General features: G+C 46.6%; 60 protein-coding genes and 1 other annotated feature (2 of these 61 cut by a window edge). Of the genes, 15 read left to right on the top strand and 45 right to left on the bottom strand.

All coding sequences use genetic code 11. The annotated features are described in order from the left end of the window. From FGT79_RS20785 to FGT79_RS20680, 22 genes are all read right to left on the bottom strand, one after another. A protein-coding gene (locus tag FGT79_RS20785; RefSeq protein ID WP_138754871.1) for an SDR family oxidoreductase crosses the window boundary here: on the bottom strand, positions 1 to 447 show its 5' portion. 330 nt of this gene lie to the left of the window's left edge; the window shows 447 of its 777 coding nt (coding positions 1-447); the start codon lies at positions 445 to 447; its stop codon lies beyond the left edge, outside the window. Between the two features lie 25 nt (positions 448 to 472). Beyond that, complete coding sequence (locus FGT79_RS20780; protein ID WP_138754870.1) at positions 473 to 1,186, bottom strand: Cthe_2314 family HEPN domain-containing protein; 714 nt, start codon at positions 1,184 to 1,186, stop codon at positions 473 to 475. Positions 1,187 to 1,425: 239 nt separating this feature from the next. Continuing rightward, positions 1,426 to 2,346, bottom strand: a complete 921-nt coding sequence (locus FGT79_RS20775) for a COX15/CtaA family protein (protein WP_138754752.1) — start codon at positions 2,344 to 2,346, stop codon at positions 1,426 to 1,428. 160 nt (positions 2,347 to 2,506) lie between these two features. Beyond that, complete coding sequence (locus FGT79_RS20770; protein WP_138754751.1) at positions 2,507 to 2,854, bottom strand: thioredoxin family protein; 348 nt, start codon at positions 2,852 to 2,854, stop codon at positions 2,507 to 2,509. 52 nt (positions 2,855 to 2,906) lie between these two features. Next, the gene (locus FGT79_RS20765; protein WP_138754750.1) at positions 2,907 to 4,508 is read right to left on the bottom strand and encodes a copper amine oxidase N-terminal domain-containing protein; all 1,602 of its coding nucleotides are present in this window, start codon (positions 4,506 to 4,508) and stop codon (positions 2,907 to 2,909) included. Between the two features lie 248 nt (positions 4,509 to 4,756). Beyond that, on the bottom strand, positions 4,757 to 5,848 hold the full coding sequence (locus FGT79_RS20760; RefSeq protein WP_246096527.1) for an ABC transporter substrate-binding protein: 1,092 nt from the start codon (positions 5,846 to 5,848) through the stop codon (positions 4,757 to 4,759). Positions 5,849 to 5,941: 93 nt separating this feature from the next. Then, complete coding sequence (locus FGT79_RS20755) at positions 5,942 to 6,712, bottom strand: ABC transporter permease (RefSeq protein ID WP_246096526.1); 771 nt, start codon at positions 6,710 to 6,712, stop codon at positions 5,942 to 5,944. Next, entirely contained in the window at positions 6,642 to 7,484 is an 843-nt protein-coding gene (locus FGT79_RS20750) for an ABC transporter ATP-binding protein (RefSeq protein WP_138754749.1), read from the bottom strand. The genes FGT79_RS20755 and FGT79_RS20750 overlap by 71 nt, the downstream gene beginning before the upstream one ends. 268 nt (positions 7,485 to 7,752) lie before the next feature. Beyond that, positions 7,753 to 8,670, bottom strand: a complete 918-nt coding sequence (locus FGT79_RS20745) for an MBL fold metallo-hydrolase (RefSeq protein ID WP_138754748.1) — start codon at positions 8,668 to 8,670, stop codon at positions 7,753 to 7,755. Between the two features lie 48 nt (positions 8,671 to 8,718). Beyond that, positions 8,719 to 9,384 carry a Crp/Fnr family transcriptional regulator gene (locus FGT79_RS20740; RefSeq protein WP_138754747.1) on the bottom strand — a complete coding sequence of 222 codons (666 nt, stop codon included), beginning with the start codon at positions 9,382 to 9,384 and terminating at the stop codon, positions 8,719 to 8,721. Between the two features lie 190 nt (positions 9,385 to 9,574). Continuing rightward, on the bottom strand, positions 9,575 to 11,209 hold the full coding sequence (locus FGT79_RS20735) for a putative polysaccharide biosynthesis protein (RefSeq protein WP_138754746.1): 1,635 nt from the start codon (positions 11,207 to 11,209) through the stop codon (positions 9,575 to 9,577). A 20-nt stretch (positions 11,210 to 11,229) separates the two neighbouring features. Next, positions 11,230 to 11,955 (bottom strand): ThuA domain-containing protein, encoded by a 726-nt coding sequence (locus FGT79_RS20730; protein WP_138754745.1) that lies wholly within the window; start codon positions 11,953 to 11,955, stop codon positions 11,230 to 11,232. Between the two features lie 20 nt (positions 11,956 to 11,975). Then, on the bottom strand, positions 11,976 to 12,458 hold the full coding sequence (locus FGT79_RS20725; RefSeq protein ID WP_138754744.1) for a DUF456 domain-containing protein: 483 nt from the start codon (positions 12,456 to 12,458) through the stop codon (positions 11,976 to 11,978). 7 nt (positions 12,459 to 12,465) lie between these two features. Further along, on the bottom strand, positions 12,466 to 13,218 hold the full coding sequence (locus FGT79_RS20720; protein WP_138754743.1) for a Cof-type HAD-IIB family hydrolase: 753 nt from the start codon (positions 13,216 to 13,218) through the stop codon (positions 12,466 to 12,468). Between the two features lie 179 nt (positions 13,219 to 13,397). Next, complete coding sequence (locus FGT79_RS20715; protein WP_138754742.1) at positions 13,398 to 14,831, bottom strand: ABC transporter substrate-binding protein; 1,434 nt, start codon at positions 14,829 to 14,831, stop codon at positions 13,398 to 13,400. Positions 14,832 to 15,053: 222 nt separating this feature from the next. After that, positions 15,054 to 15,923: a metal ABC transporter permease gene (locus tag FGT79_RS20710; RefSeq protein ID WP_138754741.1), complete on the bottom strand. Its 870-nt coding sequence runs from the start codon at positions 15,921 to 15,923 to the stop codon at positions 15,054 to 15,056. Further along, positions 15,920 to 16,861: a metal ABC transporter permease gene (locus tag FGT79_RS20705; protein ID WP_171056360.1), complete on the bottom strand. Its 942-nt coding sequence runs from the start codon at positions 16,859 to 16,861 to the stop codon at positions 15,920 to 15,922. The genes FGT79_RS20710 and FGT79_RS20705 overlap by 4 nt, the downstream gene beginning before the upstream one ends. Before the next feature lie 2 nt (positions 16,862 to 16,863). After that, on the bottom strand, positions 16,864 to 17,670 hold the full coding sequence (locus FGT79_RS20700; RefSeq protein WP_138754739.1) for a metal ABC transporter ATP-binding protein: 807 nt from the start codon (positions 17,668 to 17,670) through the stop codon (positions 16,864 to 16,866). Positions 17,671 to 17,702: 32 nt separating this feature from the next. Then, a complete protein-coding gene (locus tag FGT79_RS20695) occupies positions 17,703 to 18,662 on the bottom strand; it encodes a metal ABC transporter solute-binding protein, Zn/Mn family (RefSeq protein ID WP_138754738.1) in 960 nt (319 codons plus the stop codon). A gap of 201 nt (positions 18,663 to 18,863) precedes the next feature. Then, positions 18,864 to 20,981: a peptidoglycan D,D-transpeptidase FtsI family protein gene (locus FGT79_RS20690; protein WP_138754737.1), complete on the bottom strand. Its 2,118-nt coding sequence runs from the start codon at positions 20,979 to 20,981 to the stop codon at positions 18,864 to 18,866. A gap of 41 nt (positions 20,982 to 21,022) precedes the next feature. Continuing rightward, a complete protein-coding gene (locus FGT79_RS20685) occupies positions 21,023 to 22,192 on the bottom strand; it encodes a transglutaminase domain-containing protein (RefSeq protein ID WP_342778512.1) in 1,170 nt (389 codons plus the stop codon). Next, entirely contained in the window at positions 22,192 to 22,641 is a 450-nt protein-coding gene (locus FGT79_RS20680; protein ID WP_138754736.1) for a hypothetical protein, read from the bottom strand. Before FGT79_RS20680 ends, FGT79_RS20685 begins: the two co-directional genes overlap by 1 nt. Before the next feature lie 162 nt (positions 22,642 to 22,803). On the opposite strand from FGT79_RS20680, the gene FGT79_RS20675 reads away from it, so the two are divergent. Together FGT79_RS20675 and FGT79_RS20670 are read left to right on the top strand one after the other, a co-directional pair. Beyond that, entirely contained in the window at positions 22,804 to 23,973 is a 1,170-nt protein-coding gene (locus tag FGT79_RS20675; RefSeq protein ID WP_138754735.1) for an MFS transporter, read from the top strand. A 484-nt stretch (positions 23,974 to 24,457) separates the two neighbouring features. After that, a complete protein-coding gene (locus FGT79_RS20670) occupies positions 24,458 to 24,829 on the top strand; it encodes a toprim domain-containing protein (protein ID WP_138754734.1) in 372 nt (123 codons plus the stop codon). On the opposite strand, the gene FGT79_RS20665 is transcribed toward FGT79_RS20670, so the two are convergent. Together FGT79_RS20665 and cyoE are read right to left on the bottom strand one after the other, a co-directional pair. After that, positions 24,826 to 25,425, bottom strand: coding sequence for an SCO family protein (locus FGT79_RS20665; RefSeq protein WP_246096537.1), 600 nt, complete (start codon positions 25,423 to 25,425; stop codon positions 24,826 to 24,828). The two genes, FGT79_RS20670 and FGT79_RS20665, sit on opposite strands and share 4 nt — an antisense overlap. Positions 25,426 to 25,458: 33 nt before the next feature. Then, on the bottom strand, positions 25,459 to 26,337 hold the full coding sequence (gene cyoE / locus FGT79_RS20660; protein WP_138754732.1) for a heme o synthase: 879 nt from the start codon (positions 26,335 to 26,337) through the stop codon (positions 25,459 to 25,461). Positions 26,338 to 26,572: 235 nt separating this feature from the next. Here cyoE and FGT79_RS20655 point away from each other — a divergent pair, with 235 nt between their 5' ends. Both FGT79_RS20655 and gerQ read left to right on the top strand, forming a co-directional pair. Then, positions 26,573 to 26,995: a cell wall hydrolase gene (locus FGT79_RS20655; protein ID WP_138754866.1), complete on the top strand. Its 423-nt coding sequence runs from the start codon at positions 26,573 to 26,575 to the stop codon at positions 26,993 to 26,995. Between the two features lie 36 nt (positions 26,996 to 27,031). Beyond that, a complete protein-coding gene (gerQ, locus tag FGT79_RS20650) occupies positions 27,032 to 27,586 on the top strand; it encodes a spore coat protein GerQ (RefSeq protein WP_138754731.1) in 555 nt (184 codons plus the stop codon). On the opposite strand, the gene FGT79_RS20645 is transcribed toward gerQ, so the two are convergent. Next, complete coding sequence (locus FGT79_RS20645; RefSeq protein WP_138754730.1) at positions 27,576 to 27,893, bottom strand: hypothetical protein; 318 nt, start codon at positions 27,891 to 27,893, stop codon at positions 27,576 to 27,578. The two genes, gerQ and FGT79_RS20645, sit on opposite strands and share 11 nt — an antisense overlap. A 186-nt stretch (positions 27,894 to 28,079) precedes the next feature. Here FGT79_RS20645 and FGT79_RS20640 point away from each other — a divergent pair, with 186 nt between their 5' ends. Beyond that, on the top strand, positions 28,080 to 29,066 hold the full coding sequence (locus tag FGT79_RS20640) for a metal-dependent hydrolase (protein ID WP_138754729.1): 987 nt from the start codon (positions 28,080 to 28,082) through the stop codon (positions 29,064 to 29,066). A 285-nt stretch (positions 29,067 to 29,351) separates the two neighbouring features. On the opposite strand, the gene FGT79_RS20635 is transcribed toward FGT79_RS20640, so the two are convergent. Next, positions 29,352 to 29,567 carry an alpha/beta-type small acid-soluble spore protein gene (locus FGT79_RS20635; protein ID WP_138754728.1) on the bottom strand — a complete coding sequence of 72 codons (216 nt, stop codon included), beginning with the start codon at positions 29,565 to 29,567 and terminating at the stop codon, positions 29,352 to 29,354. 134 nt (positions 29,568 to 29,701) lie between these two features. On the opposite strand from FGT79_RS20635, the gene FGT79_RS31290 reads away from it, so the two are divergent. Then, positions 29,702 to 29,878, top strand: coding sequence for a DUF5325 family protein (locus FGT79_RS31290; RefSeq protein ID WP_171056349.1), 177 nt, complete (start codon positions 29,702 to 29,704; stop codon positions 29,876 to 29,878). A 34-nt stretch (positions 29,879 to 29,912) separates the two neighbouring features. Here FGT79_RS31290 and trpS read toward each other — a convergent pair whose 3' ends face one another. Continuing rightward, positions 29,913 to 30,902 carry a tryptophan--tRNA ligase gene (gene trpS / locus FGT79_RS20630; RefSeq protein WP_138754727.1) on the bottom strand — a complete coding sequence of 330 codons (990 nt, stop codon included), beginning with the start codon at positions 30,900 to 30,902 and terminating at the stop codon, positions 29,913 to 29,915. A 125-nt stretch (positions 30,903 to 31,027) separates the two neighbouring features. Further along, positions 31,028 to 31,286, bottom strand: a binding site (T-box leader). Between the two features lie 121 nt (positions 31,287 to 31,407). Here trpS and FGT79_RS20625 point away from each other — a divergent pair. Continuing rightward, complete coding sequence (locus tag FGT79_RS20625; protein WP_138754726.1) at positions 31,408 to 32,427, top strand: permease; 1,020 nt, start codon at positions 31,408 to 31,410, stop codon at positions 32,425 to 32,427. Continuing rightward, positions 32,424 to 33,344 carry a TIGR03943 family putative permease subunit gene (locus FGT79_RS20620; protein WP_246096523.1) on the top strand — a complete coding sequence of 307 codons (921 nt, stop codon included), beginning with the start codon at positions 32,424 to 32,426 and terminating at the stop codon, positions 33,342 to 33,344. The genes FGT79_RS20625 and FGT79_RS20620 overlap by 4 nt, the downstream gene beginning before the upstream one ends. Before the next feature lie 36 nt (positions 33,345 to 33,380). On the opposite strand, the gene FGT79_RS20615 is transcribed toward FGT79_RS20620, so the two are convergent. Next, a complete protein-coding gene (locus FGT79_RS20615) occupies positions 33,381 to 33,800 on the bottom strand; it encodes an O-methyltransferase (RefSeq protein WP_138754724.1) in 420 nt (139 codons plus the stop codon). A gap of 516 nt (positions 33,801 to 34,316) precedes the next feature. Between FGT79_RS20615 and FGT79_RS20610 the strand changes: the two genes are divergently transcribed. Next, positions 34,317 to 35,582: a methyl-accepting chemotaxis protein gene (locus FGT79_RS20610; protein WP_138754723.1), complete on the top strand. Its 1,266-nt coding sequence runs from the start codon at positions 34,317 to 34,319 to the stop codon at positions 35,580 to 35,582. Between the two features lie 64 nt (positions 35,583 to 35,646). On the opposite strand, the gene FGT79_RS20605 is transcribed toward FGT79_RS20610, so the two are convergent. Together FGT79_RS20605 and FGT79_RS20600 are read right to left on the bottom strand one after the other, a co-directional pair. Next, positions 35,647 to 36,453: a (2Fe-2S)-binding protein gene (locus FGT79_RS20605; protein ID WP_246096522.1), complete on the bottom strand. Its 807-nt coding sequence runs from the start codon at positions 36,451 to 36,453 to the stop codon at positions 35,647 to 35,649. 77 nt (positions 36,454 to 36,530) lie between these two features. Beyond that, complete coding sequence (locus FGT79_RS20600; RefSeq protein WP_138754722.1) at positions 36,531 to 37,424, bottom strand: fumarylacetoacetate hydrolase family protein; 894 nt, start codon at positions 37,422 to 37,424, stop codon at positions 36,531 to 36,533. A 146-nt stretch (positions 37,425 to 37,570) separates the two neighbouring features. Here FGT79_RS20600 and FGT79_RS20595 point away from each other — a divergent pair, with 146 nt between their 5' ends. Then, complete coding sequence (locus FGT79_RS20595; RefSeq protein ID WP_138754721.1) at positions 37,571 to 38,395, top strand: polysaccharide deacetylase family protein; 825 nt, start codon at positions 37,571 to 37,573, stop codon at positions 38,393 to 38,395. 46 nt (positions 38,396 to 38,441) lie between these two features. Here the strand turns inward: FGT79_RS20595 and FGT79_RS20590 are convergent, their stop codons facing one another. From FGT79_RS20590 to yicI, 9 genes are all read right to left on the bottom strand, one after another. Beyond that, positions 38,442 to 39,098, bottom strand: coding sequence for a 3D domain-containing protein (locus FGT79_RS20590; protein WP_138754720.1), 657 nt, complete (start codon positions 39,096 to 39,098; stop codon positions 38,442 to 38,444). Positions 39,099 to 39,230: 132 nt separating this feature from the next. Next, positions 39,231 to 40,019, bottom strand: coding sequence for a CAP domain-containing protein (locus FGT79_RS20585; protein ID WP_138754719.1), 789 nt, complete (start codon positions 40,017 to 40,019; stop codon positions 39,231 to 39,233). Between the two features lie 233 nt (positions 40,020 to 40,252). Next, positions 40,253 to 40,939, bottom strand: a complete 687-nt coding sequence (locus tag FGT79_RS20580) for a peptidoglycan recognition protein family protein (protein WP_246096536.1) — start codon at positions 40,937 to 40,939, stop codon at positions 40,253 to 40,255. Between the two features lie 133 nt (positions 40,940 to 41,072). Next, the gene (locus FGT79_RS20575) at positions 41,073 to 41,909 is read right to left on the bottom strand and encodes a DUF4097 family beta strand repeat-containing protein (protein ID WP_138754717.1); all 837 of its coding nucleotides are present in this window, start codon (positions 41,907 to 41,909) and stop codon (positions 41,073 to 41,075) included. Next, the gene (locus FGT79_RS20570) at positions 41,906 to 42,463 is read right to left on the bottom strand and encodes an HAAS signaling domain-containing protein (protein WP_138754716.1); all 558 of its coding nucleotides are present in this window, start codon (positions 42,461 to 42,463) and stop codon (positions 41,906 to 41,908) included. Before FGT79_RS20570 ends, FGT79_RS20575 begins: the two co-directional genes overlap by 4 nt. Continuing rightward, positions 42,460 to 42,780: a PadR family transcriptional regulator gene (locus FGT79_RS20565; protein WP_138754715.1), complete on the bottom strand. Its 321-nt coding sequence runs from the start codon at positions 42,778 to 42,780 to the stop codon at positions 42,460 to 42,462. The genes FGT79_RS20570 and FGT79_RS20565 overlap by 4 nt, the downstream gene beginning before the upstream one ends. A gap of 217 nt (positions 42,781 to 42,997) precedes the next feature. Continuing rightward, a complete protein-coding gene (locus FGT79_RS20560) occupies positions 42,998 to 44,020 on the bottom strand; it encodes a Gfo/Idh/MocA family protein (protein WP_138754714.1) in 1,023 nt (340 codons plus the stop codon). A 35-nt stretch (positions 44,021 to 44,055) separates the two neighbouring features. Beyond that, complete coding sequence (locus FGT79_RS20555; RefSeq protein WP_138754713.1) at positions 44,056 to 44,823, bottom strand: sugar phosphate isomerase/epimerase family protein; 768 nt, start codon at positions 44,821 to 44,823, stop codon at positions 44,056 to 44,058. Between the two features lie 304 nt (positions 44,824 to 45,127). After that, positions 45,128 to 47,449, bottom strand: a complete 2,322-nt coding sequence (yicI, locus tag FGT79_RS20550) for an alpha-xylosidase (RefSeq protein ID WP_138754712.1) — start codon at positions 47,447 to 47,449, stop codon at positions 45,128 to 45,130. Positions 47,450 to 47,619: 170 nt separating this feature from the next. Between yicI and FGT79_RS20545 the strand changes: the two genes are divergently transcribed. The 3 genes from FGT79_RS20545 to FGT79_RS20535 all read left to right on the top strand — a co-directional run bounded on the left by FGT79_RS20545 (position 47,620) and on the right by FGT79_RS20535 (position 50,001). Then, positions 47,620 to 48,531, top strand: coding sequence for an AraC family transcriptional regulator (locus tag FGT79_RS20545; protein ID WP_138754711.1), 912 nt, complete (start codon positions 47,620 to 47,622; stop codon positions 48,529 to 48,531). Between the two features lie 140 nt (positions 48,532 to 48,671). Then, on the top strand, positions 48,672 to 48,899 hold the full coding sequence (locus tag FGT79_RS20540; protein ID WP_138754710.1) for a 3-dehydroquinate dehydratase: 228 nt from the start codon (positions 48,672 to 48,674) through the stop codon (positions 48,897 to 48,899). A 202-nt stretch (positions 48,900 to 49,101) separates the two neighbouring features. Further along, positions 49,102 to 50,001, top strand: coding sequence for an ArsR/SmtB family transcription factor (locus FGT79_RS20535; RefSeq protein ID WP_138754709.1), 900 nt, complete (start codon positions 49,102 to 49,104; stop codon positions 49,999 to 50,001). A gap of 73 nt (positions 50,002 to 50,074) precedes the next feature. Here FGT79_RS20535 and FGT79_RS20530 read toward each other — a convergent pair whose 3' ends face one another. After that, entirely contained in the window at positions 50,075 to 50,755 is a 681-nt protein-coding gene (locus FGT79_RS20530) for a hypothetical protein (protein ID WP_138754708.1), read from the bottom strand. Between the two features lie 110 nt (positions 50,756 to 50,865). Then, complete coding sequence (locus FGT79_RS20525) at positions 50,866 to 52,122, bottom strand: MFS transporter (protein ID WP_138754707.1); 1,257 nt, start codon at positions 52,120 to 52,122, stop codon at positions 50,866 to 50,868. Between the two features lie 244 nt (positions 52,123 to 52,366). Here FGT79_RS20525 and FGT79_RS20520 point away from each other — a divergent pair, with 244 nt between their 5' ends. Continuing rightward, positions 52,367 to 53,257 (top strand): ROK family protein, encoded by an 891-nt coding sequence (locus tag FGT79_RS20520; protein WP_138754706.1) that lies wholly within the window; start codon positions 52,367 to 52,369, stop codon positions 53,255 to 53,257. A 145-nt stretch (positions 53,258 to 53,402) separates the two neighbouring features. Here the strand turns inward: FGT79_RS20520 and FGT79_RS20515 are convergent, their stop codons facing one another. The 3 genes from FGT79_RS20515 to rbsK form a co-directional block, all read right to left on the bottom strand. Then, positions 53,403 to 53,966 carry a TetR/AcrR family transcriptional regulator gene (locus FGT79_RS20515; protein ID WP_138754705.1) on the bottom strand — a complete coding sequence of 188 codons (564 nt, stop codon included), beginning with the start codon at positions 53,964 to 53,966 and terminating at the stop codon, positions 53,403 to 53,405. Between the two features lie 22 nt (positions 53,967 to 53,988). Then, a complete protein-coding gene (locus FGT79_RS20510; RefSeq protein WP_138754704.1) occupies positions 53,989 to 54,699 on the bottom strand; it encodes an MBL fold metallo-hydrolase in 711 nt (236 codons plus the stop codon). Positions 54,700 to 54,780: 81 nt separating this feature from the next. Continuing rightward, complete coding sequence (gene rbsK / locus FGT79_RS20505; RefSeq protein ID WP_138754703.1) at positions 54,781 to 55,707, bottom strand: ribokinase; 927 nt, start codon at positions 55,705 to 55,707, stop codon at positions 54,781 to 54,783. Between the two features lie 77 nt (positions 55,708 to 55,784). On the opposite strand from rbsK, the gene FGT79_RS20500 reads away from it, so the two are divergent. Continuing rightward, complete coding sequence (locus tag FGT79_RS20500; RefSeq protein WP_138754702.1) at positions 55,785 to 56,327, top strand: hypothetical protein; 543 nt, start codon at positions 55,785 to 55,787, stop codon at positions 56,325 to 56,327. A 105-nt stretch (positions 56,328 to 56,432) separates the two neighbouring features. Here the strand turns inward: FGT79_RS20500 and FGT79_RS20495 are convergent, their stop codons facing one another. Beyond that, a protein-coding gene (locus FGT79_RS20495; RefSeq protein WP_138754701.1) for an adenylosuccinate synthase crosses the window boundary here: on the bottom strand, positions 56,433 to 57,671 show its 3' portion. 42 nt of this gene lie beyond the right edge of the window; the window shows 1,239 of its 1,281 coding nt (coding positions 43-1,281); its start codon lies beyond the right edge, outside the window; it ends in the stop codon at positions 56,433 to 56,435.

Here is a 57,671-nt window from a genome sequence, read left to right as displayed (position 1 = left end):
TCTCGCCTCTCCAGCATGACCGAAGCCAAAGTGAACAACCCTTCCCCATTTACGCTCACGCATACCTGGCAGCAACCGATGATCCAGCAGCATGACCCCTAGCAGGTTTCCATGCAGCAGCCTCACAATCGTTGCCTCGTCATATTCGCTGAAGAGACGACGTTTGCGAACGAAAGGACCTGCATTATTGACGAGAATATCAATGCCGCCTGCCCAGCTCTCAGCAGCTGTAGCAAGCTTCTCCGTTCCCTCAATTGTAGCGACATCCGCTTGAACGATAATGGCCTTAACGCCAAGCTGCTCGATCTGTGACTTCACCTGCTGTGCTTCGAGTTCGCTCTCGTAGTAATTAATGACAACATTGCAGCCTTTTTCAGCCAGTTGGATCGCCGTTCGCTTCCCTAGGCCTTTCGCGCTCCCTGTAACTAATGCTGTTTTGCCTACCAGTCCCACGAGTTTCCCCCCTTAGGGATTATGTGCTGCTCTTCCGCATCATGCCGCAAGCATATTGGAACGTTAGCAGCAACGATTCCATTGCTAGATATAAGCCCTGCGTCAAATCTGCGGACTGCTCAGCCACGTTCTCCAATTTGATTTCTTCACCGTACATTCGATTGCTTTGAATCAAATCATCCTGCATTTCCGAGTTCATATAATGGATTTCGGTATTCCTGCGCTTGCGCAGCCTTGTCATCGACTCCTTGTACTTCTCTTTAACATCATTCAACTTCCACGTTAGTTCAGGATGAGCTTTCTTCTCCCGCATGTTGCGCAGAACGGTGAAATAAGAGAAATGTGCCTTTATTCGCTCCGTTCTCATACCAAGCAGCTCATTAAGCAGCGTACCAAGCTTATCTAGCAAAGAGAATACACGGATAAATGCATTTTTATCGAAATAGATATAACGATTATAATAGATTCTTTCCTCATCTGTCATTTTCTTCAAGGATGAAGCTTTTACTTTATGCTGGAACTGCAGTGCGGCATAGTGGCTTTGCTCCAGCTCATCCAAGGATGAACGCAACCCTAGCGTCCAAATCTCATATTTCCTTAACTGCTGGGCATCTGCAGTACCAGCTATAATTTTGGACGAAAGGATAGCCACGAACTGATCTATACGGCGAAACGTTTCCGCCAGTGTGCCATCTGCTTCCCTCATTGGTTCATCAAACATGAAACGCAGCATCAATAAACAGTCCCTTCCATATAAAATCACCTTCTATCTATCCTAACCATCAAGCTTTGATGCCCTATATAGCAGGCAAACCTGCAACGGAAAGATTCGCGTTTGCAGGCTTGCTGGCGGAATTCCACGCATTAGTAAATGATACCTACCTTAAGCATGTCCCATATTTAGTATTCTCTCTCTAATATCGTGAATAGCAGCTGCTCATTCACAAGCACGTTCATCCTCATTCATTAGTGTCATCTTTCACGAAAGCGCCATGACCGGACCAATATATCCATCAGCAATCCGAACAAACCGGTAACGATCAAATTATGCAGCATGTTCGTGAACAAAAACCAATCCGAATTCGTAATCGTGACCGTCAATAGCGCACCGCTGAATATTTGGGTGATGACAAGCCCGAGTGTCCATCCAGCATGCTTGGTTAAACCTGCCCCGCCTTCACTGACCCTGCGAATATGAAGATATAAACCGGCTAAACTGATTGCAAGAATTAAAGCAGCCACGCGATGGATGAATACAGCACCTGTAGCTCCATTAATCTCTGGTACGATTTCACCGTTGCAGAGCGGCCAGCCAAGGCATCCGCCGCCTGAATCAGTGTGCCTTATGAAGGCACCCAAATAAATAACAACGTAGCTGTAAATAGCTGTAGCTAGCACACGAGGAAATATCGAGCGCGGCACTGTAAACACTTTGGCAGGTCCCTCTTTGACACGAAATGTCCAGATCACAAGCAGCAGCGTAGCTGCAAATGCAATTAATGAGATACCAAAGTGAATCGCCATAATAGGTGGGGATTGAGGCCACATAACGGCTGCTGCACCCATCAGAGCTTGAATAATCGTAAATAATAGGGCTCCGCCGGCATAAAACAACGGTTCTCTGTAGCCAGCCCTGTCTTTTCTGAATTTAAGTATGATGGCGATGACAGTAGCAAGCACTAGTAGTCCTTCAAAGCCTGTAATTAGCCGATGCGAATATTCGATTAGGGACTCAATTGTATAAGCGGGAACAAACTTTCCATGACACAAAGGCCAATCATCACCGCAGCCTCGCCCTGAATCCGTATTCGTGACAAGCGCACCGCCGAGCAGTACAAGTAGCATTCCGATGCACGCAGCTATAGCCAACGCGCGAAAACGCCCGGTTACCATAATAAAATCACCTTATTTCTTGTATTAATAACAGTTCAATTATAGCCATAAAAAAATGCAAAAGCCATGTTGAAAATGTGACACTTACGCGTAGAATCACAATTAAAAAAGGAAAGCCCGCGTTTCGGGGAACTCTGAATCCCGAAACGCGGACTTGCGATTACTTTTGTGCGAGCACATCGCTTACTTGAATGGCACGATCAACAAACTCTTCAATTTCCTCGCGTGTCTTGCGCAGCTTGCTTACGAATCGGACTAACTCTTGACTTCCGCGGAAGGCGATAAAGCTTGGGATACCTAGAATGTTAAGCTCTGAGCATAGTTCAGGAAGATCATCTCGATCCAGCTCAATGAAGCTCACTTTTCCTTCGTATTGACGCTCCAAGTCTGGCATGAAAGGATCAATAAAATGACAATCTGAACACCAGGTCGTTTTGAATACGGCAATCGTAAGCCCTTCGCTTGCTACCGCTTCTCTGAAAGCCGCGTCTGTCGTTAATTTCTTCATGCTGCACCCCTAACCATTCATTAGTAGCTTTGTTCATTCCTATTGTTAGCGTTTAGACTTCCCGATTCAACGAGAATACTTTCATCTCATCACCAAGATCCGTCCATCCAATCTTTGCTTTCAGGGCATTGGCCAAATTACGGGCTGGTACATAAGTGACACCGTCAACAACCGTAACTGGGAATGCCCATTTGACGGTCTTACCGTTAACAACAGCAGAATCGCTGCCGTTTTTCAGTACAATCGTCGTATTTGTAGCTTCATCAAATACCTTGAGGCTTTTGGTTTTGCTGTCATAGGTAAGAACGCCGCCAAGCTGCTCCACAGTTGAGCGCAGCGGGAGAAGCGTAATGTTGCTTGCCGTCACAATAACCGGATTGTAATATTGATAATTATACCATGTGATCTCCTGTTTGTTCAGGTGCAACTTGTTTTTCAATAAGTCATAAACAATCGATTTATCGTCAAACTTTTTCAATATTTGATAGCCTTGTAGATCCATCAGCTTGTCAACAGACAGATCAGCCTTCGAGGCAACAGGTACTTCCGACTTCACATCGCCGTTCACATTCCATGACTCGCTCTCGAATTTTAACGAAAGTCCCTTGATTGGCATCATGCCAAATTCAGGCTCTGAGCTTGGTACATAGGAAATTTCATAGGCTTGTTTGCGAATATCAAGCTTGCTGTCTACAAACATGTCAGCCTTAATCGTAAGATCCTTGTTCAAAATTTCGTTGAGTGACTCTTGATCCTCTTCCTCAATCAGCTTGAGCTCACCCTGCAGCTCGGTAAGCAGCTCAGCAATACCGTCGCTTGCTTCCTTAATAAGCTCAGACGGGTCAGTTGTATCGAGTCCACCTGTATCGAACGGATTAACATCTCCCGCTGCATCCCAAATCTGCGGGTCGCTAGTCAATACTTCCATTACGCCTGCTACCATTTTGTCTAAACCTGCGCGGTCAGCAATTAGTGCGTCAACATATTTTTTGACCCATGCCCATATTTCAGTTCCGTCAAAATCAACATGCACCTTCATGAGAGAAGTTGCGACGCCGTTAATACTCTCGTTAACGGGCTTTACTTCAATTCGCTCTGGATTCGGCAAGTTATTTATTACATACGAACCAACCGTATCAAGCAGTTGATGGCCAAGCGCAGTTGCCGTTTCTTCATCTAGTCCAGGAACTTCCTCAGAAGCGACTTGTACAGGCAAACCCGTCAAACCGAGCAAGCCATCTGTTGTCAGATCAAGAGTAAATGGTTGCTTCGCGCCTTCAATTTCCATAACCGCAAGGGTATCGGACATTTTGAGAGAAAACTTAACACTAGCCGTATCTCCCAAGATTAAGCTTCCGTCGAACGAAGCATTTGAGTTATCCTGCATCTTCACATTGTTAAGCTGCAGCTTAATATTGGATACAAGCTTCATGATTGCAATGTCTTCTGCAGTGGCACCTTCATAAGCCGCATCATCAAGAAGAAGCTTAAACTCAGCCGATTGCTTGCTCTCGCTGGAAGTGACTTTTAATGAATTTTTTAGTACCGTATTGAAATCCACATTAGCAATAGCTTGGCAACCAGCTACAAAAACGAGTGTGAACGACAATAATAGTATGATAAGCTTGCTAGGTTTTGCAAAAAATTTCTTCATTTATTCGTCTCCTTTATAATAAATTAATTGTAGTCCATTTTTACTGGAAAACTCTATCTATTGTACAGGAGAGTCTATCTAATGTAAATGTATGGAAAGGTCTAGTTTTGTCGAAAATGCTAGAATGATAGGCTGTTCAATATTAATTTTTTGCTAGGTATGAATGAAAAAAAAGGGTGTTCCCTCGTGCGGCATCAACCACAGCAAGGAACAACCCTTATTACTCTACGATTATAGGAGATATTCGCTTATTTGCCGTCTTTCACTTCTTGAAGCAGGGACAAATCTAGAAATGTGCTAAGATCAAGCGTATCTACCGTAATATCCTTAATGTAGCCAGCTCCAATGGATACCTTCGCCATTTCTTCAATTGCCTCTGCGCTAACATCTGAAGTCAACCGCATATGCGACAATGCTGCTTTAATCAGCTCAATATCAAGACCTTTACCGCTCAGCTCGCTCAAACGCTTATTAATTAGCTCATAGGATTCATCCGGATTAGCTGTAATGAAATCAATCGCTTCTAGGTTAGCTTTGACAGCTGCTTTGGCTAAGTCCCTATGCTCGCTCAGAAACTTGTCGCTTGCTACGAGAATAACGAGCGGGTAATCACCATTGTTCGGAGGAATTTGATCCCAAGGCACAATTACCTTGCCGATTCCCTCTTGCTCGATTTGTGTACCCCATGGCTCTGGAATAAGTGTTGCATGTACTTCGTTCTGACGAAGCGCAACTAATGTGTCAGCCGGAGCACGAGCAACGATTTGTGCTCCTGATTTATCCGTAGTGATTTTCACGCCTTCTTGTTCAAGCAGCAGGCGCAGTGAAATTTCGTTCGTGCTGCCTTTGGTTGGTATAGCAATGGTCTTGCCTACCAAATCTTTAACCGTATTCACGCCAGAATCCTTGCCGGCTACAAGAACGGCTCCACCATTGTCGGCGCCGGAGATAACACGGAAATTACTGCTTTTTAGGAATTGGTTCGTTGAAGGTCCTGGCCCTACATACCCAAGATCAATTTGACCTGTTGCAATAGCTGTTGAGAAATCAGAACCGTTATCGAAGGCCTGTACCTCAATCGTTACGTGCTCGCCAAGCTGCTTCTGGAAAAACTCCTTCTCCAAAGCGATATATCCTGCAGCATGGGTTACGTTCTTGAATATGCCAAGCTTAACGGTTACTGGCTCTTGTTTGACGGGTGCATCCGTAGGCGCTTCTGTTGCTTCACCCGTGTTGTTAGCTGCTGGCGAAGGACTCTCGGCTGCCTTGTTGTTGCCCCCGCACGCACTCAATAATAATACAAATACAAGTGTTAGAATAATCCCGAACTGTTTTTTCACTTCGTTTTCCTACCCTTCTTCAAATACATAATAAATCTCTTTTTCTTTCTCCAACTAATACTATCGGAATTGTTAATTTTGTCAATATTTATTTTATTTTGATTGAGTTTCCAATCCATAGCGAATCAATAGCTTATCCTCCATCTTCTTAAAACAGAAGTGATCAGACAAGGTTCCGAGCACCGCTATGATGATGACCACATTAAGCATTAAGGCTGTATCACCAAGCCCCCTGCCGTCATTCAACAGCTGACCAAGTCCCGCTCCATTCGCAATCAGCTCACCTGCAACAAGGGCGCGCCAAGCAAACGCCCATGCCACGCGAATGCCGGTCATCAGATGCGGAAAGGCGCCTGGTATTAAGATTTGCGTAAACATCCGCCAGCCAGTGCCAGTCCCGAGCGTCTGCGCGGCTCTAATATAGATCGGCGATATATTTTTGATTCCCGTTCTCGTTGCAATGGCCATCGTCCACGTTGCGCCAAGTGCTGTTATGAAAATAACAGATTTATCATTAAAGCCGAACCAAATGATAGCAAAGGGCAGCCACGCGATGCTAGGCACGGTTTGCAGGGCAATCACAACAAAGCCAAGCGTATCGTCAATGACTTTGGAGCGTGCGAACATGAAGCCAAGCAGCAGTCCGATTGAAATCGAGATGGCAAATGCAATTAACAGTCTTCTAAGAGAATTTAAGATAGCTTCAAGCAATTGTCCGTGTGCAAAGCCGTTATAGAAAGATTCTACAGTCTGGAACAAGGAAGGAAACTTCCAATCCTCCCAGCCGATGATTCTATATGCCGCTTCCCATGCCACCAAAATGGCTATCAGAAACAGCGTTCTTCTTAAGACTGTAGGTGTCATCTCCCATTTCCTCCTTCACTACTTTCTCCAGCTCATCAGCCAGGCATTCCATAATCGATTTCTCCACATGGTGAAGCAGCGGATCCGCACTGTCGCGCGGCCTTGCAGCCTGAACGACAAACTCCTTTTTAATTTTCCCAGGGCGAGTAGACATGACTAGCACGCGATCAGACAGCATGACCGCTTCCCTTATATTATGGGTAATGAATAGAATCGTTTTTCCCGTGCGCAGCCAAATCTCCTCAAGCTCCTGATGCAGCACTAGCCTTGTCTGCTCATCTAATGCGGCAAAGGGCTCATCCATCAGCAATATTTGCGGATCCATCACTAGAGCACGAGCAATCGCAGCACGCTGCTTCATACCGCCCGACAGCTCGTGGGGGTATCGATCTGCGAACTTGCTCAAATGCACCGCTCTAATTTGCTCCAATGCAAGCGCCATCCGCTCTTTTTTCCCAATCCCCTTTTGTTTTAAGCCGAACGCCACGTTCTCCATCACTGTCAGCCATGGGAACAATCCATGCTCCTGAAAAACGACCACTCGATCTGGTCCAGGAGCTTTAATTTCCTCGCTATTTACCTTTATCGAACCCTCAGAGTTTCGATCAAATCCTGCAACTAAATTCAGCACCGTCGATTTCCCGCAACCAGAAGGACCTAGAAGCGAAACAAATTCTCCCTCTTGAATCGTTAGGCTTATGTTCTCCAAGGCGCGAAAGCTGCTGCCGTCCCGTTGATTGAAATCCTTACTGACCTTGTCAATAACAATCATAAAGCATCCCCCTATTTAACATTCAAGCTCCACGCTTCCAAACGACTTTATCCTAAAACGAATTTAATTCAAATAATATATAGTCCATTCTTATGGGAATGATATGAATTGTCAACATAAATGTACCGAATAATTGATAAAAGTGCTAATTTAAGTGCTATCATTCTGCTTAAAAACCTCCACAATAGGAATAAAGAGCTGCAGCATGGCAGCTCTTTATTTCGATGAGTTGTAATACAATCGAATTGCCAGCGCGCGATATTCAGAATTAAAGCTCAAACACCATTAAGTCCCTTCCCATCGTAATCCGGTTCGCATAGATGTCGCGCATCCCTTGCGTATATTCCGCCTCGGCTTCCTCAGTCTCAGCCGGTGCCGGAATATGATGTGTTAAGACTAGATGAGGAACTTCTGCTTGACGCGCGATCTCGGCCGCCTGCAGCGTCGTCGTATGATACTTTGCCGGATTGGATAAAGACTGCGCCTGTTCAGGAAACTGCTCAATCAATGCATCCAGCCACGCCTTGTTATAAGATTCATGAATAAGCAAATCAGCGCCACGGCTGTATTTAATCATATTGGCAACAGGAATGGTATCTCCCGAAATGACAACGGATTTGCCGTTATATTCGATTTTGTAAGCAAGTGCCGGATAAACAGGTCGATGATCAACCTCGAAAGCTGTAATTTTGATGCCGTCAGCATCATACACGATGCCTTCATTGCATTCGAAATAGTTAATATTGGCTCCTTGATCCGCCGACAAATTATAATTGACCCGCAGGTTCGCGTCGAAATCAAAGGACTCTCTCATTTTCCCAATAATATCTTTCGTCGTAGTCGGCCCATATACGTTCATAGGCACTGAGCGTCCCTCGAACACGCGATCTGGGATGACATGCGTTCGCCAGCTTGATATAAACACGTCGAAGAACCCTGAATTATGATCGCTGTGGTGATGTGTGAACAGCACATCCTCGATGCGCTGCGGCATCACACCTGCCTTAATTAACTGATCAACCGTTCCGCCCCCGCAATCGACCAAAAAAACCTTGCTGCCTGCCAGCACCGCGACGCCAGACTTGGCTCTTCCACTGAATGCCCGCGGTGTCCCTGTTCCAAGCAGAATAACCTTTAGATGCTCATGATAATCAGGTAAAACCTTTTCTTGTTTTTGAATCAACATAACGATAACCTCCAAAACTCTAATGAGTAGCAGCCGTGCGAATCAACTCTATATGTGATGTAAAAAACGGCTTGGTTCCATAATAATGATATTTTTCTTCTCGTATGTAATCAGCCCCTTGTCGCGCCACTTGTTCAACAGCTCCGTTACCGTTTGCCTGCTGCATCCGATGACATACGAAATTTCCTCATGGCTGAGCTGCAGCTGTACGCGAGCGACGTTCTCTTTTCTTTTCCCCATTTGAATGAGAAACCAGCCAAGCCGCCAAGCGACAGGACGGCTGATTAGCGTCTCCACCATGTTTTGTGTCTCCAGCAGTCTTCTTGCTGTTATCGTCGCTAACGAGTAAGAAAACGCGGGGTCCTGCTTAGCCAAAGCAAGGAATTGCCGAGATTCCACTGCAATAATCATGCTGTCTGTCAAGCATTTCGCATAACGTTTGCGCGAAAGACCAGCCAAGAGCTCCGCGTTGCCGAATACCTCACCGGTATAGCGTAGAAATAATGTGATCCCTTGTCCTTCTTGAGAGGATTGCGAAACTTTGATTAGCCCTGTATCTACATAATAGGCAGCGATGGAAGGATCATTCTCTTGAAATATAAACTCATGTTTTTTAAACGCTCTCTTCGTTCCATATTTCTCGAATGCTCTGAAGATCGTCTCATAATGATGATTCGATTCCGGGAAGCTATTCTGTCCATTGGTTTCATCCACTTCTCCCGTCACCTTACCCTTCAGCTTCCTCTTTATCCCGACTAATCTGATGTGTTATTAGAAGAATATCACAAAATACAGATCTAGAATGTCGGATAGCTGACAAATCCTTATTTCTTTCATGCTCTAGGCAAAAAAAAGGACATGCTCATCATCATGAGACATGCCCTTTCATTAAGCAAACAAGCGATTAAACAGCTTTCTTGTAAAATGGTTTCAGCACAAGCGTCAGCATCTTACGCAGCGGGCCTGGGAACGAACGTACATCCTCCGGCGTAATGACGCGGAGCGCTGCCAGCATGACGAGGTACAGTCCGCCTACGATTACAGACGTAACTCCTGCTGCGAAGAAATACGAAACCTTTTTCTCCCATACATCTGTTAAGCTCAGCACCCATTGCTCGGCGCCCCACCCTGCCAGAGCAGGCACGGCAATTGCCGCAAGATAAGCGAACCATTTGTTGCCTAGAATATTCAAATTGACTTCCTTGTTAATTGTCCTGACGTTCAGAAGCGTCACGACAATGAAGCAAATCGATGATCCGATAATAAGGCCATAAACCCCTAAGAATGGAGCAAGTGCTAAGCTTGATACGACCTTTAGACCAAGCCCGATAAATGTATGGTACATCGGCTGCTTCGGTTTATTGAGGCCGTAGAGAATCGAGTTGGATATCATCATCGTAATTTGGAAGATCGCTCCGGCCGTCAGCAGAGCAACGGCTTCGCTTCCGCTGGGCGTTTTGAACAATAAGCCTGTTACCGAATACGAAGCAACAGTCAGCAGCAAAGCGACAGGTACACCGGTAAAAAATACGATTCTCATCACAAGCGAGGATTGGCGCTGTACCTCTCCCATATTCTTCAAGGCATAAGCCGAAGAAATGACCGGAATAATTGAAGCGCCGAGCGCAATAGCCAGAATCGGCGGAATACCGGCAATACCCATCGCTTTATTCTGATATTCCGCAAGCACTTTAATAGCTGCATCGTGGCTATAGAACGCTGTTGTAAGTCTCATAAAAAACGACTGGTCGAAGAAATAGACAAACTGTACGGTCATAGCCGTTACAACAGCCGCGATCGAGGTTCTGAATATTTCCCGATAAATAGTACGGAACGGCAGCTTGGAGCTAGGCTTCGCTGCCATGTCTGCTGCGGTCGCCGCAGCTTCATTGCGGTCCTGCCTTTTGAGCTTTCTGGCAAACCACATCATGACTGAGAAGGCGCCGATGCTTCCGAGTACCGAACCAAACGCAACAGCCGCCGCGCCGAACTTATCACCCCAGCCTAAGCCGAGTACGATAATGGCTAGACCAATACCGCCGATGAGCCGCAATATTTGCTCCATAATTTGCGATACACCGCCGGCTGCCATAATTTGACGGCCTTGAAAATAGCCACGCATCATCGCAATAATCGGGAACAGCAGCAGCGCAGGCGCTATCGCTTGAAGCGATAAGGCCGAGTCTGGCACCCGCGTCAAGCGTTCATAGGCTGGCGCAAGTACGAATAAGGCCGTTGCAAGTGACAAGCCTGTCACAGCACCGAACATCAATGCCGCCTGATAGATCCGTTTCGCCTCGTCAGGCCGGCCAAGCGCATAGCGCTGTGAGATCATCTTACTGATCGCCAGCGGAATGCCTCCAGTCGCGATTGTAAGCAGCAACAAATAAATCGTATTCGCAGAGTTGAAGGCTGCCTGCCCAACTGATCCAAGCATATAGTCGAGCGGTATTCTCTGGAATAAGCCAAGAAACCGGACCACTATGGCAGCAGCCGCGAGTATAATAGTACCTTTTAATAATGAGTCTTTTTTCAGCATGATCGTCTTCCCGAGTCTCCCTATCCTTTATTGCCAATTGGCTCTAACGGCTGATGATTGCCGCGAACTGGAGCTGCTGCATGTGATGGAGCCGCCCAGCGTACGCCATTCTGAATGACCTGCAACACTTGCGAGTTGTAATAGGTTGGATACGTCTCATGTCCTGGACGGAAATAAAAGATTTTACCTTGTCCACGGTTGAACGTACAGCCACTGCGAAACACCTCACCACCCTCGAACCAGCTTACGAAAACAAGCTCATCCGGCGCAGGTATATCGAAGTGCTCACCATACATTTCCTCATGCTCAAGTGTGATATACTCCGGCAAGCCAGCTGCAATAGGATGAGCTGGATTAACGACCCAAAGCCGTTCCTTCTCTCCCGCTTCACGCCACTTCAGATCGCAGCTCGTGCCCATGAGTTTTTTGAATATTTTGGAGAAGTGACCGGAGTGGAGTACGATTAATCCCATGCCTTCCCATACGCGATGCTGAATGCGCTCCACGATCTGATCGTCTACCTGATCATGACCCATATGCCCCCACCAAATCAACACGTCTGTGTTTGCAAGACGCTCCGTCGTAAGTCCATGCTCCGGCTCCTCAAGCGTTGCAGTGGTAATTTCGAAGTCTCCATTCGCTATGCCACTAGCAAGCGCATGATGAATGCCATTCGGATAGACATTTCTTACTTCCTCATGAATCTTCTCATGCAAATACTCATTCCACACCGTTACTTTAATCATCGTCAGTTTCACCTTCTCTATTAGAATACGAGCCAAATGATGAACAAGACTATCATTACAAGCTGTAGAATGAATTTCACAACGACGCTGCTGAACAACCCGACAACAGAGCCAAGCCCAACCTTAAGCGATTTGTCTAGACTCGTTCCGATGATCATTTCACCGATAACAGCACCGGCAAATGGACCGATGATAAGGCCGAATGCAGGGATAACGAATGGTCCGAATATAAGGCCGATTGTGCTGCCGATTACCGAAGCCCTTGAGCCGCCGAACCGTTTGACGCCCCAAGCGCTGACGGCATAATCTGCAACGAACAGCACGACAACGATGATGGTTTGTATGAGCCAGAACCATACACCAAATTCGCTGAATGAGAAGAACAAGCCATAAACAAAAAAGGCACCGTATATAGCAAGTGCCCCTGGCAGGATTGGATAGATCGCTCCTGCCATCCCGACAACGAACAATAAAACAACTAATATCCAGCCTACAATTTCCATAGCCAGCTCATCCCTTCAGAACGTATCTCCTAATAACCTCTGCAACGCCATGCTCATTATTCGACAAAGTAATGAAATCCGCAGCCTCCTTAACCGTATCCTGAGCATTGCCCATGGCGACGCCAAGGCCAGCCTCACGGATTGCTGCAATATCATTCAAGCTGTCGCCAACCGCAATAACCTGCGACATCTCGATATTCAGAAGACCGCATAATTCCTGTAGAGCGCTCGCTTTCGACACCCCAAGCGGATTGAGCTCCAAGTTCCATGGTGAGGAATTCGTTATTTCAAGCGCTCCCCAGCTTTGTACCTCTGCTAAAATTTTCTCGCGGATACTGTCATCCTTCGTATAATAGCCGAATTTCAGCCAGTGATGGGCTGCATAATCATCAGCAGGAGCAATCCATTTCTCTTTGTTATAAATTTCATCGGCGGTATACGCCCAGAACCAAGGCTCGCCGTGCGACAGCGCAAGCTCGTGCAGCCTTTGTACATAAACATGGCTTAAATGCGTTCGTTTGTACAGCACATGAGGGCGATGCCAGATTTCACTGCCATTCACCGTAATCATCGGAGTCTCCAGCTTCAACTGCTCGGCGAAGGGCAATGCGCTTCTGAAACCGCGTCCCGTAGAGAAGCTGACGATAACGCCCGCATCCCGTGCTTTCTGAATCCATTCCGCATTCTCTGTACTTATTTCACTTTGTTCGTTAAGCAGCGTCCCATCCATATCGAGCGCTAACAATTTGTACTCTCCCACGTGATGTGCCTCCTCGTAAATGCCGTTTCTCTAAGTAACCCACTAGTAAATTATTTTAGCACATTTGCGGCAGATTCCAAACGATAGACATGTCGATTAAACATTCTATATAGAAAGAAACAACAACAAGCCTTCACGCGTACGTGAAAGCTTGTCACTTCCTATGATCGATCTTTCGGCTATTCCACCGATGTAGTTGTGCTTGCTTCAGCAGCAGGTGCTGCTTCTTGAGTCACAGAATCTTCCTTCATGAGCATCTCCTGACCTTTGACCTGCAGCATATCAAGTGCCTCGTCAATGCTCTGCTCATCCTTTTCCACCTTCTGGAACTCCAGCTGAGTCGCTGCGTTAAACTCGCTCCAGAAGCTCTGAGGCAGCTTGTCGAAATCTTTGAAGCTGTTGAACGTGCTTGGCTTTAAGTTGTAAAATGCAGCATAATTCCTTGTGTTTGTTTCGTCTGATATGTACTTCGTTCGAACAGACAAACCATTGTAGTTATTTGATTTCGATTTCACTCGCGCGTATTCTTCGCCTGTTATATACTGCAGGAACTCCCATGCCGTTTCCTTATTCGCAGACTCTGACGTAATGGCAAATAAGTTTTGAAAGGAAATCATATTAGATTGATCAGGATTCTGCTGTCCGACTGGAGCAGAAACGAGATCCCAATTTTGTACAACCTGATCCTTCACTGCTTCGTTTCGACTTGCCTCTTTAATCTGATTAATATAATTATTGTCTCCAATTGCCATGGCGAGGCGTCCCGATATGAAAGGGTCCCGCAGCAAATATTGTTCATACGTTTGGTTCATCGTCGCTTCTTGATTGTTCTTACCTTCGAAATATAGAGCATCCGAGCCGAGTGCGTCGAGCGCCGTCTGAGCCGCCTTTTTCCATGAATCGGTATTGATTGTCATTTCTTTTTTCGAAGCATTAACATAGTTAATACCTTCGGATGACGCGAACATACTCGCCACTTCGAACAGATCACCGCTATAACCCATTTTCAAACCATAGATCCGCTCCTTCGGGTCTCCCTCGGTCGAAAAACGGCGCGCCAACTGAATAACCTGATCCCAGCTCATCCGATCGGTCGGATATTCAACTTTGAATTGATCGAACAAATCCTTATTATAGAATAGTACTTGACTATAGAAATTAGGGGTTATGCCGAATAAACTGCCTCCTCCGATTTCTTTCAAATAATCCAACATCCCGGGAACAAGTCCTTCTGTATCATATTTGCTTTTCTCGATAACCGCATCCAGATTATAAAGCTTCCCATCCTGTGCTAATTTCTTGTACCTCTCCGTGTCGAGCATAACAACATCAGGCTGCTTCTCTTCAATAAACTTGTCGAATGCTGCCTCGTAATCGGTCTGCTCCCCTGTATAGAGCGATTGCGTAGATAAAACCTCTATCTCTACATTCGGATACAAAGCTGTAAAGACCATACCGAAATCTTGATAGAATGCATTCTCATCGTAATACATTACCTTTAAAGTAGCTGGCTTGTTCTTATCCAAACCTTCATTGCTTCCCCCGAAGCTGCATGCTGATAAAAGAAAGGTGAAAATAATAAACGGTATAATACATTTGAACCATTGCCTCATCTTGTCGCCTCTCCTTTTACTCCTAATTTGTTCCAAATATAGTACGTCAATTACTGGATAAAAGTTGCAATATAGGTAAATTAATTTTATCGATTATGAGAAAAACATAAAAAAATGCCCTGTACGCTGCGGAGATGCAGGATACAGGGCATTTCTATGGTTGCAGAAAATTGGCTATAAAACACCAACTCTATCGCATCTGGTTATTGAATAAAAGGTGAACTATGCGAGCTTCCTCAAGCGAATCTTCTTAATCACGATGCCATGAGATGGAGAGAATAGGAAAGCGATAACGAATAGTAATGCTGCAGCACATACCATACATCCTGCGATGGATGCATCAAGCACAACTGCAGCTCCATAGCCGATAAACGTACTTGCAACGCCTGCTGCAACACTCAGACCAATCATTACACCAAGTCGGTCCGTAAGCAAATAAGCCGTCGATGCAGGTATGATAAGCAGCCCTACAACGAGAATGGCTCCTACGCTTTCGAAAGAACTAACAGTCGCCATCGAGACGAGACCCATTAACAAGTAATGGAATAGCGCAACTGGTACGCCGATCGCTGCCGCGAGCGCAGGATCGAACGCGCACAACTTGAACTGCTTATAGAACAAGCCGATTACGGTCGTTATGATTAGCAAGGTAGTTCCGAGCAGCCATACCGCTTTAGGGCCCATATTTACGCCGCCGAGCTCCCAAATATTCCAATGCACATAGGCGATCTCACCATATAGAATAGCATCTTGGTCCAAATGCACCTGGCGGGCATACAAGCTGACCAGCACAACACCGATTGCAAACAATGCCGTGAACACGACGCCAATCGACGCATCTGATTGAATGCCGCTTTGCTGGAACATTTGAATAAGGAACGTAGTCAACAACCCGAATAGCAATGCGGCGAACATCATGAGCAAAGAATCACGTGAGCCGCTTAGCAGAAACGCAATGACAATACCCGGCATAACGGAATGACTAATCGCATCTCCGATCATCGCCATTTTGCGCAGTACGAGAAATACGCCAAGCACACCGCAGCAGCTCGCTACAAGGGCGCCGGTAAGCAGAATCCAAAAGTCACTCATAGTGCTGCCTCCTTTTTGACATTGCCCTCAAGAAGACGCTCATTGTCTTGATGGAAGCGCTGCTTCACCCGTTGTCGCAGCAATCGCTTCGCAACAAGGCCGCGCTGTGGTCCGAACAGAATAGAGATGCAGAATAAAAGGGTAGCCGCGAGCACCGTAACCGGCCCTGTCGGCAGGTTCGAGACGGATGCGCTGATCCACGTTCCGATTGCTCCACTTACCGCGCCGAATATGCCGGACAACACAACCATTAGTCCCAGTCGATCCGTCCAATATCTGGCCGAAACGGCTGGCGTGATGAGCAGTGCAGCGACGAGTACGACGCCAACCGCTTGAATGCCTGCTACGACGGCAACTACGATCAGCAGCATCAGCAATTGCTCTAAGAAAGCAACGGGATAGCCAAGACCTCTCGCAAAGCCTGGATCGAATGAAATGATTTTGAACTGCTTGAACAGCAGCGTACATATCGTAATGAGTGATACGCAGACGACTGTCATCGTAATCACATCCGACGCAATCATCGAAGCCGCCTGACCGAACAGAAATTTATCCAATCCTGCTTGATTGCCGTAATCGCCATGCTGAATCAGCGTTAGGAGCACAATCCCAAGTCCAAAAAATCCTGATAATACAATTCCCATCGCAGCATCCTGCTTGAGCTTGGAGTTGCGTGTTATATATCCAATACCGAAGGTCGCTACAACGCCAGCAATACCAGCTCCAATAAGAAAAAGTCCTATGGATTTGATCCCAGTTAACATAAAGGCGATGCAAATTCCCGGCAGTGCAGCATGAGCTAGCGTATCCCCCATTAAGCTCTGCTTCCTTAAATAAGAGAAGCACCCAATGACGCCGCTGCTCAACCCCAGCAGGGTACAGCCGAGAAAAATCCACTGCATATTAGGATCTGAAAGCATTGACCATATTTGCTCCATCATTACTCACCCACTCCGTCATGTCGCGATGGGGACTGCAGACTGCGGTCAAGAAAGGCAAGTCTGCCGCCGTAAGTACGCTGTAATTGCTCCTGTGTAAAAGTTTGCTCAGTTGGGCCGAACGCCTGAAGCTCTACATTGAGCAGCAGAACCGAGTCGAAGTAATCCTGTACCGTCGCTAGGTCATGATGCACGACGATAACCGTTTTTCCTTGCAGCTTCAGCTCTTGCAGCAGCGTAATAATGGCTTTCTCCGTTGCGGCATCCACGCCTGCGAACGGTTCATCCATGAAATAGAGCTTCGCATCCTGTGCAAGCGCGCGTGCCAGGAACACACGCTGCTGCTGGCCGCCTGACAGCTGGCTGATTTGCCTCTCCGCGTAATCGGCCATGCCAACCTTGCTTAGGCATTCCAGCGCCAGTGCCTTATCCTTCGCGCTTGGCCTGCGGAACCATCCAAGATGCCCATAACGTCCCATGAGCACAACATCCAGAGCATTCGTCGGGAAATCCCAATCCACCGATTCACGCTGCGGGACGTATCCGATCATTTTGCGCTGCTGCTTATAGGGCTTTCCATATACCAGTACTTCACCGCCAATGCTCGGTATGAGACCAAGCGCAGCTTTCATCAGTGTCGACTTGCCAGCACCGTTCGGACCAATAACTCCGATAAGCTCACCTTCATTTACTTCAAACGATACATTCCGAAGCACCGGTTTCTTCTGGTACGCAACGCTTAACCCTTTAATGCTAAGCGGCGCAATGGCTTTCGTCGCTGTACGTATTGCATTTGGAGACTGACTCATGTTCACCACTCTCTTTCCATCCTCATTTTATGCTATTTCAAGGCGGCTACGATCGTATCCACGTTATGCTTCACCATTCCAATATAAGTGCCTTCCACCGTACCTGCATCACCCATCGCATCGGAGAACAGCTCTCCGCCAATTTTCACCTCATGGCCCAATTGACGCGCTCCCTCGATCACCGACTCGATTGATTTCTTAGGTACGCTGGATTCGATAAATACTGCTTTAACTTTCTTCTCTACCAAATAATCGCGAAGCTTGCTGACATCCTTCGAGCCGTATTCAGACATCGTATTCATTCCTTGCAGACCCGTGACAGTTAACCCGTATGCTTCTCCGAAATAACCGAATGCATCATGTGCAGTAACAAGAATCCGACTTGCCTCCGGTATTGTCGCAATTTGCTCTTTCGCATAAGCATCCAGCTCCTCCAGTTGCTTGATATACGCCGCTGCATTGTCTTTGTAATAATCTGCATGGGAAGCATCCTTCTCAGCCAACGTATCGCGAATGACCTCCGTTGCCGATATCCACAGCTTCACATTGAACCAGATATGCGGATCATGCATGCCTGCACCTTGCCCAGGCGCTGAGTGCAGCTGTTCTTCCGTCAGGTTTTGCGATACAGCTACAGTCGGCTTGCGTTTCTCCAATGCTTCGAACATCTCAGCCATTTTACCTTCCAAGTGGAGACCGTTATAGAAAATAATATCCGCATCATCCAGCTTCTTCACATCGCCTTGAGAGGCCTTGTACAGATGGGGATCGATTCCTGCTCCCATCAAACCGCTTACCTCGGCGTAATCGCCGCCCACCTGCTGCGCAACATCAGCAATCATCCCTGTCGTTGCCGTAATCTTTAATTTCCCGTTTTCTCCATCGGCAGCATTTTGCCCGCATGCCGTAGTAGCAACAGCTGTTACCGTCAGAAATATGATCGTCATGATGAATCTACGAAGCGCTGAATTTGATTTATACATCTTCCCCATAAAAATTACCTCCTGAGTTGTCGTCATTTTTTTTATATGCGGCAAAGGTTGCCCTTATGAATATTAGTTTGCCTGATGCCTTTTTTTTAATAATACACAAAAATGTTTCTCTTGTGCAACATTTATTTTCAAATAGGCCTTGCACGCAAAAAAAGGCAGGCTAGAGGTTTTTCCCCAGCCCGCCTTTTTCATATACAAATCCTACTCATTCGTCTGATTGTCAGCCGCATTCGCATTAGCCAAATTGGTCTCAGCATCTCCGGCTGATGTGTCGTTCTCATTAGCAAGAACACCTGCTTCTGCCACAGACTCGACTGTTTTATTTTTAGGTACGCCGTACAGCCCAACTTCATCGTTGTAAGCGTCGAAAATTTTACGAGCGATTGGCGAAGCTCCGTATGATCCGAAGCCCCCGTCAGGCACGACAACAGCTACTGCAAGCTTCGGCTTATCAGCAGGAGCATAGGCGATAAATACCGCATTCTCAGCCGTACGTCCTTTAACCGATTGCTCCGACGTTCCGGTTTTACGGCGATACGAGTAATCAACGCCCTCGAAACCTCCCGAGCTTACCTTGGACATACCTGTCTCAATTTCATTCCAGTATTCGATTGGATAATCGACTTGATTCAGAATTTCAGGCTTATAGCCTTGAATAACATTTCCATCAGTGTCTTTAATTTCATTGACGAACTGGGGCTTCATCCGTTTGCCGTGATTGGCGAGCATGGCTGCATACTGCGCAAGCTGCAAAGTCGTATATCGGCCTTGCTGTCCGAATGAGGCCTGGATCAAAGCAGACTGCGGACTACCGCTCTCTGCCTCTTTGAAGTACTCAATAATACCTTTTGTTTCGTTAGGCAAACCGCTGCCTGTTAGAACACCAAGCCCAAATTGCTTCATGTAGCTGTCCCAGATCTCCACACTGCTCTTCCCATCAACCGTGCCGCGCATGTAGAGCCTGTTGCCTACCATCGAAGCCATGAACGGGTTGGAAGAATACTGGATCGCCTGAGCTCCGTCTATGCTGCCATATACATGACCCTGCGAGTTGCGAATATAGGTTTCATACCCTGTTTTACCATAGGAGAATATCCCTTTATCCAAATATACAGAATTTGTCTTGAACAACTTCTCATTCAAGCCGACAAGAACGGATAATGGCTTGAGCGTCGAACCTGGAGGCAGAATCGAAGAAGGATGCTCGTTAATTTCCTTCTCTGTATATTTGCCATACACGGTACGAATCGTTCCATTCGATAGCACATTCTGGAAGTTTTCGTAATCCTCAGGGCTTATCCGCCCCCCAGACCATATATTCGGATCATAATCCGGCATGCTTGCCATTGCTACAATTTTACCCGTATCTACTTCCATTGCGACCGCAAATCCGGTTTGGGCGTATTTCGCCCGCTCATATTTGTTCGTTGATGTCGATATCGTTTTCAATTGATCCATAATCGCTTGCTCTGTTTTCAATTGCACATTCTTATCGATGGTCAAATAAATATCGGACCCTTTTTGTGGATTCGTAATTTGCATGGGACCTATAATCCGCTCTGCATTATTAACTGGATACGTCTTCAAGCCGTTCTTCCCGCGAAGAACATCTTGGTACATGTACTCCAGCCCATCCATGCCGACATCCTCTTCTTCCAAATATTGAAGTGTCGCATCTTCCTCGGTCGTTTTCTCCTTATAGAAATCGACCGTTTCCCTGACGCCTTTATATTTCTTCAGATAACCGACCAGTTGCACGGCAATGGAGTCCGTGCTGTAATTCCGGACGCTTTCCTCCATAATATCGATTCCCTTAAATTCCGATCTATTCTCCATGAAGTAGGCTATCTCTTCATTGGTCAGTCCAGATTTGATCCGTCTCGGTGTCGATATATTATTTCTTCTGAAATCCAGATCCATCTGACGAATAATATCGTCAACGGTCATCTCCTTAGCCGGATCGCCGTATCTCGTAAACACATCAAACAGCTTAGCTGCCTCTTTCTTCGCGTTCTCTTTCGCATCCGTAAGCTTAAGCTCTGGCTGTACGCTGAAATATAAAGACTGCGTTGATGTTGAGTATGCAATCTCAGCGCCGTTAGCATCGTAGATATTGCCCCTAATTGGCGGGATCTTGACACTGCGGGTAGCTTTATTAATCCCCTCTGCGCTGAGCGTCGGCCCTTCCACGAACTGCAGAATAGCTAAACGAACGATCAATACGCTGAACAAAGCAAAGGTTACGAAAAAAAATAAGTTCAATCGAAACGAAAAATGGCGCCGGTTAACAATCTCCCGCTTCTGCGGATCATCCTGCACGTTGAATCACCTCATATCCCAAAAAATAATGTGTTTCGCTATTAAACTTCCCTATCCCTAATATGTGTTTCGTCGAAAGCAGGCGGATTAAACCAGTCTCCTGCGTTCGCCCAAGTCGCATCGAGCGGAATGAAGCTCTCATCCCCTTCTCCGATACGCACCTCATTCCAAGCATGTGGACCGAAGCCTCCAATTCCGTCAGCGCCCATACCTGTTACGACCCGCACCTCAAGTCCAACCGACCTTGCCATCACTGCGTACAAACGAGCTATATCTATACATACGCCTTTGCGCGTATCAAATGTTTCGGGAGGTGTTTGTTCCTTCCATATGCCTTTTTCCTCATAATTGCTTGCTTTCTCGTAGTCGTACACAATTCTTGTACCAAGCCAGTCATACAGGCTACGAGCTTTCTCCTCGTTTGTCTGCGCATCCTTCGTCACATACAGAGCTGCCTGCTCGATTTCCGTAGGAATAGCATAATCAATCATTTCATATTTCCGTTGCAAAATTTGCCTGAACTGCGCTTCTACCGCTTCGGTGAATACAGGGCCTTGACCAGCGAGAACATCGCCGGCAACCGGACTGAGCCATGCAGCAGCCTTATTGTAAATCGACGAATCAGATATTTGATTGACATACCAGCCGCTAGGCATAAGAGACACATAGACGAACAGCAACGCAACGAATACAAAAGAGCGGCCTGCTCCATGCACAGCGCCGAGTATAGCCCCAACTGCGCGGCTTGCCTGCTTCTTGCCCTGCGAGAAAAGTTCTTCTTCCTTGCTTCGGCTGCGAAGCATGCTATCTACAATACGCTCAGCCCAAGGCTCGAGGCAGGCTGCCAATGCACGCAGCAGCAAATAGCCGAGCAGAAACATAACGCCGTAGCGCAGCAGCGCAAAATCACGCAAGCTCGTTAGCAGCGTATACCAAGCCTGCTCGAAACCACTGAGCGCTTGTGTCGGAACCTTCACGGCCTCAGACAGCCAGCTTGCGAATAGAGGTGACCATTTATTCGTAAGCTGTGCTGACAGCACTAGGCAGGAAGCAATTACGATACCCTCCCAAACAAAAAAGAAGAGACGCTTCGCTGAACCAGATGCGCCTCTTCTCAATCCTTGCACTAGAGAGCCAAGCAACAGCAAAAACATAATAATGCCGATTGGCTCCAGCTCAGTAAACCATTGTTCCCAGCTCGCCATACGCATTAACCGTTCTGCTTCGCTTGATCAATGAGGGTCTGAATTGCAGAATCAAGCTTCCATTTGCCAAGCTCCGTTCCCCGAAAGGAGACAGCAACCTCGTTCTCGCCAGGTACGCCAGTTAGCTCCACGTTTTTGGTTTTCACCGTGAAAGTGCCATCTGCATTCGTAACGAAGGTTGCATCCTTTGCTTCACCTGCCATTGCTGACACAGCCTCTTGCTTCACTGTATCCGCAACCTTGGTGCCGATCTCCTTCAGGTCGTCCATGCTATAACCGCTGTATACGATAATACCGATTATAATGACTGCTGCAATCGCCCATCTGATAACGGTCTTCACGATGCGCACAATAATAAGCAGCACAATAAGCGCGATAATAAGCACAAGCCAATGCTCTTTGAAAAAAGCCGTCCATGTGTCCCAATCATAGGTCGAAAAATTCAAAAAATCCAAGTCGCGATCCCCTCCATTATACCTCGTACCAAACCTCATTACAAAATATTATAACCTACAGATTATAGGGCGTAAACGCTTGCTTCCATTTTCGGCAGACATATCCTGTCCAATAAATACGTACAAGTATATAAGTGTGTAATTGGCTAGGAGGGAACCCCTGTGAAAACTGCGGTTTGGCTTTACTTATTTTTGTTTGTCGCTTTCTTTGACCTTCATGCGCAGTATCCAATATTGACGCCATTTGCTATATCGCTCGGCGCGGCCCCCTCCTTCATTGGACTGATGATGGGCATGTACTCCATCACACATCTGCCTGGCAACTTAATAGCAGGTTTCGGGGTTGACCGTTACGGCAGCCGATTCTTTATCGTGTTCAGCTTAATGGCTGCCGGGATCGTGCTTCTCTTTCAGTCGCATGTAACGAACCCATGGCAGCTACTGATCCTGCGCTCCATAAGCGGATTTGTGCTCGCCTTCTTATCACCAGCCTGCCTCTCCTTGCTCGCCAAGATGACGACGGACCGTGCCGAGCAAGGCAAGCTGATGGCTGGCAACGGACTTGTTCATACACTGGCATCGGTTGTGTCCCCTGCCGCAGGTGCTTATTTGGTCGCAAAAATCGGCTTCACAACAGCATTCGCATTGCTGGGCTGGATTCTTATCCTTACCTCGGTCTGTGCTGTCTTCTTCATCCGTGATGTTCGTGCAAGCAGCGTAAAGTCCGCACAATCCACTCCCGTTTCACAAGAGAGCAGCAAACCAAAGCTCCCGCTCGAGAAACCGATTGCTATTCCATGGCTCGTTTACCTGCTTCCGGTTGCACTAAGCTGCGCCCAAGGCATTCTATCGTTCGAACTGCCTTTGCTCGCTAAGACGAAAGAAGCAATGATGACGACCGGATTGCTCTTTTCTGTCGTTAGTATCGGGGCACTTGTTACGCTCAGCATGCTTTTCCTTAACAGAGTGTCTGCTTATAAGCGTACATTATGGGGCTCCTTATTTCTGGCTATTGTCTATTTCGGCATTGCTTCTGCGATTCCGGCACCACTTACGCTTATGCTGCTTCTGGTGGGCATGGCCAAAGGCGTCATCCTGCCTGCACTATCCACATTGTTGATTGAACTAAGCGGCGGTGCGCGTTATGGAAGAACCTTCTCTGTACTATCCATCGCATTCTCTATCGGTGCCTTTATTGGACCTATGGCCGCTGGACAAGTAAGGGATCATCTCTCTCCTTACTACATCGCATTTCTCGCATTGATGATTGCAGTCACACTATTGCCGCTGCATCATTCACGTACAATACCCTCGCGCACCCATTTTTCATAGGCATGGGTGAATGCACAGGGCTATTTCCACCCCGCCACATAGTATAGATTATGGCAAATGACCAGCCAGTACACAGCTGATGCAGGCTGATGGCTATCATCGCTTTCAAGTAAAAGAAACGGGGTGACTGCATATATGTCTGGAAATGTAGGCGGATTGAATCAAGGTTGTGGACACCATGGCCACTCGAATATCGGTATCATTCTTGTACTGTTTATTCTGCTCGTGATTATCGCATGTACTTGCATGTATTAATTTTGTAAGTTGAAACGGCTGTCGCCATCGACTGGCGGCGCAGCGCGTTTCATTCCGAGAAATATAGAGAAACTGTCCCGAAACCATATACTTTCCTAGATTGCAACAAAGCCTGCTTCCAGCAGGCTCTTTTCCTTTTTAAAAGGCTATCGGTAATTTCGCTGTATGGTGGTAAACTAAGCATATCGCTCCATCATCATTCGAACTTACTTTGCCGAGGTGATTACATATGCAAACAGCCATTATTGTAGAAGGCAAAAACGATAAAGCAAGATTAAAGCGAGTTCTTGACGATCATGTACACATCTACTGCACCTTCGGAACGCCTGGATCCGATCAGCTTGATAAGCTTCGAAAGCAGGTAGGCCATGATCTTGTCTTTATATTCACGGACAACGATTCGTCCGGCAAGCGGATTCGCTTCCTGCTGCGCGACGTATTCCCCGACGCCGAGCACATCTATACACGCAAAGGCTATTCTGGCGTCGAGCATACCCCTATCGAATATTTAATTGAACAACTAGAAAAAGCGGGTCTCGATGCGCATATTAACTATGCTGCACTGAGTCCCGCTTCCGATTGGAGCAAAGATGAATTCTAGAGAATCTTGTTCAGTTCATTGACGATATCCTTAGCTGTCAAATCTTCCGAGCTGCCATTCATCCATTTGCGTATTTGTCCGTCCTTATCGACGATGGTTATAACATTCATATGCGTATAAGAGCCATCTTTCTCTTTGATGACGGCGACGCCGAAATCTTTCGCGAGTTGAAGCGTAGTGGCCTCTTGATCTCCGCGAAGAAAATGCCAGCTGTTCGTATCCGCGAAATGTCGGCCGGCGAAATCACGAATCACATCAGGCGTATCACGCTCCGGATCGAACGTAATCGAGATCATATCCGCGCTCTTGCCGAGCTTTCCTTCCGCTTCCAATTGGTCCTGAACCTGCGAGAGCAGGAAGGTTGTCGGCGGACATACATCCGGGCAATTAGCGAAGTAGAAATACACGATTCGCGCCTTGCCATTCGTTGATTCTAATGACACTGGCTTGCCGTCGATATCGTTCATCTCGAAGGCTGGTGCTGCCTGAAGAACTGGCAGCGTCTCCTTAGGCTTCATACCGTACGTTATAAACAAATAAATACCCATGGCCGCGCATAGCGCAAGTACCGCTATTTTAAAGCTATGCTTCTTCATAAATTCCACAATAGTCACTCCCTGCAGTAATAATTATGACCCTGTCGTATTCAGAATCATAACGATGAATATAACCATTAAATAATTGACAGAGATAAGAAAATTTGTTTTTGCCCATTTCTCTGTATCCTTCGCACCCGTTCCCCGTAGAGTGTGAATGAGCCAAAACAAGCCGCCGAGTACCGAGATAATCAAGAAATAAATACCTACATAGCCATACGTATAGAAGAGTATCACTGTAGGAATTAGCAGTAATATGTACGGAATCATTTGCAGCTTTGTCCGCTTAATCCCTTTGACTACCGGCAATAGCGGGAATCCCGCTTCACGATATTCCTCCACTCTGCGAATCGCGAGCGACCAGAAATGGGCGGGCTGCCATAGAAACAATAGTGCGAATAAAATCCACGCTCCTGCATCAACCTCATTCGTAACGGCACAATAGCCGATTACTGGCGGCATTGCACCTGAAATTCCGCCAACCGACGTGCTCCAAGTGGACGTCCTCTTCAGCCACATCGTGTAGATCACGATGTAAACGAACCATCCCAGTATGCCGAGCCAGCCTGACAGAGGATTTACAAGCAAGAACAATATAGCAAGCCCGGCTATGCCAAGCAAAATACCGTAGCTTAGTACCATGCCCGGCTTCAAGCGGCCAGTAGGAAGCGCACGATTTTTGGTACGCTCCATTTTCAAATCAAGCTCACGATCCCAATAATTGTTGATGACCGTGGCTGACGCAATCGTCAATGTCGATCCGATAAGCGCCCATATAAGCAATAGGAAATCAATATCCCATTTGGAAGCAACCAAGAAGCCACCCAGCGCAGCAAACACATTAAGTTGAAGTAGCCGCGGTTTTGTTAATGCAATCAAGTCTTTCAGCACGAAGCGAGCCTCCCGAGTTATGCGACAAGACGCCGAAGGCGTCTATCATTCATTGATGAACCGTTTCTAATCATACCGAAAAAAATGTATCGTGACAATGTTCGACGGGTTTGTTCATCATTTCGCCACGCAATGACAAATCAAATTAGTAACCATTTGGGTGGGCGCCGAGTACACTGACTATGTAGTTTGATGCCCATTCCAATCGAGGCTCATACGGTCTCAAAGCAGGCGAAGGGAAGTGAACCGTCAGTCTATGGCAGTCATTAAAACGAACTCCGAGGATACGAAGATGCTCGCGCGCCTCATGCGGGCGGAGGCAGAGGGCGAAGGCGAGCTTGGCATGCTGATGGTAGGCAATGTCGGCGTGAATCGCGTTCGCGGCAATTGTTTGGACTTCAAAAACATTCGCTCCATTCCGCAGATGGTCAATCAACGGCCTGGCGGTTTTGAAGCAACGACAAAGGGCTACTTCTACCAAAGCGCGCGCGATAAGGAGATCCGCTTAGCCAAACGAATCATTAACGGTGAGCGCCAGCATCCCGCTTCTAACGCATTATGGTTTTTCCGCCCTGCAGGCAGTTGTCCAGGAACATGGTATGACCAGTCCAACAGCGGAAGATATAAGAAGCATTGTTTCTTTGTTCCGACACAAGGCGACTGTCCTGCCGTCTATTAAGTCCATTTCTAATGTGTGAAAGTGAGGAAATTCAACATGTCTAACGGTTATGGCTACAAAAATCAGGTAAGTCCAGCTAACACAGGTTCCTACCCTGGCTATGGCTACGGCGGGTACGGCCATTATGGCTATCCAATGAGCCCTCAGCCAACTCCTTTCCCTGTACAGATGCCCACTAACATGCAGGTACAGGCGGCTCAAATGCAGCAAGCACCACCCAACGTACCGAGCGGTGCATTCGTTACGCCTGCCGGCGGCAATATCGTTACCCTTCCTGCTATCGAAGAATCATACGTAGAGAACATTCTCCGCCTGAACAGAGGCAAGATGGCTACCTTCTATATGACATACGAGAATAACCGGGAATGGAATGCCAAAATTTTCAAAGGTGTCATTGAAGCAGCCGGACGCGATCATATCGTAATCAGTGATCCGACGACTGGCATGCGCTACTTACTTTTGACACTTAATTTGGATTACGTCACCTTTGATGAGCCTATTGCTTACGAATATCCTTTTCAAGGTAGCGTCGTAAGCTCGTCCACTCCACTCGGGATGGCTACGCTCGGTACCGTTAATTCTAGCCGCTAACCGCATCGCTATTGTCAGCGTCTAGATGAACTGGCTTGAAGGTCCACACATGCAATTTCGCGTTCCCACCATCTATAAAGCACGAAATGGGAAACCAAGAGGAACGCTCGCTGCAGCGTTCTTCTTTGATTCGTTCTGCTTCAGATACTGAGGAGGCCGCCCATACCTCAACAAAGAGATTGAGTTGATCTGTTCCTTCATATAAATACATTTCATTTTCATGCTGTTTCACAAGCTTCTTAGTCAATTCGAGGAATTGGGATCGGTTATGTTCCAAAATACGATATTCCGCAAAACAAATATACATATTCGCCATGTCTCCTTTTACTTACATCACGGTGAAACGGCTGTCGCCGTCTTTTGTTTGCGCTGCGCGTTACATTCCAAGAAATAGAGATAATGGATGACGAATTCATATCCTTATCTCTATTTTGATAAAGTTCCCCTGAACCGTCGATACTACACCTAATCATTTATTATGGGAGGATTCGATATGGACACTGGAACACATCTTGTTATGGGCATTGGGCTCGCTGGGCTCGCTGCAATCGATCCCGTCATCGCAAGTGATCAAACGGTCCAGACCGCAGTCTTGCTGGGCACCGTTATCGGATCACAAGCGCCCGATCTAGACGGTTTGCTGCGTTTAAGAGGAAATGCTGTATATGTTCGCAATCATCGCGGCATATCCCACTCTTTGCCGGCAATTGCCATATGGACACTGCTGATTACCGGCATCCTTCAACTATTTTATCGCGGCAGCCTGCCTTGGCTTCATATAGGAGGATGGGTGCTTCTAGCCGTATGCGTGCATGTATTCACGGATTTATTCAATACCTACGGCACGCAGGCTATGCGGCCTTTCACTGACAAGTGGATCTCATGGAATATTATCCATATCTTCGATCCGATTATTTTCACCGCCCATATTATTGCCATTATACTTTGGGCTGGCGGCTTAGCAAATCCTGCTTTCATATTCCCGTTCATGTACGCATTGCTGGCCATATACTTCGTCTGGCGAACGATAACGGCTAGGAGCACCGTACAACGTATGAAGAAGCTCGACTCCGAATATGAAGTCGGAGACGTATATATTGCTATCCCGACCATTTCTCTCACAATATGGAATATCGTGAAGCAGGCCAAGGACGGTGGATTCGTCATCGGCAATTTGCGTAATGACAAGCTGAAATGGCTGGATAGGGTGAAATGCTCTGACCATCCTGCTGTTGCCAAATCAAAAAACGACCCAGCTATTCGCTCATTTCTCTATTTCACAAGCTTCGCATGCGCAGATGTGCGAGAGCATCAGTGGGGTTATGAGGTGAGGTGGTGCGATGTTAGATATCGCCATCGCAAGCAATATCCATTCGTTGGCGTGCTGCTTATGAACAAAAACGACGAAACGATCGGCTCCTATGTGGGCTGGCTGAGCGATGAGCGATTGATGAAAAGATTGCGAATGGACACCTATTAAAAAACATAAACAACTGAAGCCGTCATTTCTATTAAGAAAGCTCCGCCTCTAAAAGGCTGGAGCTTTCTTTAACATATAGGAAAGGATATGATTTCGCCATCCTTTGTCTATATTGCTCGGAATGAAACGCGCAGCGCCCACAACAGACGGCGGAAGTCATTTTACCTTGTTTGTCACAAAAAGACCAGCGCATCTCGCTACCTACTGTGATAAAATAAAGCATACCGCATTAAAAAGCCCAAGGCTAGCCTTGGGCTTCATTTGATCATTGTGTATTAGAAGCGATTAACGGGAGCCGCCAGATAGCTGTTGCTCAGCAATTTGGACAAGCTTTTTCGTAATGTAGCCACCTAGGGAGCCTGCATCACGCGTCGAGACATTACCGTAGTAGCCATCTTGAGGAATTTGCACGCCCAGCTCTTGTGCTGCCTCAAGTTTCAGTTGTTGTATAGCTTGGTTTGCTTGTGGAACAACAAGTTGATTGCTTCTGCTTCCTGCCATAATGTATTTCTCCTTTCGTCCTCTGCACTTTGATGTTAGTTGCAAGCTTGCAAACTTATTATGTGCACTACTAAGGAAACTATTCTAAACCATTCAAAAATATATTGATGATTTGTTAAGGAGAGATTATCACTGTGTCTAAGCCGCTTTCTTTGTTCTTTTCAGTGCTTGCTATCTTGTTTATGAGCGCTATGTCTGTCTCAATCAGCTATAATGGCTGGTTAGTGCTGCTATTTGGCCTGCTTAGCCTATTTACCGTTGGTGCCGGGTTTATTGTAAAAGCCCGCTTACGCCGAAAAAACCAAGACTGACGACAACCGTCTGCCTTGGTTTTTTTTGAGAGGCTTAGCCGCGAGGAGGAAGGAATCCCATTCGTTCCTTCACATCTGCGAGCGTACGGTCTGCAATTACAGACGCGCGTCCTGCACCTTGCTTCAGAATCTGATGGATTTCACCTGAGCTGCGGATTTCATTATATCTAGCTTGTAGCGGCTCGATAACCGAAACAACATGCTCCGCGAGATCTTTTTTGAACGGCCCATAGCCCTGACCCTCATAACGTGCCTCAATTTCTTCTATGCTTATATTCGCACAATGGGCATAAATACTCATCAGATTGCTGATTTCAGGCTTGTTCGCAGGATCGAATTTCACTTCGCGACCGGAATCAGTCGTCGCTCTGCTAATTTTCTTGCGGATGACAGCCGGCGGATCAAGCAGCGCAATATAGCTGCCCACATTCGGATTACTCTTGCTCATCTTTTTGCTAGCGTCATCAAGTGACATGACACGTGCGCCCACCTTAGGAATGTATGGCTCTGGAATCGTGAAATATTGACCAAACCTCGTATTAAAACGATGCGCGAGGTCACGCGTGAGCTCCAAATGCTGCTTCTGATCATCACCAACAGGCACTAGGTCTGCGTTGTAGACTAGAATATCAGCAGCCATCAGCGTCGGATAAACGAATAAACCTGCTCCAACCGAATCCTTGCCTGCCGATTTATCCTTGAACTGTGTCATTCTCTCCAACTCGCCCATATTAGCTAGCGTCGTGAACAACCATCCAAGCTCAGCATGTGCACGAACATGTGATTGTACGAACACATTCGCCTTGAGCGGATCAATTCCAGCTGCGATAAACAGAGCAGCTACCGCCTCCGTCTGCTCTCTAAGCGCGGCAGGGTCCTGCGGTACCGAGATTGCATGAAGGTCTACGACCATAAAGAAGCATTCCTCTGTATGCTGAAGCTTTACGAAGTTTTGCATCGCACCGATATAGTTTCCGAGTGTAAGCTGACCGCTTGGCTGAATGCCGGAAAGTACTTTTTTCATCTTACTTATTCCCCTTTTCATCTCAAGATACTGGAGAGTCCAGCTTACAAGGTGAAACGACTGTCGCTATCTTTTGGCGGCGCGTTTCATTCCTATACTTAAAAAAACGCAAAAAATCCCCCGCCGCAAGGGACGAGGGACCGTGGTGCCACCCTAATTTGCTTATGGAACGCTCTCTTTACACCCAAGCGCTGGTTAATTCCCATAAGCCTTCTTGCTCCATAACGGTGAGCATCCGTACAAACATACTAACAGCGCTTGCTGCCTGTTCCGTTCATAGGCTCCAGGATCCATTCGGCGTCGAAGCTTGCACCGATTTGCACCAACCATCGGCTCTCTGTTAGCAAGTCATTCATGCTTACTTATTCCCATCATTGCATTTAAGAAAATTATACCTAGGAATTCCTTAAAGTCAAGTTTCAAAACAGTTGTCCTATTGTAGCATTCTCAAGCATAAGCTATACTGGTAATCGTAATCTTTACAATAAGAGAGGATATATCGATCATGTTGAAATTTTTGTTCCGGTTCGGTACGCCATTGCTTGGCGCCGGCTGCTTGATCATGCTGGCGTTGATTGTTACGGAGCGTGAATGGCCATCGCAGCTATTCAACGCTGCCAATCTGCAATCCTTTAAAATTCTTTTTATCAGCATTATATTAGAAGCTTTTCCATTCATTCTGCTCGGCGTCCTATTCTCGGCGTTACTCCAAGTATTCGTAACCGATGAACTCATCCAGAAGTTTACGCCCAAAAATCCAATAGCCGGTGTTCTATTCGGCGCATTGCTTGGTATCCTGTTTCCATTATGTGAATGCGGCATGATTCCAGTCGTGCGCCGCCTGATTCGCAAAGGCATGCCCGCTTACATCGGAATCGTCTACTTGCTCGCGGGGCCAATCGTTAATCCCATTGTTTATGTTTCGACCTTCACGGCGTTTCGCACGAAGCCTGAATTGGCCTATTCTCGAATGGGACTTGCCTTCGTAATTGCAGTCATCGTCGGGCTCCTGCTATACAAATTCATGAAAAGAAGTCCACTCAAAGCGACACCGTCGCAACATATGGCCCACCATGGACATGCTCACAGCCATGACCATGGTTCGCATAGCAGCGGCTTCAAAGGCAGAGTCGCTTCCATTCTCTCGCATGCGTCAGATGAGTTTTTCGAAATGGGCAAATATTTAATTTTCGGTGCGCTGCTGACCGCGGTGATTCAGTCTGTCATCGATCGCAGCACACTTGCCGCTTTTGCCGACCAGCCTGTATTTTCTTATGTGTTCATGATGGGATTTGCATTTATACTGTCCATTTGTTCTACATCCGACGCCTTTATCGCTTCTTCCTTCAGTGGAATGTTCGATTCCGGGCCATTGCTTGCCTTTCTCGTGTTCGGTCCAATGATTGACCTCAAGAACACGCTAATGCTGCTGACAACATTCAGAGTGAAATTCGTATTGGTATTAATTGCTTTAACGGCTGCGCTTACCTTTGTCGGCGCATGGATTACGGAGGTGCTGTTATGAGTCACCATTTAATTAGAGCGGCCATTCTTACGGGCTTCGCAATGTTTATCGTCTACTTGGATCGATCAGGTGAAATGGTGCTGTATATTGCTCCAAGGATGGAGCTTTACGTCAAACTGTCCGCTCTCGGGCTTTATGCTGCAGCTATTTACCAAATCTATGCCGCACTGCAGAAACGAATGGGTAAGCAGGCTCTTGCATGCGACTGTGAGCATGAACCATCTCCTTCCATCCTAAAAAACGTTCTGATTTACGGCTTATTTGTATTCCCATTGGTACTCGGCTTTCTTGTCCCTACAGGAACGCTTGGCAGCGCGCTTGCTTCCAAAAAAGGAATGAGCCTCTCAGGAAGCGCAGGTATCGAGCGTAAGGAATCGATTGCCCTGCCTGCACCTGAACCGAAGAGTGATGAAGATTCTGCAAATTCAGCGTCACCGCCATCAAATGATGGTGGCAAGGACACAGAAAGCTCCATCGACGCGCTGTTTCCATATGATGAATATACCGAGACTCATGCGGCCTACGGGAAAAAGCTTTATGAGCAGCCGCTAATCAGCGTTCCCGAGATACAATTTATTGAGACGCTTACGACGCTTGATTTATACCGTGAAGCTTTTATCGGAAAAGAAATTGAAATTACAGGTTTTGTTTACCGCGAGGAAGATATGGGCAAGGAACGGCTTGCCGTAAGCCGCTTCGCTATGAATTGCTGCTCAGCAGATGCCCTTCCATATGGTCTTATGATCAACTGGCCTAAGGCGCTCGACTATGTTGACGATGAATGGGTCACCGTGAAAGGAACCTTAACGACGTCTACCTATATGGATAATGAAATTATCACACTGGATGCCATCAAGATCGAAAGGGTCAAAGCTCCTGAATCGCCATATGTATATCCGGATCTTAATTTTGGCTAAAAGAAAGAGCTGACGGTATCCGTCAGCTCTTTTCCTTTATTCATGTGACTGTCTATTGTGATCCCATAAATCATTTCGTTTCGGATAATAGCGTGAATTCCAATTGGCCATATTGTAATTAGACTCAAACAAAATACTGGCTGACCAAGAGTTCGAGGTGGAGCGCACTGAGAAATCGTATAAAATCTCGCCATGCGTCCAGTCCTTCCTAAATTTCAGCGATTCAATTGCCATTTGCTTAAATGCTTGTACTTGAGAGGAAGACAGCCCCTTGTCCTCCATCTCGAACTTTCCGTTCTTGCTCTCAATGGGATGATGCCTAACCCCAAACTTACCAACAGCACTATTCCTGATATGTATTAATACCGTTCCTGCAGTAGCATTAGTCAATTCACCCTCTAGCTGGCGAAAAACAAATTCTACTTGGCGTGCAAGTGATGCCGAATCCGTTTGCATACAAATTATCCTCCTTTATGATTTATTAGGTATGAGTTTCCATGTAGGTCTTATTGCATATTATATAGTGCTTTTCTATCATTTACAATATATTAATAATAATTTTATTGTATAATCCGATATATTTCGACTTTTAATTAAGAATTATTGTACAAGTTTTACACAATAAAACAAACCTCAGCTTGAATTCTAAACTCAGAAGTCGATTATGATTCAAATTAACTATCTTTTCGTAACTAAAATTAGCTTTGACCTGTTCCCTACGTAAACGAACCCTGAAACCAGGTTATAAGAACCAATGAATATTATTTAACAGAAATTCACATAAACAATTTTCGTTTACCGATAATGGTATCATTTTCTAATTGTTATTACACCGAAAATCAATTTGGTATTTTCCGAAAAGCCGCATGCGGGGCTTGAAAATTTAAAAATTTTGTAAATCGACAATTATAGACCAATTTCACAACGGGTGCTATAATATGGATAAATTATAATAAAAGGAGCGCTTACATAATGAGCCAATGGTACTATTCGCTTTCTGTGCGCAATAAGCTGATGATCACTTCCTACTTTAATTTAGCAGTGTTCGCCCTCATTATGCTTGTTGTTTTATCCGCATCAGGCGGCTCGGTTGTTGCAGGCATTATCGTCACAATTATCATGGCAATCGTAACGTTCCCGCTCGTTTCTTTCATTGAGAAATCGATAAATAATTCCTTCGATGAAATTAAAGGAACAGCGCTTCGGATTTCCAAGGGAGATTTCACGCAAAAAATCGACACCACTTCCTCCTCTGCACTAGGCGAACTTGGTCATTCCTTCAACAGCATGATAGACAAGCTTCGAGATATTCTTACGGAAACGTCAAACATTATCCGTCATGTATCCGATACGAGTCACAGCATATTCGATAAAAACAACAATATTCAAATTGCTATGCAGCAGGTAGCCGCTTCCGCCAACGAGCTTGCAACCGGAGCAAACGAAATATCCGAGGATGTATCGGATATGAGCGAATCCATTACGGAGATCGAAGAAAAGGTTTCAGATTATGCCACTTCAACGAAAGAAATGAATACGCGTTCAGAGCAAACGCTCCAGCTCGTTGACAAAGGTATGAAAGCGCTTGATATTCAAGCTGAAGGCATGCGCCGCAACGTAGAAGCAACAGAGAAGGTATCTGCGACGATTGAAGAGCTCGCTCGCAAAGCTCGTGGAATCAGTGCCATTACGACGACGATCTCCGATATTGCCGAACAGACGAATCTGCTTTCCTTGAATGCTTCCATCGAAGCTGCACGCGCAGGTGAGCATGGTCGCGGCTTCGCAGTTGTCGCCCAAGAAGTTCGTAAGCTCGCAGAGGAATCGACTGCTTCTACTAAAGAAGTATTCAATCTTGTGAAAAGTATCGACGAAGGAATCAAACTCACCATTAGCAACATGAAAACAAATGAAGAGGTTGTTAAGCTTCAGACCGAGCATATCCAAGAATCCGAGGTCGTGTTTAGCGAAATTGTTCAAAGCGTCCAATTTATTACTGACAAAATATTCGTGTTCTCCCAAGAAAGCGATGCGATGCTGGAGAGCGCCCGTAAAATTTCCGGAGCGATCCAAAATATCTCAGCGATCACACAACAATCCGCAGCAGGTACGGAACAGGTTTCTGCTTCTATGAATGAGCAAATCGCTTCCGTACAGGCAGTTGTTGAAGAAACCGAGCGGATGCGTACAATGGCCGCCCAGCTGCTTAGAACCATTAATGTGTTTAAGATGAAATAAGCACCAAAAAGACCATGATCAACCTGCGAAAGCAGATCGATCATGGTCTTTTCGTTTTGCAGCGTTAAGCCTGCTGCTTGGCCCTATACGCTAAGCGACGCTCCTCGCGCTCGCTTTCTTTCATTTTGGGACAGCTATAACAATAATAGCCTCCTTCGACATGGTGATATAAGCAGCATGTCGATTTCATCCTCATTTGCTTATCTGGGTTGTCTAAGGATTCAATCATCCGAAACCTAACACTAAGCGGATTTTTGTTCCGACTGAAGATTCCAGCATCTAACGTCTTTACGATCTCAAAATAACGCTCTCCCTTTTGCTTCACTTGCTTACTCACATCCATGCCCATCAGGCGATCATATCCGTAAGCAAGGGATGTAGGCAGCTGCCCCCATAACATGCCAACCTGCAGCGTGCCGACCTTGGCAACCGATTCATACAACGGCAGTACCGTGAGCTCGAAAAACGCCGTTATTTTATCCTTTGCCCAAATATCCTCATCTTGTTCAGGTGCGGCTTCGAATGTATCATCAGATAAGAAAAAATTAGAAGCTATATACTCATGTCCGTTATAAACTTCTGTATAAATTTGGACGGTTAAGTTTTCTAAAGACAAGTCCAATGTTTTATCCCATGCGGATAGCATATACAACAGACCTAGCATAGGACCAGTAAACCATCCCGCTGTGTATACCTCCGATACAGATGGATCATTGCCTTTTAGGTGAAGATTGTATTGTTCCAGAAAGAATTTCATCTTATCCTCATCCAAAAGCTCCGTCACAGGATAGCTAAAAATCAACTTTTCTTTTTTAGTAAAGGATAAATCAAAGTTGCTCTCCAGCATCTCCCTCATTGCTTCATCCATCATTACGCCGTCCCCTCATAAAAACCCAATTGCAAGTATGATTCATTATTCTTATAGTATACAAAACTCGATAATGATTATCAATTACAATTAGTCATTTGGGTGGTCAGCTCTCCAAGCTGCTCAATCGCTACCGTAACCACATCACCAGGCTGCAAAAAAACTCTTAAATCCCGCGGATAACCAATAACTACCCCTTCCGGTGTACCTGTTAAAATCAAATCGCCGGGCAAAAGTGTCATATGCTTGGATATGTAACTAATAATGGTGCGGCATGAAAAAATCATATCCGCTGTGCTTGAACTCTGTTTTACTACACCGTTCACGCTGCAAGATATATGAAGGTTGTCTGGATCGACTACTTCATCCGAGGTCACAATATACGGCCCAACCGGGGCAAAGCCATCACAGCTTTTCCCCAGCATCCATTGGGATGTACGCCGCTGCAAGTTGCGTGCCGATAAATCATTAGCACAGCTGTAGCCAAACACATAGTCCAGCGCATCGTCTTCCTCAATATTTTTGGCTGTCTTTCCGATAATGATGGCCAGCTCTGCCTCGTAATCCACCTCATTGCTTGTGAGGGGGATCTCGACAGAATCTCCATGGGCACTTAAAGCATTAGCAAACTTATTAAACAGAATAGGAGAGGCTGGGATTTCTGATTTCGTTTCTTCAGCGTGTTTTCGGTAGTTCAAACCCACGCATATTATTTTTTGAGGCCGGTTAACAACGGGGGCAAACTGAATGCTCTCTTCATCCAAGAAATAGGGTCGGTTAGCCTCGCTTAATATAGCTGTATGCAGCGCCGCCAGCTGCGCTTTCGCAGCAGCTCCGCCCTCGATAACGGATTCCATATATGCCGGAGCTGACAAACCGAGCGACACGGCTGCCGCTTTCACATCAATAATGCCTGCCTCCGTCTTCAACCCTAATCTTACTTCATCATCTTGCTTGAATTGCAATAATCTCATAATCGGATTCCTCCTTCATCATTCGTGAGCCAACATCTTATTTCATCTTAAGCTCCTGGTATTTCCTTGTAAAGTGCATGAAAGCTTCGCTCATGGGTAAAATAGCGGCACAGTTAATTTACACTCGATTGCGGGGAAGGTCTAATATGCACAAAAATCATTTACTAAAATGGATACCTGCTGCTGGGGTTGCTTTACTCAGTTTACTGATCCTCGGCGCATCGATTGATTCTAATCTTTACTCAACCAATAGCAGCCAAACGATAACCTATCATCCCCAGAAAACGAATAAAAAACGTCGCGTAGACTCTATGTCATGGGTCAAGCTTCACAAGCAGTTTCCGAATACGTTTCTATTGAATGGGCCTCGCCATTCCAAACGTGTCGCCCTTACCTTTGACGATGCTCCTGATTCCAAATATACACCGCTAATATTAGAGATATTAGCTAAGCACAATGTTTGCGCCACCTTTTTCATTGTCGGAAACCGCGCAGCCAAATACCCTGCAATTGTGAAACGAATACATAATGAAGGACATGTTATTGGCAACCACTCTTATGATCATGCCTTGTTGTCAACGCTTCAACTTTCAGGTTACCAGAATCAGATATGGCAAGCAGATGAGATTATACGCCAAATCATCGGTTATTCACCGCATTTCATACGCCCACCTTATGGCGAAATGCTTCCTCAGCAGGTCAAATGGAGCAAGTACGCGGGCTTCTCCATCGTCAACTGGGATGTCGATTCCGTAGATTGGAAAAATAACCCAAGCAGTGCTTTGATCATGCAAAACATAAAAAAAACACTTCAGCCCGGGTCAATTATTCTTCAGCATGCAGGCGGAGGAGCAAATCAAAATTTATATGGAACGGTGAATGCCTTGCCTAAGCTTATCACCCTGCTGCGCAGCAAAGGGTATGAGCTTGTGACCTTGCCAGAGCTTATCGGACAGCCTGCCGCGCGATAACCAAACAGCAGCCCTCAAGTGAAGGGCTGCTGTTTGGTTAATCCTATTATTCAAGAATGAATACTTTTACGTCTTGAAAGCCAAATGACATCGCTTGGCTTGTTACCCCAGGTACGAAAATATCAATTCGGTTGCCCTTGATTGAGCCCCCAATGTCTGTTGCAGTAGCTATCATGCCGCCCTGCGGAAGCCCGTTGTAATCATAGCCCGTTACGTATAGCTTTGTGCCAAGCGGAATCATTTTCGGATCAACCGCAATCGTGCCTACCTTCAGCTTATCGCCAAAATAATCGACTGCTCCCCATTTGCCATTCTCCGCAGCAGCAGCTGTATAGGCCGTAGCTTGTACACTTAACGCTTTAGAGTAAGCGTATTCTACTCCGTTTGTAGCAGTAATCGTCTGTGCAGAAGTATCTGCCATTGCTTTCATGGCTGCTTTCTTGTCTGCCGCAGGCGCTGCTGCCTCAGCTTTCTTAGAAGCAACTGGAATACTGAGTTTCAAACCTTTGTATAGGTTAAGCGGATTAACCTTTGGATTCGCATCGATCAATTCATTTACGGATACGCCATATTGCTTGGAGAGCTTCCAGAATGTATCATTGTCACTCGTTGTATGTGTTTTTGAAGCTGCATCCACCGTTCCTGCGGCCATCATAACGGATAATCCAATAACGGCTGCTGCTAAAGTACTTCTTTTAAGCATGCGGTAAATCCTCCTGTGCGTCCCCGAAGTTTCACAACTTCGAGAGCGTTATTTATAAATAACGTTAAGGGCGGCAAGCGCCCTTAACGAAGTGCTCCACTTTCCAACTTAAAACTCTTGAGTTAACATTAGTTAGCCAATGAACATTTGTACCCATTCACCGTTTACATACCCGACACCAATTTTGGTGAAGTTCTGGCTTAGAATATTCGCTTTATGTCCAGCACTGTTCATCCAAGCGGTCATAACATCTTGCGGTGTCTTCTGACCAGAAGCAATATTCTCACCTGCATAGGAATAAGTTACTCCGTAAGAACGCATCATATCAAAAGGTGAGCCGTAGGTCGGCGATGTATGGCTGAAGTAATTGTTCACATCCATGTCTCTTGCTTTCTCAGTTGCCACTTTCGTGAGCAAAGCGTCGCTTTTCAAAGCGGCTAGGCCTGCTTTCGCACGCTCTTGGTTAACGAGTGCAATCACTTGCGACTGAATCGCGCTCAAGCTCGCTGCCCCTGAATCTGTGCTGCCAGAGCCGGTGTTCCCTGTCGTAGAGCCACTACCTGTGCTGCCCCCAGTCGTATTGCCTGTGCCTGTGCTAGGTTTCGTTACCGTACCGCTCCCAGTTCCTGTACTTGGCTTCGTTACCGTGCCGCTTCCAGTTCCTGTGCTTGGCTTAGTCGTTCCAGTTGTGCCGTCCGTTGTCGGCCACTGAATGACACTGCCATTAAACAGCTTGCTTATGTCTACTCCATATCTATCTGCGATCTGCTTAATCGTTTCTTGGCTGATCGTAATCGTCTGCGTGTTGGAGTATGTTTTCACAACGGGTGCTGCACTTGCTGATGGAGCTGTAAATCCTGCGCCAATTACTGTTGCTGCGATTATACCTGCGACACCTATGCGAATGGGTTGCATCTTCATGAATAATTCCTCCTAGTAAGATAAGTTTTTTATACAAAAGCGACTCGCGCTTGATGCTTTTCTAAGCTGCGTGTTCGTTTTGTTTGTGCATCGTTCTTCCCGACGCCACTTATCTTACCATGGGGTTTTCGCTGTTTCATGACACAAAAACTGGAAATAGCATGAAAATGATGTGCAAAACAGCGCGGCTACAGCTTTATGAGAATATGCTCATTGGCCTATTTCACTGTATTTTATAGCTGACCACTCGCTTTTCGCAGCTCATTTGCCAACCGGTGAATCTCATCCCGCTCCGCTTTTGAGGCTGCTGCAAACCAAGCAGGAGACAGCCAAGTGGATATAATTTTGTTCGCATCGACAGCGTTCATATCGACATCCCTCCAATCACGAACAAGCTCTAGAAACGACGCTTTGTTAACTGAGCTTCCCGGGCATGTCTTCCCTGCATTCATCTCACGATGGAATTTAATTTGGGCTTCCGGCAGCTTCCACTCCTTAGCGATATGGCTTGTAAGCTTAACTGCTGTTGCAAGCTGAGCTCCTTCCAGCTTCTCTGCACCTACATCGAAATTCCCAATCATTTCGAACATAAACGGATGAATCCCATCATTGTCTGAATTATTAAAGCCGACAGCTGACGCAGGCGCTATTAACAGCGAACGCCCTTCCCATATATAGCCGTCAGGATCAATGGTCGCATGTTGAGCGATATCTCCCCAATTCTGCGTGATTGCATGAAACCGCCACATCGCTTGAATGATTTTCATTTTATCCGTCGCTCTGCGATAATCGGCAATCGTGGGCTTCCACGTTCCATGTACATGCACCTGCGAGAATTTCACATTCGTCCTAAACGGCTTTAAATATTCCACATACTCCGCATAAGTAAACCTACGGAAGTTTTTGCGTTCCACAACCATCACTGCATCGCTTCCTTTCGGTATATCGTTAGCTATAGCATATGCTGCTAACTTGTACATGAAACGGCAAGCAACTATAAAAAGCAGGCTATGGACAAATTCATCCATAGCCTGCTAAGTGTTAGTTGTGCTTTTATCTGTTGCCAAGCTTAATGTTGCCCGTATCGGATTCTAAATTGATTTTAATATCACCGGCACCAATTTTACGATCGACTGTTCGACCTGATTCCTTTGTCGTCTCAAGACCTGACCATTCTATTGTGCTTCGTCCGGTTTGTTTTTTAATTTTAATCGCAGCCGACTCTGGCTGCTTATCTACATTAATTGTTATATTTCCTGTATCTGTTGAGACCGTCGTATCGTGCTGCAGCTCCGCCGTTTCAATACTTACATTGCCTGTATCACTCTCGCCTGTCAACATGCCTTCACCATCGGTAAAGGTTGCACTGCCTGTATCCGTTTCGAAATTCACATCCTGAAAGACATAATTGGACACCTTGATCTTACCCGTATCTGTGGACAGCTCCAGCTTGTTTCCTTTTAGCTGATCAATGACAATATTTCCTGTATCCGTTTCAACATCGAAACGATCCCACAGCTTCTCTGGCAATTCCACGATCATATTCAAATCCACAATCGAGATGCCAAACTGGATTCCGTTTCTAGTATCACCGACAATATGAAGCGTATCGCCTTTCGTTTCCGCTGTGAAAATAATTTTCTCCTTTAGCTTCTTGCTAATATTGCCTTCGAGCTTAACCCGAACTTCTTGCGAGCTGCCAGGTACGAATGTAATGTCAAAGGTATCCGTCTCTGCACGGATAGACTGAATATTAGATGCATCCACCGTACGTTCATCTGAATAGGCATCTCCTTTGAACTTCACTAAATCATTTTCGTTAAAAACAAAAAACGCACAAAGCACTCCGATTCCAAGCATAATTAGTGCAATAGCTGCCAGCTTCTTCATTTGTTATTCCCCTTTACGATTCGTGTACTGAATTTCAAATATTTCAACGTCAATTTGTAGAAAGAAGTCGTTAGTGACTTTAAGCCAATGAAGAGCAGTAAGGCAATCGCGCTCGTAATCAGGCATACCGTGAAAGCTTGTGCAAGGCTGAATGTATCATTCCATACGCTCTCTATAATGACCGCGACGCCGGATAAAGCGACTGCTGCAGCTGATGCCCACAATGCTAGGATGACAGCCGCAAGAGCTAGATAAGGCCCTAATATGAAAATGACATTGAACAAGCCCAAGCTTACTGTTGCAAACACTGCCTTGGACAGCTTACCGAAGCTGCCTGTCTTCTCGGCTTGGCCTACTCGATAGCTGAGCAATATTTCATTGGCAATTAATTTGGGATCACCAAGTTCAAGTGCAGCATCTTCTTCACTCTGTCCATTCTCCACTGCCTGCTGGAAGTGAATATAATAATCGTATAACCACTCCTTGCGCTGCACCTCAGGAATGACACTCAGCATACCTTCTAGTTCTAACATATACCGATCTCTCGTCGTCATGGCTTCAAACCTTCCTCTACAATTTCATTAACGGATTTCGTGAAGCTCTCCCACTCGGCAATGAGTCTGCGCATATGGCTCCAGCCCTCTTGTGTGAGCTGGTAATACTTGCGCGGAGGTCCTTCATTAGATTCCTTCAAATAGGTCGAGAAGTAACCATCTTGAGTCAGTCTGCTGAGCAAAGGATATACACTGCCAACAGCTACCTCGAATTTCTCGGATATTTTGACTGCAAGCTCGTATCCATAACGGTCGCCTCTTGTTGCCAAGACTAGGACGCATATCTCGAGCACGCCCTTCTTAAATTGAATGTTCATTCCTTGTCCTCCATAAGCGAAGTTTGAGCTGCCTTGGTTCAAAAGAATCGCAATTATGTAACATAACTTACTATTCATTAATGCAGCATAGCTGAATGTGGTGTTTTGTTCTTTTTCCAATTTAACACATGCTATTCTACATTGCAAGATAGTGTTCAAAAAAGAATACCTCCAGCAGCTAAGCTTTCGCCCAATTGATGGAGGTATTGTATACGTATTAGTTTACGCTGATGAATTTCCCTGTAGCTTGTGATTCGAATGCGCACAAAATAACTTTCAAGGAAGCACGACCGTCTTCGCCGCTAACCGCTGGTGTTGTGTTCGTCAGAATGCTCTCAAGGAATGCATTTACAACACCGCTTGATTCTTGTTTATCGTTAGTCGAGATCGCGCCAACCTTATGCTTCTCGATCGTTCCGTTGCGAAGCTCAACGATAACTTGATCATCATGATGCGTACCGATTTTCATTACACCGTTCTCACACCATAGAATCGTACTGTTATCCTCGCCTTTGTAGTACGTCCAGCTAGCTACAAGCGTACCGATTGCGCCGCTTTTCATTCGAAGCAAGCAAGAAGCGTTATCGTCAACCTCTGTATCTTTTTTATCCAGCGTGCCTACAAAACCAGCAACCTCTGACACTTCATCGTCCAGCATCCAGCGGATAAGATCGGATTTGTGAACGCCTAGATCGCCCATAGCACCCATGATCGCTTCCGGCTTGCGGAAGAACCAGCTTTCAGCACCATCGATACTCCAAGCATCCGGCCCAGGGTGACCGAAGGAAGTACGGAATGTAAGTACTTTTCCAAGAATACCAGATTGCAATACCTGCTTAGCCTTTACATGTGGCGGCATGAAGCGTTGGTTGTGACCAACCATCAGATGCACGTCGTTTTTCTTAGCCGCTTCAATCATCGCTTCTGCTTCTTCATCTGTTACGGCCATCGGCTTCTCTACCAGCACATGTGCACCGGCATTAGCTGCTGTAATCGACATCGAAGCATGCAAGGCGTTCGGCGTACAGACACTTACTGCATCTGGCTTGATCTCAGCAAGCATCGTTTCATAATCTGCGAATGCTTTGCCGCCATGAAGATTAACGAAATATTCGGCGCGCTCGATGATTGGATCAACGAAAGCGACAAGCTCTACGTTCTCATGAGCCGCATATTCCGGAACATGACGATATTTCGAAATGGAACCGCAACCTATAACTGCTACGCGTACTTTAGACATGGATAGTTTCCCCTATTCATTGTGAAGTTAAATTACTAGTTTAGATAGTTCTTTTTCAACCATTCCATACTTTCTGCAACAGCTTCAAGCGGTGGATTCGCACATGTATCCTGTTCAACAATCAACCATTCTACAGATGCCTTCGATGCAGCATCGATAATGTCTAGAAGCGGCAGATCGCCGCGGCCAAGCTCGACAGTATCAATCTGCTGCCCCTTCTCGCCTGCACGGAAATCCTTCAGATGCAGAAGCGGCAAACGACCCGCATATTTCGCAATATAAGCAAGTGGATCAACGCCTGAATATTGCACCCAGCCGATATCCATTTCAACCTTTAGGTATTGTGCGTCAATACGCTCGTACAACGCATCAAATACGATTTGACCGTCAATTTCAACTTCAAATTCGAATTCGTGATTATGATAAGCAAATGAAATGCCTGCATCACGGAAACGCTTTCCATACTCCTCGAATTTCACCAAATGATTGCGCCATGCATCCGTATCGCGTGCATCAGCTGGAAGCCACGGACATATTGCATATTTAGCGCCAATCGTTTGAAGGTACGCGATTTCTTCATCAAGGCGTTCTTCTAGAAGATGCAAGCCAATATGGCTCCCGATTGCTTTCAAGTTCAGCTCTTGCAGCAAATCGCGCATCGCTTCAGCTTTAATGTCGCCGTAGCCCGCAAACTCCACGCCTTCGTAACCCATAGCCGCAATTTGGCGAAGTGTTCCTTCGAAATCCTGTGCCGTAGCATCCCGTACGGTGTACAATTGCAAACCAACATTCATTCGTGTCATGTGAGTTGCACTCCCTTGTATCTTTTAGTTTTATATATTTGATTTTGCTTTCCGACTTTCATTATATCGACAGTTGCTTGCGAAAAACAGCTATTTTAGTAACCTTTTCTTATGCTATTTTGGTGAATGCTTGTATGACTAATGAAGAAAAAACAGCTGTCGCCGTCCTCTGGCGGCGCAGAGTGCTACATTCCGGAAATATAGAGAAAGGATGGCGAGATCATATGCTTTCCTATATTTGAAAAAAAAGAGAAGCAGCTCGGCATGTCCATTACGGACAATAACAGAGCTGCTTCATTATTCTTTAGATGTTGATTGTAAATGTCAGTTGCTTAGAACCAGCAGCCAATTTCAGTAAGCTTCCATCCACTTCAGCCGAAACGCCGTCTACGGAAACAATGTCGCCAAGACCTTTCAGCTCAAACGAGAACGGTTTGCCGCTGCCATCCACTTGAACGGATATCGCCCCGCCTTGACGGCTTGCCGATACGGTAAGCTCTGTTGCACCCTTAACATCACGAACGATCGTGGATGCCGTTACGCCATCTTCCAGATTATGAAGCTGCAGCGCTACGCCGTCAGCATAGTCATAATCAGGACGAACGTCATTTGCGCCAAGCGCAATGATCGAGTTCGGACGAACGAATAGCGGAAGGCTGAAGAAGTCGTATTTCTCCTTGCGCCACGAACCGCCCTCTACGATTTCTCCGGAGAGCAAATGCGTCCATTTGCCTGCTGGCAAATAATAAGTGACATTGCCCTGCTCATTGAAGATCGGAGCTACCAATATGGAATCGCCAAGCATATATTGTCGATCAAGTACTTCCGTCGTCGGATCTTCTGGGAATTCCAGCACCATCGCACGCATTGAGGGCAAGCCCTGCTCCGTTGCTTGAACTGCCGTATTGAATAAGTAAGGCATAATGCGGCATTTCAGCTTTGTAAAGAAGCGAGTTACGTCAACGGCTTCTGTATCGTAAGCCCAAGGCACCCGATACGATTTGCTTCCGTGCAGACGGCTGTGGCTGGACAGCAAGCCGAAAGCAAGCCAGCGCTTGAATACATGATCAGGAGCGGTGTTCTCGAAGCCGCCAATATCATGGCTCCAGAAACCAAATCCAGAAATACCTAATGATAGACCGCCGCGAAGGCTCTCCGCCATGGACTCATAATCCGCGTAGCAATCGCCGCCCCAGTGGACAGGGAATTTCTGTCCGCCAGCCGTAGCTGAACGGGCGAACAATGCCGCTTCGTTTTTGCCAAGCTTTTCTTCAAGTACTTCAAATACGACTTTGTTGTAAAGCTGCGTGTAATAGTTGTGCATTTTCATCGGATCAGAACCGTCGAAATACGCTACATCCGTTGGGATACGCTCGCCAAAGTCTGTTTTGAAGCTGTCAACGCCCATATCAACAAGCTCGCGCAGGTAGCTTGCATACCACTCGCATGCAGCCGGGTTCGTGAAATCAACGAGTGCCATTCCTGGCTGCCACAGATCCCATTGCCATACATCGCCGTTTGGCTTCTTCACTAAATAGCCATGCTCCTTGCCTTCTGCGAACAAACGGGAGCGCTGTGCGATGTAAGGATTAATCCATACGCAAATTTTAAGCCCTTTTTCTTTCAAACGGGAAAGCATACCAACAGGATCCGGGAAAACGCGCTCATCCCATTTGAAATCCGTCCAGTGGAATTCGCGCATCCAGAAACAGTCGAAGTGGAAGACATGCAGTGGCAAGTCGCGCTCAGCCATACCATCTACGAATGAATTCACCGTGGCTTCATCATAGTTAGTCGTGAATGAAGTCGTTAGCCACAGACCGAACGTCCAAGCTGGCGGAAGAGAAGGCTTACCAGTCAAGTTCGTATATTTGCCCAATACTTCCTTCATGCTCGGGCCGTCGATGACGAAATACTCCAGCGATTCGCCGGCAACACTGAATTGTGCTTTCTTTACTTTCTCCGATGCAATCTCGAATGATACAAGCTCAGGATGATTAACAAATACACCATATCCTTTGTTTGTAATGTAGAAAGGAATGTTTTTGTACGATTGCTCAGAGCTTGTGCCGCCGTCCTTATTCCACAAATCTACAACTTGACCATTTCTTACGAATGGCGTGAAGCGCTCCCCAAGACCATAAACCCACTCGCCAACACCTATATCAAGCTCTTCACGCATAAAGGTATTGCCGTTATCTTCTTTAATATAAGCCATTGATTTCTGCGTGCTGCCGGTAATTCGCTCGCCGCCGCGATAGAAATCAACTGCCCATTCTGGACCTTTGCGAATATGAACGCTCAGACTTCCGCTCGTTAGAATAGCTTCTTTTTCGTTTTCTTCAATTACAACATGATTGCCTGTTTGCGAGGAAAGCTCAAATACGGGTCCGCGCTCTCTAACGCCCGCATGATGCACAAGCTTAACGCCTATAACACCTGGAAGCGGGGAATGGAAATGAACCGTAAGCAGCATCGTATCCAGCATGTTGGACCGTGTTACGATTGGCTGAGGGGAGGCATAAGCCGTTAGTTTGCCATCATTTTGCTCAAAATCATGAACTTGCACTGCTCCTAATACTTTGTATTCATCACGAATGAGCCAGTTGCCGTCTGTAAATTTCATGGACTGAACCAACCTTCCTGTTAGGTTTTATTTGCTTTCCTATATAATTGCATTATACTGATTATGAATCGAACTAATCTAACAAAATAATGCTCATCTATAGCACTATTTTGACGAAATGCCTCTAACATGAATATTGATTCGTATCAGGCATAGGAGGCTCTTTCCAAATGGACCAAACGACACGCCATTCATTGAAGGAAGACCGTCTGCATGGCGACAACATGTTCCCACTTGCTGCTTACTGGATTGAGCATGAAGAGCCTGGCGTTCCTGTTCTGGACTGCCACTGGCATGCAGAAGCTGAATTTTTTTATGTGTGTGAGGGCGAAGTACTGTTTCAGATCGATACCGACTATTTCCCTATAAAAGCTGGCGAGGCTGTATTTATTGATGGTGGCGATATTCATGCAGGACATGCGCTCGGCGACACCGCTTGCTCCTTCTGCGCCATCGTATTTGATACACATTTGCTGTCCAGTGCAAGCTATGATGCCGTTCAAGAACAGTATATATTGCCGCTGCAAGACAAAAAACGAACGTTTCCGAGACACATCAAGCCTGACACGGAATGGGAAATCTCTTTGCTACGCCATCTTCAGAGCATCATGGACGTTTGCCATTCGCAATCGCGTGGCGTTGAAACGGCCGTTAAGGGTCATTTTTACTTAATGCTTCATGAAATTGCGGCGGGAGAGCGCTTCTGCAATCGCAGTGAAACGAGCATGGCCGATACAACGAAAATTGACAGGCTGAAGAAGGCCATTGTTTATATGCAGCAAAATTTCCATCGCCATATTCGTATCGTTGAAATCGCAGATCAAATTCCGATGAGCGAGGGACAGTTTTGCCGCTTCTTCAAAACAATGACGAGGCAAACGCCCATCGAATACTTAAATGCGTATCGGATCAGGCAGGCCGCCGACCTGCTGCTTCAGCCCGAGCGCAAAGTATCGACAGTGGCGCTGGATGTTGGTTTCGATCATATCAGCTACTTCGTTAAAGTATTTCGCAAAATGATGAAGTGTACACCCTCTCAGTTCCGCAAAAAACAGCTGGATGCGTCGGAACGCCGCAATTGATGTGCGAAATCGCTGCATTTGCGTATATTTTGCCAAAAGTTACAGCTTTGTAACCAAATACTTACCGAATTTTAAGAATTATTTAATAATTGTGCGTTACACTAATAAAAAAAATCCTTCGCGGGATGGAGGTCCTTACTATGAAAACCATGCTGATGTTTCAAAATAAAACAATACCTGTCTATTTGACCGACACGAATAAACAAGCCATCGAAAAGCTATCTACCGTTCTTAACCGCAAGCTGACCACAGGTAAAAATGCGCTCAAAACCTGTCTTAAATCACTCATAAGTGTAGAAATTGTAGGCAGTGAGGCAACACTTCATTCTTATTTCGAACGGGATACGTTAACGATCTCACTTTACTAATGACTACCGCAACAGCTTCGGCGAGTTTTCGCTGTCCTATAAATTTAGCAGTTTAGCCATTGCGCTGAGCTACACCAAGAGGAGAAGAGTCTGGATTATGATGCCGGCTCTTCTCCTTTTTATTTGCCGTAAGATGATCGCGTTATCTGATTTATTTCCAGATTATATAATAGAAGAAATTATACAGAGCGAGGCTTTTCTCATGAATATTGAAGTGAACAGCAGTAATCTGAAATTTCTAGAATGCTTCTCATCGGATACACGGATAAAGATTATTGAATTGCTGAACACCAAGCCTATGAATATTAAAGATTTGGCAGATGCGCTCGGCATTTCGTCCGCTATCGTCACCAAGCATATCCAGAAACTCGAAGAAGCTTCTATAATAACGACACAAAGCGTACCGAGCACCAGAGGCCGTCAAAAGCTATGTTATCTAACCCTTGAATCGGCTACGCTGCAATTTCGAGTAAAGCCGCTTACAGATCAGAATCGATACGCAGTATCCATCCCCATCGGGCAATATTGTGCCTATGAAGTAAAGCCAACCTGCGGATTGACCTCAGACACCAAAATTATCGGTATCATAGACGATCCTCGCTATTTCTCTGATCCAGAACATGTCAAATCAAACCATCTCTGGCTCGGGAGCGGCTACATTGAATATCGGATTCCTAATTATTTGGTCGGAAACCAACGAGTAAGAAGCCTTTCCATTTCACTCGAAATTTGCTCAGAAGCTCCTCATTACAACGAAAACTGGCCCTCTGATCTGTCGTTTTATTTGAATGACATCTGCTTAGGTGTCTGGACCTGTCCTGGCGACTTTGGCGCTGTGAGAGGCGTATATACGCCAGATTGGTGGGATTTGGGGACGCAGCATGGCTTGCTCAAACAAATTAGCATTGATGCAGACGGAGCCTATATTGATGGCATTCGCATGTCAGACAAAACCGTACAAGAGCTCGCTATCGGCTCGAATGAAGATATTCGCTTCCGTATCTGCGCGCCCGAAACCGCTGTCCACAGCGGAGGACTTAGCCTATTCGGCAAGAAATTCGGCAATTATGACCAAGACATTCAGGTTTATGTCGCCTATTAATTAAAGGCTCCAGCGTAAAGACAGCACAGGTAAGGTACCTGTGCTGTCTTTTTAGCTATAGAGTCATGCTTTCTTAGCTTGCGGTTGTTGTTTGTTGGTCCTGCTGCGGCTGTCTTCCGCCGCCTCCACCGCCGCCGAACCCGCCTGTGCGAATCGTAATCGATTCTGCTTCCTGCGTATCATCCTTCAACATAACAGATAAAATATCATCTGCCTTCAAATCCGCAAGCGTCACTTCCTTCTCTACCATTTGCTCGTTCTCGAAAGTAACCGTCGTGATCTTTGTCGCATCCGTTACAGTTATTACAACGGTTTCGTCTGAGAACATGGCGCCCATTCCCATGCGACCGCCGCCTTCTGGTACCGTACCGTCACCTGCCGGAGCTGCTGGAGGTTCGCCGTCCGCAGGCATTTCCCCGTCCGCAGGAGGCTGCTGCCCTTGACCCTCGGCAGGTGCTCCACCTGTTCCGTCACCTTGCGGCGGGCCTCCTTGACCCATCGCGGATTTATAGAGCGTAATGGTTTGTCCATCAATTGATTTGATTTTTCCCATCAAATCAGCCTGCGCCCCCATCTGCCCCATTCCTCGTCCACCTGCGCCTTGTTGCTGCGTTCCGCCGCCGGTTCCATTCTGCTGAACGTCAGCCTGCGCATCCGCTTGGACCTCTGCGCCTGTTTGTTCCTCTTGTACACCGCATCCTGCCAATGCCGCCGCAATCACCACAGCGCTAAGCATTACTTTCCATTTGTTCATATCGTTCATCTCCTATGAATATGGTTAATATTCCTTATGTCCATAATGAATTCTAGCATTCGATTATGAACGAGAGATGAACGAAAACTGAACGTAGGCTGAAACTTTGCTCAGCTTCGTCTTAGAAGCGGATTCCGCTTCCAATTGCCTGATACAAAGAGCAGCGTTCCAATCCATCCGCAAATCGAAGCAATAACGAGCAGCACGGTCAATGACACGCTATTCGAGAGGCTGCCACTCAGAATCGGGCCAATACTGCCGCGGACACCGAAGAGCATCAAATGCACTCCGAATACCATTGCCTCTCGGCCTGGAGCAAGCCGGAATACAAATGCAAGAATACCGATATCCCATATTGCTTCTCCAATACCTTGAATGGCATTTCCCAATATAACAGCTGTATAAGTACCCCATAGTCCATAAAGCATCGGAACGATGGCGTATGCCGCTACTCCGCAGAGCAGCGTATATTTAAGAGGTATGCGGTCGATCATCCAGCCTGCAATCAAAAAGGTTAGCAGCAATGTCGTATAATAAGCTACGCGCGCAATTCCAATCTCTATATTGGACAGCTCTAGTATTTTGACCTGAATAATTTGGTACAGCGGGTTCGCAACCATGTTGCCAAAGCCAGCGAACGTCGTCGCTGCAAGAAATACAGCAAGTGATCGGTTCTCCCTAACAAGCTTCCACTGCTCCTTCAATGGGAAACGGCTCGTCTTCTGAAGCACAACGGGGACTCGGACTGCCTTAGGCTCCTGAGGAGGCAGCTTTATTCGATTGAATAGCCCAATTGACAGCAATCCGATAATGGATGCGGCAATTAACGGACCTGACGGTCCGAATGCATCCGACCAGCTTCCGACCAGCAGCGCAAGCGGGATCATCACTCCTCCCATCGCGACTCTTACAAAGCCCATTAGTCTTCCTCGCAATTCAGGTGGATACATCCGAGGAATAAGGGCCGCGTACGCAGGGGTTTGTATCCCCATCAACAGTTGGAACAGCAGCGCCGCAACGACGTAAACGGAAGGATATGCGAATAGAGCTGGCAGAATCAGCAGCATTCTCCCAATCATATTCGGAATCATCACAAATGGCTTAGGATTATTTGCTTTCTCAATCCAGGTCGCCCAGAAAGGCGAGAATAATAGACCGATTGCTGGAGCAGCAGCGAGCAGTCCAATCTGGAAACTACTAGCACCCTGCTGAATTGCAAATGCGATATAAAATTGGTTTATGACGACATTAAACAAGCTGAACAAACAGGATGCTCCAAGGTCAATGCGAGCGTTCCTCCACACATTTGGGGTCATTGGCATTCCAAACTTTAATATTCTCGGGCTTGCTTTGGACTCAGATTCCATTCGGACGACTACCTTCTTCACTATGTTTGTTAGTACCGCTCAGAGGATCCTTTGCGCAGCAAAGAATCCTCTCTCTAGTCCTTCATTTGATTGGATATTACTACAGACCTCACTATTTGTACAGGGTAAAATCAGCTAGGCAATCCGCCCTGCTTGCGCCGCTTTCTTCCTAATCTCTCTGGAGTGTGGTAGACTTTTTCTCAGACTAGCATTGTATTTTTCTCAAATCATAGGAGGGTTTTTGTTGGGTATTGCAATCGGAATTGATATTGGCGGTACTAAAATAGCATTTGGTTTCGTAGGCGAGCAAGGCGAGGTTATCGCGAAGGGTTCATTGAAGACTGATCTTTCCATTACGCCTGCCGAGATGCTTGCCAAGGTCGCAGATTCAGTAAAGCAGCTTGCCGAGCAGGCAGGAGTTGCGCTTGATAACGTTATTGGTGTTGGCGTTGGCGCACCTGGGCCGCTGAATACGCTGAAGGGAGAGCTTACCTGCCCGCCGAATCTAAAGAGCTGGTGGGGCTTTCCTGTTGTAGATGAGTTGAAAAAACATCTTTCTCTTCCTATTAAAATGGAAAACGACGCAACCGCAGCTGCACTTGCCGAGAAATGGGTTGGTGCGGCGAAGGACTCTGAGCACTTTATTTTTATAACGATCAGCACAGGCATTGGTGCAGGCATCTTCATGCACGGCAAGCTGCTGACCGGCTCAACAGGCAATGCGGGCGACGCGGGCTTTATGCTGGTGGATCAAGCCGGAACCCCTTGGGAGGTTGTTGCATCCGGCACCGCTGTCGCCCGCCAAGCTTCTGAGCTTCTCGGCCGCGAGGTTACCTCGAAGGAAGCATTCGAGCTGGCCGCGCAAGGCGACCCGCAAATGTCCGAGCTCGTTAATCGAGTATTCACTTCAATCGGAATGGGCTGTGTCTCGCTCATCAACATTCTTGACCCGAACAAAATCGTAATCGGCGGCGGCGTTTCTCAGGTTGGCGAGCCTCTATTCACAGCAGTAAGGGATTACGTTTCCAAACATGCGCTCAATCCATCCGGCAGAGAAGCTGCGATCGTTCCTGCGCTCCTTCAACAGGACGCAGGCTTAATTGGCGCTGCTGCACTAATCCAGCAAGCGTATTAAATATAAGAGCCGTCGCTTCGTTTAAGAAGGCGACGGCTCTTTCGATTATGGGCTTGTCGATTCAAAAGTCGAATCCGATAGCATATTCTTTCATCCACCGTATCAAGTGGCCAGGTCACATCCCGCTGCTAGGTCAACTAAGCAGCTAGATTTGGCGGAGCCCTTTCAAATAAGTCTGAATTCCCATTCTTAAGCTTTCATCGACAGCCTGAGGCATGCCGAATCCCCCTTTTTGCTCAATCGATGCGAATCCGTGTAAGAAGCTGCGAAAGCCTCTTACGATATGGATTGCCATATCGCCTTCCAGCTTATAGTAGGCAAGCTGACTAAGGAAGAGATCAACTAGCACCTGTGCTGCTCCTGTATATTCCTCATCATCAGCATCAGGAGATCGCAGTGTCAGCTCGTATACACCTGGCTCTGTTCGCGCGAAGGCGAGATATGCAGAAGCTATGGCATGAATCGCTGCGTCCCCTTCCTTGCCTTCCACTGCATGATGAATAGCGATGGTCAGTCTTTTCAGCCCGAATATGGCAAGCTGGTTCCGCAAGCCATGCAAGCCGCTTATATGATTATACAAGGAAGGCGACCGTATTCCGAGACTTTGAGCCAGAGATGCGAGCGTGACCTCTTGAATGCCTCGTTCGTTAGCGATTACAGCTGCCGCTTCTACTATAGACGGCAAATCTAGTCCTCTTCTTGGTGACATTGCTTAGCTCCTCCCCCTTTCCTTATTTCGCTAATGAACGTTCCGCTGCGGCAACGGCCTTCTCCATCAGCTCTAGCGGATGACGAATCATATTGCCGTGGCCTGCGGCAAGCACAGAAGGGTTTAATTGTATTAATCTCCGAGAGGACGCAAGACTGGTTCGCTTATCCCAAGTTGCTATTGCAGGGAAAGGAAACAGCAGTCTTAACTGTCCCGATACGGCAACGCCCGAACGGGTCTGAAATGCATCGCCAGCAATGAGAATCCGATTTCTCGTATCAAGGAATGACATCGAGCCTGGTGTATGGCCAGGTGATGCTACGGCTAGCAGCGAGCCGATATGGTCACCATCTTGAAGCAAAACGTCAGGGTTAGTCCGCACTGATTTGGGAATGGAGCCTTTTATCGGCCCGCTCGCCTCCCCTTGATCCAATGTCAGATCACCTTGTAGCAGCCTTGCGTCTCGACGGGAGAGAAAGACTTGAGCCTCTGGCAGCAGCTGCTTTAACCCATCGAGAGCGCCGACATGGTCCGTATGTGCATGTGTCAATACAATGCGCGTAATCGGTTTGCCCAATTTTTCTGCCGCCTTCATAATGGCCTTGACGTTGTTCGGAAGCGCTGCGTCCACAAGCGTCAAGCTGCTCTCTTCTTCCACCAAATAACAATTCACTGGAAATATCGTCGGCAAATAAGTCAGCTGAATTACCGTTTTCTCGCGTGTCATTCTCATCTATAATCGGCTCCTTCAATAAAAACTAATATCATTAGTTTTATAATAAACTAATACCATTAGTTTTTGCAAGCCTAGTTATTATTGTTCCTTCTGACTTAGAAGAAACGCTTCAATCGCTGCTTTATCTGGTATGGAAGCTTGAGCGCCTTTCTTTGTCACGGCGAGTGCTGCTGCTGCCGCTGCATAAGTCAACGCTTTCTCAGCCGCCAAGCCTTCTGCGCTTGCAGCTGCATAAGCGCCGAAGAACGTATCGCCCGCTGCCGTCGTGTCTACGGGCTTTACCGGGAAAGCCGGTACAGAGACGGATTGTCCTTGTTTATTCTGATAGAAGCAGCCTTTCTCCCCTAACGTAATAATGACTTGCTCTACGCCTTTATCTAGTGCCCATTCGGCAGCAGCCATTGCTTCATTCTGGTCGCTGACCGTAATGCTTGTGACGGCTGCCGCTTCTGTTTCGTTCAGAATAAGCGTATGTATAAGCGGGAGTACCTCCTCTGGAATAGCACTAGCAGGTGCAGGGTTGTAAAACACACGTGCACCGTTGCTAATCGCGCTATTCATAACCGCTAAGTTGGTTTCCCAAGGAATTTCGTTTTGCAGCAGCACTGCAAATACATCGGACCAGTTCCCCGCCTCTGCCGCCGCATCGTCTGCCGATAGCTGCCCGTTTGCCCCCGCCGTTAGTACAATATGGTTTTCACCCTCCTCATTAACGGTAATAATAGCGAAACCTGAGCTTCCACTCTTACGTATGATTGATTCAGTAGCAATACCATTCTGCTGTAAGGTTTCGAGCAGAGTCTCGGCGAATGGGTCGCCCCCTACCGCTCCGATCATCACACAATCAGCCCCAGCTCTAGCCGCTGCGACAGCTTGGTTCGCCCCTTTGCCGCCAGGAAAAAATGCCGTACTTATACTAGCTATCGTTTCGCCTGGAAGCGGAAAATGTTTAACAGAGCTTACAATATCCATATTCATGCTGCCAATAACGAGTAATTTACTCATAGCTTCATCCCCTTTATTTACATTGAAAAACAATGCTCTTATTCCATCTTATTTTAACAGAAGGAGATCATAAAGACATGATTACAGCTTTTATTATTGGGTGCGAAATCGGTTTCTGGCTTTTCGTGCTTGGCGGCTTGTTATGCCGGTATATTTTCCGTTTGAAGAAGCTTGGCAAAGTACTGCTGTTCAGCACCCCGTTAATCGATCTCGCATTAGTTATCGCTACCGTTTATGATCTGCGCGGCGGTGCAGAAGCAACTTTTGCCCATAGTCTGGCAGCTGTTTATATCGGGGTTTCCATTGCCTTCGGCCATCGCATGATAAAGTGGGCAGATGAACGGTTCGCCCATCGGTTCGCTGGCGGCCCCGCACCTGTCGGCAAGCCGAAATTGGGAAAAGAACACGCAAGACATGAAAGAATCGCCTGGCTGCATCATTTGCTCGCCTTCGCAATCGGTGCTCTTATATTGTACGGCATGATAACCATGATAGGCGATGAGTCTCGTACTCAATCCTTGCTTCAAACGCTCCAGTTATGGCTAGTCGTACTTGGAATCGATTTTGTCATCAGCTTCAGCTATACGTTGTGGCCGCGCAAGCAAAAAGGAGCATCCTGACTGTTGGTCAGGATGCTCCTTTTTTTGTTAATCTGATAAGCATAACTGCAAGTTATGCAGTCAAGATGCTGAGCTGTGGTTACAGCGATTTCATATCGCCTCGAATCATCGCACAATCAGCTGTTCGCGATTGGGACCGACTGACACGCTGCCGATTTTGACACCGATTAATTCCTCAACAAATAGGACATAGCGCTGCGCGGCTTCCGGCAGCTCCTCGAAGCTGCGAATTTGTGAAATGTCGCTTCGCCAGCCCGGGAGATATTCCAAAACCGAATTTGCTTCCTGCAGCTTGGACGTAATGGGAAATGTATGCTTTATAATTTGACCATCCAGCTCATAACTCGTACACACGGGTATTTCGTCTAAATAACCAAGAACATCAAGGTTAGTAAGTGCCACTTCCGTTGCACCTTGCAGCATGCAGCCATACCGCGTAGCTACCGCATCGAACCATCCTACCCTGCGTGGTCTCCCCGTTGTTGCTCCATATTCTCCTGCATCACCGCCTAAGCGGCGCAGTTGATCTTCTGCATCGCCACCCAGCTCGCTGACAAATGGTCCTGCTCCAACACAGCTGGAATATGCTTTCACCACGGCAATAATTCGTGTAATTGCATAAGGGGGCAGCCCAGCACCAACTGGCGCATACCCTGCAAGTGTCGAGGATGACGTCGAATAAGGATAAATACCGTGATCCGGATCACGCAAGGCGCCAAGCTGTCCTTCCAGTAATATGGACTCTCCATCTCGATAAGCGTCATGAAGCAGCCTGCTTGTATCGCTGACGTAAGGCCTCAGCTTCTCTGCTTGATTGAGCAGCTCAGGCAGCAGGTCTCGCGCCTGCACAGGATCATGGCAATACAGCTCTGTAAGAACAATGTTCTTAGCCGCGAGCGATTGCTCCAGCCGCTGCAGCAGCCGATCCTCATCATATAGATCCGCTACCTGCACGCCAAGCTTCGCATATTTGTCAGCATAGAAGGGAGCAATCCCTCGCTTCGTCGAGCCGAACCCCTTCGCTCCCAGCCGCTGCTCCTCAAGCTCATCGAACAAACGATGAATGGGAAGCACGACCTGTGCACGCTCCGACACTCGAATCCGTGGCTCAGATACGCCTCTGCCACGCAGTTCTTCTATCTCTCGAAGCAGAACATCGATATCCAAAGCCGTACCAGGTCCAATCACGTTAGTAATATGTGGATAAAATACACCTGATGGCAGCATATGCAATGCAAATTTTCCATAATCGTTTATAATCGTATGCCCAGCATTGCTGCCGCCTTGATACCTTACGACAAATGAAGACTTTGCCGCCAGCGCATCCGTCATTTTCCCCTTACC

This window comes from Paenibacillus sinopodophylli, from assembly GCF_005930355.1.
Lineage (GTDB): Bacteria > Bacillota > Bacilli > Paenibacillales > Paenibacillaceae > Pristimantibacillus > Pristimantibacillus sinopodophylli.
The sequence above is the reverse complement of the archived record's forward strand: the minus strand, read 5'-3'. Positions and strand labels throughout refer to the sequence as shown.

Coding starts and splice junctions, on each gene's coding strand:
- FGT79_RS20725 (WP_138754744.1), bottom strand. CDS start 12,458: ATGGAAATTGTAGGCTGGATATTAGTTGTTTTATTGTTCGTTGTCGGG.
- FGT79_RS20565 (WP_138754715.1), bottom strand. CDS start 42,780: ATGAACATTCAATTTAAGAAGGGCGTGCTCGAGATATGCGTCCTAGTC.
- FGT79_RS20755 (WP_246096526.1), bottom strand. CDS start 6,712: ATGACACCTACAGTCTTAAGAAGAACGCTGTTTCTGATAGCCATTTTG.
- FGT79_RS20600 (WP_138754722.1), bottom strand. CDS start 37,424: ATGAGATTATTGCAATTCAAGCAAGATGATGAAGTAAGATTAGGGTTG.
- FGT79_RS20730 (WP_138754745.1), bottom strand. CDS start 11,955: ATGATTAAAGTAACGGTGTGGAATGAGTATTTGCATGAGAAGATTCAT.
- FGT79_RS20665 (WP_246096537.1), bottom strand. CDS start 25,425: ATGAAGAAGCATAGCTTTAAAATAGCGGTACTTGCGCTATGCGCGGCC.
- FGT79_RS20580 (WP_246096536.1), bottom strand. CDS start 40,939: ATGGTTGTGGAACGCAAAAACTTCCGTAGGTTTACTTATGCGGAGTAT.
- FGT79_RS20610 (WP_138754723.1), top strand. CDS start 34,317: ATGAGCCAATGGTACTATTCGCTTTCTGTGCGCAATAAGCTGATGATC.
- FGT79_RS20705 (WP_171056360.1), bottom strand. CDS start 16,861: ATGGAGCAAATATGGTCAATGCTTTCAGATCCTAATATGCAGTGGATT.
- FGT79_RS20735 (WP_138754746.1), bottom strand. CDS start 11,209: ATGCTGAAAAAAGACTCATTATTAAAAGGTACTATTATACTCGCGGCT.
- FGT79_RS20655 (WP_138754866.1), top strand. CDS start 26,573: ATGGCAGTCATTAAAACGAACTCCGAGGATACGAAGATGCTCGCGCGC.
- FGT79_RS20500 (WP_138754702.1), top strand. CDS start 55,785: ATGATTACAGCTTTTATTATTGGGTGCGAAATCGGTTTCTGGCTTTTC.
- trpS (WP_138754727.1), bottom strand. CDS start 30,902: ATGAAAAAAGTACTTTCCGGCATTCAGCCAAGCGGTCAGCTTACACTC.
- FGT79_RS20590 (WP_138754720.1), bottom strand. CDS start 39,098: ATGCTTAAAAGAAGTACTTTAGCAGCAGCCGTTATTGGATTATCCGTT.
- FGT79_RS20510 (WP_138754704.1), bottom strand. CDS start 54,699: ATGAGAATGACACGCGAGAAAACGGTAATTCAGCTGACTTATTTGCCG.
- FGT79_RS20525 (WP_138754707.1), bottom strand. CDS start 52,122: ATGGAATCTGAGTCCAAAGCAAGCCCGAGAATATTAAAGTTTGGAATG.
- FGT79_RS20780 (WP_138754870.1), bottom strand. CDS start 1,186: ATGCTGCGTTTCATGTTTGATGAACCAATGAGGGAAGCAGATGGCACA.
- FGT79_RS20670 (WP_138754734.1), top strand. CDS start 24,458: ATGCAAACAGCCATTATTGTAGAAGGCAAAAACGATAAAGCAAGATTA.
- FGT79_RS20575 (WP_138754717.1), bottom strand. CDS start 41,909: ATGAAGAAGCTGGCAGCTATTGCACTAATTATGCTTGGAATCGGAGTG.
- FGT79_RS20530 (WP_138754708.1), bottom strand. CDS start 50,755: ATGAACAAATGGAAAGTAATGCTTAGCGCTGTGGTGATTGCGGCGGCA.
- FGT79_RS20775 (WP_138754752.1), bottom strand. CDS start 2,346: ATGGTAACCGGGCGTTTTCGCGCGTTGGCTATAGCTGCGTGCATCGGA.
- FGT79_RS20555 (WP_138754713.1), bottom strand. CDS start 44,823: ATGACACGAATGAATGTTGGTTTGCAATTGTACACCGTACGGGATGCT.
- FGT79_RS20695 (WP_138754738.1), bottom strand. CDS start 18,662: ATGGGGAAGATGTATAAATCAAATTCAGCGCTTCGTAGATTCATCATG.
- FGT79_RS20615 (WP_138754724.1), bottom strand. CDS start 33,800: ATGCAAACGGATTCGGCATCACTTGCACGCCAAGTAGAATTTGTTTTT.
- FGT79_RS20585 (WP_138754719.1), bottom strand. CDS start 40,019: ATGAAGATGCAACCCATTCGCATAGGTGTCGCAGGTATAATCGCAGCA.
- FGT79_RS20645 (WP_138754730.1), bottom strand. CDS start 27,893: ATGTATATTTGTTTTGCGGAATATCGTATTTTGGAACATAACCGATCC.
- FGT79_RS20560 (WP_138754714.1), bottom strand. CDS start 44,020: ATGTCTAAAGTACGCGTAGCAGTTATAGGTTGCGGTTCCATTTCGAAA.
- FGT79_RS20625 (WP_138754726.1), top strand. CDS start 31,408: ATGTTGAAATTTTTGTTCCGGTTCGGTACGCCATTGCTTGGCGCCGGC.
- FGT79_RS20715 (WP_138754742.1), bottom strand. CDS start 14,831: ATGAGGCAATGGTTCAAATGTATTATACCGTTTATTATTTTCACCTTT.
- gerQ (WP_138754731.1), top strand. CDS start 27,032: ATGTCTAACGGTTATGGCTACAAAAATCAGGTAAGTCCAGCTAACACA.
- FGT79_RS20635 (WP_138754728.1), bottom strand. CDS start 29,567: ATGGCAGGAAGCAGAAGCAATCAACTTGTTGTTCCACAAGCAAACCAA.
- FGT79_RS20595 (WP_138754721.1), top strand. CDS start 37,571: ATGCACAAAAATCATTTACTAAAATGGATACCTGCTGCTGGGGTTGCT.
- FGT79_RS20605 (WP_246096522.1), bottom strand. CDS start 36,453: ATGATGGATGAAGCAATGAGGGAGATGCTGGAGAGCAACTTTGATTTA.
- FGT79_RS20745 (WP_138754748.1), bottom strand. CDS start 8,670: ATGTTGATTCAAAAACAAGAAAAGGTTTTACCTGATTATCATGAGCAT.
- FGT79_RS20515 (WP_138754705.1), bottom strand. CDS start 53,966: ATGTCACCAAGAAGAGGACTAGATTTGCCGTCTATAGTAGAAGCGGCA.
- FGT79_RS20570 (WP_138754716.1), bottom strand. CDS start 42,463: ATGACGACGAGAGATCGGTATATGTTAGAACTAGAAGGTATGCTGAGT.
- FGT79_RS20710 (WP_138754741.1), bottom strand. CDS start 15,923: ATGAGTGACTTTTGGATTCTGCTTACCGGCGCCCTTGTAGCGAGCTGC.
- FGT79_RS20545 (WP_138754711.1), top strand. CDS start 47,620: ATGGACCAAACGACACGCCATTCATTGAAGGAAGACCGTCTGCATGGC.
- FGT79_RS20540 (WP_138754710.1), top strand. CDS start 48,672: ATGAAAACCATGCTGATGTTTCAAAATAAAACAATACCTGTCTATTTG.
- FGT79_RS20700 (WP_138754739.1), bottom strand. CDS start 17,670: ATGAGTCAGTCTCCAAATGCAATACGTACAGCGACGAAAGCCATTGCG.
- FGT79_RS20640 (WP_138754729.1), top strand. CDS start 28,080: ATGGACACTGGAACACATCTTGTTATGGGCATTGGGCTCGCTGGGCTC.
- FGT79_RS20770 (WP_138754751.1), bottom strand. CDS start 2,854: ATGAAGAAATTAACGACAGACGCGGCTTTCAGAGAAGCGGTAGCAAGC.
- FGT79_RS20750 (WP_138754749.1), bottom strand. CDS start 7,484: ATGATTGTTATTGACAAGGTCAGTAAGGATTTCAATCAACGGGACGGC.
- FGT79_RS20685 (WP_342778512.1), bottom strand. CDS start 22,192: ATGCGTATGGCGAGCTGGGAACAATGGTTTACTGAGCTGGAGCCAATC.
- rbsK (WP_138754703.1), bottom strand. CDS start 55,707: ATGAGTAAATTACTCGTTATTGGCAGCATGAATATGGATATTGTAAGC.
- FGT79_RS20620 (WP_246096523.1), top strand. CDS start 32,424: ATGAGTCACCATTTAATTAGAGCGGCCATTCTTACGGGCTTCGCAATG.
- FGT79_RS20765 (WP_138754750.1), bottom strand. CDS start 4,508: ATGAAGAAATTTTTTGCAAAACCTAGCAAGCTTATCATACTATTATTG.
- yicI (WP_138754712.1), bottom strand. CDS start 47,449: ATGAAATTTACAGACGGCAACTGGCTCATTCGTGATGAATACAAAGTA.
- FGT79_RS20535 (WP_138754709.1), top strand. CDS start 49,102: ATGAATATTGAAGTGAACAGCAGTAATCTGAAATTTCTAGAATGCTTC.